This window comes from Cyclobacterium sp. (genome assembly GCF_014762705.1).
Classification (GTDB): domain Bacteria; phylum Bacteroidota; class Bacteroidia; order Cytophagales; family Cyclobacteriaceae; genus Cyclobacterium.
The window spans coordinates 57,672-115,342 of sequence record NZ_JABURL010000036.1 but is presented as its reverse complement, the minus strand read 5'-3'; the positions used below and the strand labels follow the sequence as shown (position 1 = coordinate 115,342).

Annotated in this window: 46 protein-coding genes (2 of these 46 cut by a window edge); 37 read left to right on the top strand and 9 right to left on the bottom strand. The window is 42.5% G+C overall.

The genetic code is table 11. From position 1 onward, the window contains the following. The 10 genes from HUJ21_RS07025 to HUJ21_RS06980 form a co-directional block, all read left to right on the top strand. Positions 1 to 58, top strand: the 3' end of a protein-coding gene (locus tag HUJ21_RS07025; RefSeq protein WP_291368236.1) for a glycosyltransferase family 4 protein. The gene continues 617 nt to the left of window position 1, outside the view; the window shows 58 of its 675 coding nt (coding positions 618-675); its start codon lies beyond the left edge, outside the window; it ends in the stop codon at positions 56 to 58. A 55-nt stretch (positions 59 to 113) separates the two neighbouring features. Continuing rightward, on the top strand, positions 114 to 1,292 hold the full coding sequence (locus HUJ21_RS07020; protein ID WP_291368235.1) for a hypothetical protein: 1,179 nt from the start codon (positions 114 to 116) through the stop codon (positions 1,290 to 1,292). A gap of 3 nt (positions 1,293 to 1,295) precedes the next feature. Further along, complete coding sequence (locus tag HUJ21_RS07015; RefSeq protein ID WP_291368234.1) at positions 1,296 to 2,471, top strand: hypothetical protein; 1,176 nt, start codon at positions 1,296 to 1,298, stop codon at positions 2,469 to 2,471. Between the two features lie 7 nt (positions 2,472 to 2,478). Next, positions 2,479 to 3,444 (top strand): polysaccharide deacetylase family protein, encoded by a 966-nt coding sequence (locus tag HUJ21_RS07010; protein ID WP_291368233.1) that lies wholly within the window; start codon positions 2,479 to 2,481, stop codon positions 3,442 to 3,444. A 145-nt stretch (positions 3,445 to 3,589) separates the two neighbouring features. Further along, complete coding sequence (locus HUJ21_RS07005) at positions 3,590 to 4,159, top strand: RNA polymerase sigma-70 factor (RefSeq protein ID WP_291368232.1); 570 nt, start codon at positions 3,590 to 3,592, stop codon at positions 4,157 to 4,159. Between the two features lie 130 nt (positions 4,160 to 4,289). Continuing rightward, positions 4,290 to 4,589, top strand: coding sequence for a hypothetical protein (locus HUJ21_RS07000; RefSeq protein ID WP_291368231.1), 300 nt, complete (start codon positions 4,290 to 4,292; stop codon positions 4,587 to 4,589). A gap of 107 nt (positions 4,590 to 4,696) precedes the next feature. After that, positions 4,697 to 5,053 (top strand): methylglyoxal synthase, encoded by a 357-nt coding sequence (locus HUJ21_RS06995; RefSeq protein ID WP_291368230.1) that lies wholly within the window; start codon positions 4,697 to 4,699, stop codon positions 5,051 to 5,053. A gap of 22 nt (positions 5,054 to 5,075) precedes the next feature. Then, positions 5,076 to 6,068 carry a 6-phosphofructokinase gene (pfkA, locus tag HUJ21_RS06990; RefSeq protein ID WP_291368229.1) on the top strand — a complete coding sequence of 331 codons (993 nt, stop codon included), beginning with the start codon at positions 5,076 to 5,078 and terminating at the stop codon, positions 6,066 to 6,068. A gap of 462 nt (positions 6,069 to 6,530) precedes the next feature. Continuing rightward, positions 6,531 to 7,997, top strand: a complete 1,467-nt coding sequence (locus HUJ21_RS06985; RefSeq protein WP_291368228.1) for a mandelate racemase/muconate lactonizing enzyme family protein — start codon at positions 6,531 to 6,533, stop codon at positions 7,995 to 7,997. Positions 7,998 to 8,097: 100 nt separating this feature from the next. Beyond that, the gene (locus HUJ21_RS06980; RefSeq protein WP_291368227.1) at positions 8,098 to 8,469 is read left to right on the top strand and encodes a phage holin family protein; all 372 of its coding nucleotides are present in this window, start codon (positions 8,098 to 8,100) and stop codon (positions 8,467 to 8,469) included. Between the two features lie 38 nt (positions 8,470 to 8,507). On the opposite strand, the gene HUJ21_RS06975 is transcribed toward HUJ21_RS06980, so the two are convergent. Beyond that, positions 8,508 to 8,921, bottom strand: coding sequence for an ATP-binding protein (locus tag HUJ21_RS06975; RefSeq protein ID WP_291368226.1), 414 nt, complete (start codon positions 8,919 to 8,921; stop codon positions 8,508 to 8,510). A gap of 158 nt (positions 8,922 to 9,079) precedes the next feature. On the opposite strand from HUJ21_RS06975, the gene HUJ21_RS06970 reads away from it, so the two are divergent. From HUJ21_RS06970 to HUJ21_RS06940, 7 genes are all read left to right on the top strand, one after another. Next, complete coding sequence (locus HUJ21_RS06970; protein WP_291368225.1) at positions 9,080 to 9,643, top strand: hypothetical protein; 564 nt, start codon at positions 9,080 to 9,082, stop codon at positions 9,641 to 9,643. A gap of 56 nt (positions 9,644 to 9,699) precedes the next feature. Continuing rightward, complete coding sequence (locus HUJ21_RS06965) at positions 9,700 to 10,602, top strand: histone deacetylase (RefSeq protein WP_291368224.1); 903 nt, start codon at positions 9,700 to 9,702, stop codon at positions 10,600 to 10,602. A 26-nt stretch (positions 10,603 to 10,628) separates the two neighbouring features. Beyond that, positions 10,629 to 10,862, top strand: coding sequence for a hypothetical protein (locus HUJ21_RS06960; protein ID WP_291368223.1), 234 nt, complete (start codon positions 10,629 to 10,631; stop codon positions 10,860 to 10,862). Positions 10,863 to 11,850: 988 nt separating this feature from the next. Then, positions 11,851 to 12,477: an OmpH family outer membrane protein gene (locus HUJ21_RS06955; protein ID WP_291368222.1), complete on the top strand. Its 627-nt coding sequence runs from the start codon at positions 11,851 to 11,853 to the stop codon at positions 12,475 to 12,477. Positions 12,478 to 12,637: 160 nt separating this feature from the next. Then, positions 12,638 to 13,609, top strand: coding sequence for a deoxyhypusine synthase family protein (locus HUJ21_RS06950; protein ID WP_291368221.1), 972 nt, complete (start codon positions 12,638 to 12,640; stop codon positions 13,607 to 13,609). A gap of 10 nt (positions 13,610 to 13,619) precedes the next feature. Continuing rightward, positions 13,620 to 14,993, top strand: a complete 1,374-nt coding sequence (locus HUJ21_RS06945; RefSeq protein WP_291368220.1) for an OmpA family protein — start codon at positions 13,620 to 13,622, stop codon at positions 14,991 to 14,993. Positions 14,994 to 15,139: 146 nt separating this feature from the next. Next, positions 15,140 to 16,273 (top strand): glycoside hydrolase family 130 protein, encoded by a 1,134-nt coding sequence (locus HUJ21_RS06940; protein WP_291368219.1) that lies wholly within the window; start codon positions 15,140 to 15,142, stop codon positions 16,271 to 16,273. A gap of 80 nt (positions 16,274 to 16,353) precedes the next feature. Here the strand turns inward: HUJ21_RS06940 and HUJ21_RS06935 are convergent, their stop codons facing one another. Beyond that, positions 16,354 to 18,882: a TonB-dependent receptor gene (locus tag HUJ21_RS06935; RefSeq protein WP_291368218.1), complete on the bottom strand. Its 2,529-nt coding sequence runs from the start codon at positions 18,880 to 18,882 to the stop codon at positions 16,354 to 16,356. Positions 18,883 to 19,178: 296 nt separating this feature from the next. On the opposite strand from HUJ21_RS06935, the gene HUJ21_RS06930 reads away from it, so the two are divergent. Both HUJ21_RS06930 and HUJ21_RS06925 read left to right on the top strand, forming a co-directional pair. Continuing rightward, positions 19,179 to 20,252 carry a histidine kinase gene (locus tag HUJ21_RS06930; protein ID WP_291368217.1) on the top strand — a complete coding sequence of 358 codons (1,074 nt, stop codon included), beginning with the start codon at positions 19,179 to 19,181 and terminating at the stop codon, positions 20,250 to 20,252. After that, positions 20,249 to 20,974 (top strand): LytTR family DNA-binding domain-containing protein, encoded by a 726-nt coding sequence (locus HUJ21_RS06925; protein WP_291368216.1) that lies wholly within the window; start codon positions 20,249 to 20,251, stop codon positions 20,972 to 20,974. The genes HUJ21_RS06930 and HUJ21_RS06925 overlap by 4 nt, the downstream gene beginning before the upstream one ends. Before the next feature lie 61 nt (positions 20,975 to 21,035). Here HUJ21_RS06925 and msrB read toward each other — a convergent pair whose 3' ends face one another. Together msrB and HUJ21_RS06915 are read right to left on the bottom strand one after the other, a co-directional pair. Further along, positions 21,036 to 22,127: a peptide-methionine (R)-S-oxide reductase MsrB gene (gene msrB, locus HUJ21_RS06920; protein ID WP_291368215.1), complete on the bottom strand. Its 1,092-nt coding sequence runs from the start codon at positions 22,125 to 22,127 to the stop codon at positions 21,036 to 21,038. 87 nt (positions 22,128 to 22,214) lie between these two features. Next, entirely contained in the window at positions 22,215 to 22,415 is a 201-nt protein-coding gene (locus HUJ21_RS06915) for a PspC domain-containing protein (protein ID WP_166143839.1), read from the bottom strand. A gap of 298 nt (positions 22,416 to 22,713) precedes the next feature. On the opposite strand from HUJ21_RS06915, the gene HUJ21_RS06910 reads away from it, so the two are divergent. From HUJ21_RS06910 to HUJ21_RS06885, 6 genes are all read left to right on the top strand, one after another. Beyond that, positions 22,714 to 23,160 carry a hypothetical protein gene (locus HUJ21_RS06910; RefSeq protein WP_291368214.1) on the top strand — a complete coding sequence of 149 codons (447 nt, stop codon included), beginning with the start codon at positions 22,714 to 22,716 and terminating at the stop codon, positions 23,158 to 23,160. 963 nt (positions 23,161 to 24,123) lie between these two features. Continuing rightward, complete coding sequence (locus HUJ21_RS06905; protein ID WP_291368213.1) at positions 24,124 to 24,270, top strand: lmo0937 family membrane protein; 147 nt, start codon at positions 24,124 to 24,126, stop codon at positions 24,268 to 24,270. 63 nt (positions 24,271 to 24,333) lie between these two features. After that, entirely contained in the window at positions 24,334 to 25,299 is a 966-nt protein-coding gene (gene sbnA, locus HUJ21_RS06900; RefSeq protein ID WP_291368212.1) for a 2,3-diaminopropionate biosynthesis protein SbnA, read from the top strand. A gap of 23 nt (positions 25,300 to 25,322) precedes the next feature. Continuing rightward, complete coding sequence (locus HUJ21_RS06895; RefSeq protein ID WP_291368211.1) at positions 25,323 to 27,248, top strand: FAD/NAD(P)-binding protein; 1,926 nt, start codon at positions 25,323 to 25,325, stop codon at positions 27,246 to 27,248. Between the two features lie 15 nt (positions 27,249 to 27,263). Then, positions 27,264 to 28,691, top strand: a complete 1,428-nt coding sequence (locus HUJ21_RS06890) for a Y4yA family PLP-dependent enzyme (protein WP_291368210.1) — start codon at positions 27,264 to 27,266, stop codon at positions 28,689 to 28,691. Between the two features lie 28 nt (positions 28,692 to 28,719). Further along, complete coding sequence (locus tag HUJ21_RS06885; protein WP_291368209.1) at positions 28,720 to 29,562, top strand: SDR family oxidoreductase; 843 nt, start codon at positions 28,720 to 28,722, stop codon at positions 29,560 to 29,562. Between the two features lie 96 nt (positions 29,563 to 29,658). Here HUJ21_RS06885 and HUJ21_RS06880 read toward each other — a convergent pair whose 3' ends face one another. After that, entirely contained in the window at positions 29,659 to 33,903 is a 4,245-nt protein-coding gene (locus tag HUJ21_RS06880; RefSeq protein WP_291368208.1) for a hybrid sensor histidine kinase/response regulator transcription factor, read from the bottom strand. A 263-nt stretch (positions 33,904 to 34,166) separates the two neighbouring features. Between HUJ21_RS06880 and HUJ21_RS06875 the strand changes: the two genes are divergently transcribed. The 12 genes from HUJ21_RS06875 to HUJ21_RS06820 all read left to right on the top strand — a co-directional run bounded on the left by HUJ21_RS06875 (position 34,167) and on the right by HUJ21_RS06820 (position 53,732). Beyond that, entirely contained in the window at positions 34,167 to 37,340 is a 3,174-nt protein-coding gene (locus HUJ21_RS06875) for a TonB-dependent receptor (RefSeq protein ID WP_291368207.1), read from the top strand. Between the two features lie 94 nt (positions 37,341 to 37,434). Further along, a complete protein-coding gene (locus tag HUJ21_RS06870; protein ID WP_291368206.1) occupies positions 37,435 to 38,931 on the top strand; it encodes a RagB/SusD family nutrient uptake outer membrane protein in 1,497 nt (498 codons plus the stop codon). 54 nt (positions 38,932 to 38,985) lie between these two features. Next, positions 38,986 to 39,924: a dihydrodipicolinate synthase family protein gene (locus HUJ21_RS06865; RefSeq protein WP_291368205.1), complete on the top strand. Its 939-nt coding sequence runs from the start codon at positions 38,986 to 38,988 to the stop codon at positions 39,922 to 39,924. Position 39,925: 1 nt separating this feature from the next. Continuing rightward, the gene (locus HUJ21_RS06860) at positions 39,926 to 42,631 is read left to right on the top strand and encodes a sodium/solute symporter (RefSeq protein ID WP_291368204.1); all 2,706 of its coding nucleotides are present in this window, start codon (positions 39,926 to 39,928) and stop codon (positions 42,629 to 42,631) included. An 86-nt stretch (positions 42,632 to 42,717) separates the two neighbouring features. After that, positions 42,718 to 44,235 carry a sialidase family protein gene (locus tag HUJ21_RS06855; RefSeq protein WP_291368203.1) on the top strand — a complete coding sequence of 506 codons (1,518 nt, stop codon included), beginning with the start codon at positions 42,718 to 42,720 and terminating at the stop codon, positions 44,233 to 44,235. 490 nt (positions 44,236 to 44,725) lie between these two features. After that, entirely contained in the window at positions 44,726 to 45,805 is a 1,080-nt protein-coding gene (locus HUJ21_RS06850; RefSeq protein ID WP_291368202.1) for a PAS domain-containing sensor histidine kinase, read from the top strand. A 263-nt stretch (positions 45,806 to 46,068) separates the two neighbouring features. Beyond that, on the top strand, positions 46,069 to 47,430 hold the full coding sequence (locus tag HUJ21_RS06845; protein ID WP_291368201.1) for an FAD-dependent oxidoreductase: 1,362 nt from the start codon (positions 46,069 to 46,071) through the stop codon (positions 47,428 to 47,430). Between the two features lie 123 nt (positions 47,431 to 47,553). Continuing rightward, complete coding sequence (locus HUJ21_RS06840; RefSeq protein WP_291368200.1) at positions 47,554 to 49,098, top strand: 4Fe-4S binding protein; 1,545 nt, start codon at positions 47,554 to 47,556, stop codon at positions 49,096 to 49,098. A 2-nt stretch (positions 49,099 to 49,100) separates the two neighbouring features. Further along, positions 49,101 to 50,573, top strand: coding sequence for a glycosyltransferase (locus tag HUJ21_RS06835; protein WP_291368199.1), 1,473 nt, complete (start codon positions 49,101 to 49,103; stop codon positions 50,571 to 50,573). Between the two features lie 136 nt (positions 50,574 to 50,709). Then, on the top strand, positions 50,710 to 51,426 hold the full coding sequence (locus HUJ21_RS06830; protein ID WP_291368198.1) for a glycosyltransferase family 2 protein: 717 nt from the start codon (positions 50,710 to 50,712) through the stop codon (positions 51,424 to 51,426). 78 nt (positions 51,427 to 51,504) lie between these two features. Further along, complete coding sequence (locus HUJ21_RS06825; protein ID WP_291368197.1) at positions 51,505 to 52,392, top strand: hypothetical protein; 888 nt, start codon at positions 51,505 to 51,507, stop codon at positions 52,390 to 52,392. Between the two features lie 11 nt (positions 52,393 to 52,403). Then, positions 52,404 to 53,732, top strand: coding sequence for a carotene biosynthesis protein (locus tag HUJ21_RS06820; RefSeq protein WP_291368196.1), 1,329 nt, complete (start codon positions 52,404 to 52,406; stop codon positions 53,730 to 53,732). A gap of 58 nt (positions 53,733 to 53,790) precedes the next feature. Here the strand turns inward: HUJ21_RS06820 and HUJ21_RS06815 are convergent, their stop codons facing one another. From HUJ21_RS06815 to nirB, 4 genes are all read right to left on the bottom strand, one after another. Then, the gene (locus HUJ21_RS06815) at positions 53,791 to 54,471 is read right to left on the bottom strand and encodes a response regulator transcription factor (protein WP_291368195.1); all 681 of its coding nucleotides are present in this window, start codon (positions 54,469 to 54,471) and stop codon (positions 53,791 to 53,793) included. A gap of 18 nt (positions 54,472 to 54,489) precedes the next feature. Beyond that, a complete protein-coding gene (locus HUJ21_RS06810; RefSeq protein ID WP_291368194.1) occupies positions 54,490 to 56,307 on the bottom strand; it encodes an ATP-binding protein in 1,818 nt (605 codons plus the stop codon). Between the two features lie 140 nt (positions 56,308 to 56,447). Then, a complete protein-coding gene (gene nirD, locus HUJ21_RS06805) occupies positions 56,448 to 56,825 on the bottom strand; it encodes a nitrite reductase small subunit NirD (RefSeq protein ID WP_291368193.1) in 378 nt (125 codons plus the stop codon). A gap of 47 nt (positions 56,826 to 56,872) precedes the next feature. Continuing rightward, a protein-coding gene (gene nirB, locus HUJ21_RS06800; RefSeq protein WP_291368192.1) for a nitrite reductase large subunit NirB crosses the window boundary here: on the bottom strand, positions 56,873 to 57,671 show its 3' portion. Its footprint extends 1,700 nt past the window's final position; the window shows 799 of its 2,499 coding nt (coding positions 1,701-2,499); the start codon falls outside the window, past its right edge; the stop codon is at positions 56,873 to 56,875.

The window sequence follows — 57,671 nt, the reverse complement described above, 5'->3', positions numbered from 1 at the left end:
TCAAAAAATGCTGGCCCTGGTGAGTACTCCTGCAAACGACAATGCTGAAAATACCTGAATCAATACCTTACCTGGTTAGCAAGAGGGTTCCTTAATTTTCAAAATTTATCCCTATGAATATCCTGTTTATTACCTGGGACTCTGATCAAACCAACTACCTGGAAAACCTGTTTTTCCCGATCTTTAAAGGCATTCAGGCCAGGCGAAACTGGCAGTTTCATGTCATGCAGTTTTCCTGGGCAGATGCCGGCGAAGTGGAAAGGATCCGCACTGTCGCAAAGGATATGGGGATTGTTTACCAGCATGTTTTTGTTCACAGAAAACCCACTGTTACCCTTGGTGTATTGCGGACCATCATACTAGGGAAACGAAACATTAAAAGGTACGTCCAAAATCAGCCCATTACCTGTTTGATGCCCAGGTCTACGCTCCCTGCCATGATGGTCAATCAGCTCCGGGGATGGTTAAAGGGCATACAGCTTGTTTTTGATGCCGATGGTTTACCCATTCAAGAAAGGGTGGATTTTGCTGGTTTAAAACCCGGCAGCCTGCAATACCGCTGGTTGAAAAGGGCGGAAACAAAAATGCTGATCCATGCCGATAAAGTGTTGACAAGAACGGAAAAAGCCATTCAATTCCACCTCCGATCAAATCCCGTTTTGAGCCCATCAAAGTTTTACAAGGTCAGCAATGGCCGGGATTCCGGTTTTTTTAAACCGAATCCTGCCAAAAGGGCCAGGATCCGCAGGGAATTGGGTATAAAGGATAACAGCCTGTTATGGATCTATTCAGGTAGTTTGGGGCCACCTTATCAACTGGAAGAAATGTTGCGGCTTTTTTGGTCCCATTACCAGTTTGATGCTGACAGCCGGATTCTTTTTCTTGTTCGAAATCACCATACCCTGTCTGCTCAAATACCGGATTATCTCCGGGGATTAGTTTGGATCAAAACTGTTCCATTTACCTGTATTCCTGATTATTATGCCGCTGGAGACCTGGGCCTCAGTTTGCGGAAATCAGCTCCCAGCCTGACAGGATTGGCACCCATCAAGGTGGGGGAGTACCTGCTTTCCGGCTTGCCTGTCATTGTATCCGAAGAAATTGGGGACCTATCCATTGATTTGGAAGGGGAGCCTGCCTGTTTTATGTACAGTGGTAATGATGCAGCCTTGCATTCCTGGCTGGAAACCCTGGCCATTCAATCCAAATCCGCTATCAGAAAAGTTGGAACCCATTATTTTGGACTGGACAAAAGTGTAGCAGCTTATGTAAAAGCTTTGGAAGCGAAATAGCACATGAAGGTTCTTGATTGGATTTTCATTGCCTCCATTGTTTTTTTGGTATTTTGGCTAATCAAAAAATGGTCAGGGACTCAGGGTTATTCCCAATGGGAGACCAGTTTTTTACTGGTGCTGGGATGTTATCACCTGATCATGGCCCTGATTTTTTATGGGTACCTCCTTCATTACGGAGGGGATGGTATCCGGTACTGGGAGCTAAGTAGTCTTCCTCCCTCAAGGCCCGGGGAATGGACCTCCTACTGGGGCACAGGAACAGCCTTTATTCAATGGTTCAATTACCCTTTTTCCCGACTGGCTGGTTTAGGTTTCTTGTCCGGAAACCTGCTGTATGCTGCTATTTCTTTAATAGGTTTTGTCGGGGCCTTTGAACTCATCAAAGGTCAATTTCAGGAAAATAGGGGCAGCTGGACCCAAAAGTATGGCCTGCTGATTTTGTTTCTTCCCAATGTACATTTCTGGACAGCTGGAGTAGGCAAGGAAGCCTTGTTGTTTCTTGGTTTGGTGCTGGTGCTGCTGGGAATAGAAAAGTTCCCATTTTGTGCATGGCTCATTGTTGCGGGGTTGCTATTATCTTTTATGACACGCCCCATACAGGGACTGGTTCTGACTATAGCAGTATTGGCTGTCTTTCCCTTTCACCCTACTTTGAAGGCTTACCGTAAAAAGTTACTTCCCTTCGCAACTGCTTTGATAATTGCTGTTTTCGCCTACTGTTGGATTTTGGGAAGCCTGGATTATGGCTTTAATTTTAAATGGATAGGGATGATTATTGATTGGCAAAATGCCTTTCTAAGCTCTTTTGGTGCTAAAAGCAGTATTCCTATGAGGGAATACAGCTTTCCCGAAAAATTCATGGCGGTATGGTTCAGACCACACCCCTGGGAAACCAGGAACTTCTGGACTTTTGCGGCCTCATTAGAAAACACAATGGTTTTGCTTATTGCGATTACTGGCATTTGGGGAATGGGTAAAAGAAAAATGAAAATTCAGGAACCATTTTTTTATTGGCTGGTCCTGATCTATGCAGCGATCATGTCCCTTATTTTTATTTTGGCACTTAATAACCTGGGCATTCTGATGCGGATGAAAAGTATCTTTGTTATTTTTGTGGTTTCCTTTTTCCTGAGTCAGGCCGACAGGTCCTTTAAATCTGATAAATCCATTTTATAAACCACCGGTGCAGCCTTCCTTTATCATATCGCTGGATTTTGAACTTCATTGGGGCCGCTTTGACAAGGTGCCACTGAAAGGAAATGAAGCGTACTACCACCGGACCAGGGAGGTGATTCCCAAACTTTTGTCTTTGTTTTCAGCCTATGGGGTTTCGGCCACCTGGGCTACAGTAGGCATGCTGATGGCCCAAGATGCAGCGGAATGGGAGCATTTCAGTCCCGATGAAAAACCGGTCTTTCAAAATCAGCGGTATTCTGCTTATCAATGGTTTAAATCTACTCAGCCGGATCACCGTTGCCTCTTTGCCCCGGAACTGGTCAATGAAATTATCCAAACCCCGGGACAGGAGCTGGGTAGCCATACCTTTGCCCATTATTACACCAGAGTTTTGGGACGGTCGGTCGATGGCTTTAAGGAGGACTTATGTGCGGCCAGGAGAATCGCCAAAGAGAAGTTTGGCATGGATATCAGTTCACTGGTACTTCCCCGTAACCAATACAACAGGCAGGTATTGCAAACTGCCCGGGAAATGGATTTTTTAGCCATTCGCACCAACCCTACGGATTGGTTTTGGAAATACCCGGAAAAGGAAGGTTATTTCAAAAAGGGTTTCCGGGCTGCAGATTCCTATTGGTCCCTTGGAAAGCGAACCTCCTATTTACCTGCAGCTTCCGAGACTGTGTTTCCCGGTTTTATTCCTGCTTCCCGGTTTTTCAGGCCCTATCAGGAAAGAATGGGCTGGATGAACCGCCTGAAACTTGACCGGATCAGGCAAGAAATGAACGAAGCTGCCAGTAACGGGGAAGTTTATCACCTGTGGTGGCATCCCCATAATCACGGTCAGCACCCCGAGCAGAGTCTGGAAGAAGTGAGGATTCTTCTGGATCATTTTTCTGAATGTAATGCAATTTACGGCATGCAATCCGTATCCATGAAGGATATGGCTTCCCACATTTCCTCCCTTCACTAATATCCCCCAAATCAATTTCTCCCCAAAAGGGAATTCAGTAAATTTAATTCACAGTACCAGTCATCTTTGGAAGTTATTATTCGTTGATATTTGGAAATACTGGCAAAAGCTATTAATTAGCATGATCCGATGTTAAACAATACCATTGACCTGCAACAAAACCCATAATGACCAGGAGCTACTGGCACAATTGAAAGATAAGGCAGATCCAAAAGCCTTTGAAGCCATTTACGAAAGGCATTTTGATGCCTTGTTTGTATTCGTCTACAAGGTCATGCAAGACAAAGCTACAGCGGAGGACCTGGTTCAGAATATATTTTTCGGCTTGTGGAAAAATGCCGCTCATTGCAAGGTGAAGGAACTCCAACCTTACCTTTTTGGGGCTGCCCGAAAGCAGATGGCAAAGGAGTTTAGGAGAAGTAAGTATACCGCAGCACAACTGGAATACCTCAGGCAGGTAGGTGTAACACACAATACGGAGGAGTATCTGGAAGCTGAGGAAACGAGAAGGAAGATATTGACTATTATACAGGGCCTTCCGCAAAAATGCAGGCATGTATTTGAGATGAGCCGGTTCAAATTCTTGTCCAACAGGGAAATTGCCTGCAAGCTTGGTATATCTGTTTTTACCGTTGAAAACCACATCAAGAAAGCCCTTTCACATTTGCGGCAGTCAATAGAGTTGCTTGTTTTATTGTGGTTTTGGATCAGATAGAGATAGATTATTAAGGCAGACTTGATGCTTCGCGATGGGGCTCCCAAACTTTCTTTTGAAATTTAGCTTTAATATTTGCCGGCTTCACCATTATGTATTTATTTTGGTTTTGTTTACTTAACCAACAGACATGAACCATTCAGATTTTATCCAAAGCTTACAGCAGGAGCAGGTGCCGAAGGGCTTATCTGTTTATTTACAATCCTTATGGTTGGATAAGAAAGGAAAATGGGATCAGGCCCATAGCCTGATAGATACTTTAGGAGGTGAAGATGCTGCCTGGCTTCATGCCTACCTGCACCGCAAAGAAGGAGACCAGTCCAATGCGTCCTATTGGTACAGCAGGGCAGCCAAAAGCAAACCCAATCTTAGCCTTGAAGAAGAGTGGGAACAGTTGCTTGCTTATTTTTTGGAGAGGGATGGAGCTTGAAACATTGCCGGATTTTGATGGGTAATTCACTTTGATCATGTAGCTCCGGCCAAAACCGAATTGTTTTTTAGTAACTTTACACCTTTACCGATTTAAAATTTACAAGGATGAAAATAGCATTGATTGCCCATGATGGGAAAAAGGCGGATATGGTACATTTTCTCAGCCGTTCCAAGGAAGCATTAGAGGGAATCACCCTTGTGGCCACTGGTACTACGGGAATGCACATAGAAAAATCAGGATTTGAAGTAGAAAAACTATTGTCAGGGCCCCTAGGGGGGGATGCACAGATAGGGGCCATGGTAGCTCAAAAAGAGCTGGATATGGTGATTTTTTTCAGGGATCCCCTTGGAAAACACCCGCATGAACCGGATGTACAGATGCTGATGCGAATCTGTGATGTACACAATGTGCCACTGGCTACCAACCTGGCCGCAGCGGAATTAATGTTCAAAAATTTGTAAGAGCGAATATTTACATACAAATATGACAGATCAACCTATTCATATAAAAAAAATTGGGGTGCTTACTTCTGGAGGAGATGCTCCTGGGATGAACGCTGCCATCAGGGCAGTAGTGCGGGCTGGGTTTTATTACAAGTTGGAGGTTTATGGGATTTATCGCGGCTATGAAGGGATGATCAACAATGATATCCGAAAGTTGGAAAATAAATCCATTGCGCATGTTTTGGAGAGAGGGGGGACCTTTTTAAAATCAGCCAGGAGTGAAGAATTCAAAACAATTGAAGGCAGACAGAAAGCATACGACAATTTGAAAAGCCATGGGATAGATGCCCTTGTGGTTATTGGAGGAGATGGATCACTTACAGGAGCCCACCTGTTTTATAAAGAATTTGGCATTCCGGCCGTGGGATTACCCGGCACTATTGACAATGATCTTTTCGGGACGGACCTGACCATTGGTTTTGACACGGCTTGTAATACGGCGATAGAAGCCATTGATAAAATCAGGGATACGGCCACATCCCACGATCGCTTGTTCTTTGTGGAAGTCATGGGTAGAGATGCCGGATTTATAGCCATCAATGCCGGAATCGGCAGTGCTGCGGCTGCCATTTTGATACCAGAGAAAAAATTTCCCGTCGAAAAGCTGATTGACAGGCTTAAGTTCAGGGAGAAGGTAAAAAAGGAAAGCAATGTGGTCATCGTGGCAGAGGGCGGTAAAAGCGGGGGAGCCCTGGAAATTTCCGAGAAAGTCAAAAAAATACTCCCAACCTATGACATCAAAGTAACCATCCTGGGGCACCTTCAGCGTGGGGGTGCACCCTCTTCATTTGACCGTATTCTGGCCAGTAAGCTGGGTGTTTCTGCGGTAGAAGGCCTGTTGCATGGCAAATATGACGTGATGGTAGGGATTATCAACAATAAAATTGTTTTTACACCGATCAAACGGGCCATAGTAGATGATAAACAAGTGGATGATGAAGACCTGAGAATAGCAGGAATTTTGTCCACCTAAAAACATTGCCTGGATTTACTCCAACAGATAATGTACCTACATCCCGGGAGACTGGCTTGATACAAAAAAAGCCTTTTCCCGGGAATTTTTTTTGATGGCGTTTGAACATTCCTGATTTATTATAATTTTCAAGTTGGATTAGATTTAAATCATTTTGAATTTTTTCTTTCCGAATCCCATTAAAATCAAAGGCCCTTAGATTCCCTCAATTTTGACTAAAGCCGGTATTTTTGGAATGCTATTTTTTGGAATAGGCTATATTCCTATTGAATAGGTTTTGTTCATTTAGCAGCGCTTCATGTAAGGTGATTTGCCGTTTTTTCAGGGGATTTGAAAACACCCTCTTCTTTCCATTTACCAGTGTTTTTGCATGTAAAAATTTCCATTTACTACAAATTTTAATCATATTGTAAGCTTTCCATCAATTATCTTTTTCAATACCTCAATAAACCTATTTAACACATGAAAAAAAACATCCAGCATCTGCAGCAAAGCCATTTTGACCTGAAGCAGCAATGCGCACCAAAAAATGAGGTCGCCAGGTCCGTTATTGATGAACCTGAAAATGACCGCAGGTCTTTTTTTAAAAAAGCAGCCTTGGGTGGCTTGAGCCTTGGGGGAATGATGATGATGCCCCTGGAAGACACCCTTGCCCATACCACATCAAAAGTAAACCGCCTTTCCAATCCTTCTGATTTGAAAATCACAGATTTGCGGATTGCCCAGTATGGCAATGTACCCTTGTTGAAAATATATACCAATCAGGGAATACATGGCTTGGGAGATGTAAGAGATGGGGCCGACAAACGCTATGCCCTGATGTTGAAAAGCAGGATTTTAGGAGAGAATCCCTGCAATGTAGAGCGGATTTTTAAAAGAATTGAGCAGTTTGGCTGGCATGGCAGGCAGGGCGGCGGCGTATCCGGTATTGAAATGGCCCTTTGGGACCTGGCCGGAAAAGCCTATGGTGTCCCGCTTTACCAATTGATGGGGGGTAAATTCCGGGATAAGGTCCGGATCTATGTGGATACCCCCACCGTACAGGATCCCGACGAATTTGCCAATAAGATGAAGGAAAGGGTGGATATGGGTTTTACCATGCTGAAAATGGATATTGGCATTGGCTTGATCAAGGACGAAAAAGATACCCTGACCAATAAGTCTCCCTGGGGACCCATGAGGGGTTGGTCAGACCAGGATGTGATGAGCTACACCCAGACGCCCCATCAGTTTACCCATGTGCAGATAACCCCAAAGGGACTCGAAAGAATGGTCGAATATGCGGCAAAAGCAAGGGCTAAAGTAGGTTTTGAAATTCCACTGGCCATAGATCATTTTGGACATATGGGCTATAATGAGATGATCAAACTAGCGGAGGCTTTTGAACCTTATAATATCGCCTGGCTGGAAGACCTGGTTCCCTGGCAAAATACCGAACAATGGAAAAGGATTACCGAGTCGATCACTACGCCTACGCTGACAGGGGAAGATACCTATCACAAAAAGAATTTTAAGGACCTGATCGAAAACAGGGCAGTGGATCTGGTGCACCCTGATCCCGGAAGTGCCGGAGGCTACTTACAGACCAAGAAAATAGGTGATTATGCCGAAGAGTATGGAATAGGAATGGCCTTGCACCACGCGGCCTCCCCCATTACCTTTATGGGGACGGTACATGCTGCGGCAGCCACCTATAACTTCATAGGGCTGGAACACCATTCTGTGGATAATCCATGGTGGGAGGATTTGGTAGTTGGAGCAGATGGGCCTCTGGTAAAAGATGGATATGTGCAGGTACCGGAATCTCCCGGAATTGGTTTGGAATTGAACGAAGATGAAGTAAAGAAGAGGTTGAGAGAGGGTGAACAGTTTTTTGCACCCACCGACGACTGGAACGAAATCCGCTCCTGGGACAGGACCTGGAGTTAAAATTGTATCAAAAGCCCGGTGAAATCTACCGGGTTTTTTTTTACATTTTTAATGGTTATTTTTATCCAGAAAATTTATTCAGGTTATATATTTAGCAAAAATGAGCCAATCAAAAGACATCTTTTCCATACTCCTCCAACTTGCAATTGCTGGTTTGGTAGTTATTTTTACTGCTTATCTTCTTCCTGGTATCGTGGTGGATGATTGGATCACAGGAGTGATCATCGCTGCCTTGCTGGCTTTGTTAAATATTACCATTAAACCCATATTGATTTTTTTGACCATACCCATTACCATTGTTACCCTGGGTTTGTTCTTATTGGTGATCAATGCCTTGTTGGTTATGTTAGCGGCAAGTATAGTTAATGGATTTACAGTGGATAATTTCTGGTGGGCCTTGCTTTTTAGCCTGGTGCTTTCTCTAGTAAATTCCATTTTGGGCATTTCATTGGGCAGCGGATTCAGGAAATAAAAATTAACCTCCTATCAGGCCCTATCCCAAATAAAAATTCAGGACAGGTCTGCCAGGTCTACCGGTAAAGACCTGTCTTTGATTCTAAGATAATATACAGGGGGATTGTCATTCACCTGCAAAGCATGAGGTCCGCCCATGCTTTTGGGAACGGCTACAGCAAGCACATATTTTTCATCCAATATTAAGGGGTCAAGCTGGTTCTGTAGCTGTAATTCAAAAACTTCAAAAGTAACGGTGAATGGAGGATGACAGTATTTTCTAATGGCCTCATTGACCATAAAAATCTCCTCTTCTGGGTCTATGCCGATGATGTTTTTCTTGTCGGAGATGCCAACCAAAATCGTCCCCCCGTCAGTATTGGCAAAAGCCAAAAGTGTTTTGGCAATTTTTCTTTGGTTGCTTATGCTTTGTTTGTAATCCAAATGTTGTCCTTCCGGTTTTGAAAGCATATTTTTAAGCCATTCATTGTTTTTTTTAGGAGAAAACATTTTTTTAAAAGGTAAAAGATTGTAAATTATAAGAAAGTTAATATGTATAATATTAATTTTTCATTTATTTGTACACGAAAACAGCTCTTTACGTTTCACCATATACAGCTTATTGACAAATGAAATATCAAAATGAAGGTTTTTCCCCTGAAACCGTAGCCAACTTAAGAAAAGAATTAAAGGAAACCGGTAAATCTTTTAAAATTGTTCCAAGTGAGGACAATTCAGATGAGTTTGTCAATTTTTACTTCATTGGCAAGTATGACGGCAAACAAGTGGTTTACGATGCTGCCCTATATACCCTTCGATTACACTATCAGAGTGAATTGTACGAGTTGGCAGAACATGAAGCAGCAAAAAAGTTTCCGGATTACCATGGAATATCCTACGAAGAAGATGAAAATGGCAACCTCAAACCCTTAAAAAACGATGAGGAAGAAGTGGGATTGTTCATCACGGAACTGATCATGGAAATGGAAGATGAGGGAACCGTGAAAGTCCAGGAATTTGTGGATTTGGATACCCACCATGATTTTGGTATTGGTCTGGATGCTGCCCTCAATATAGAATCCATAGACGACAAAATCCTTGACAAATTTGTGACTTCCTTTAATAATGATACCCTGAAATTGGATGATACTTTTTACACTTTTGAATCAGAGGAAGAAGAGGATGAATATTGAATCTGAAATATTTTCAATAAAAACCAACATTTTCGGCATCATCAGGTTTTGAACCTATGTTGAAAGTCGCCTGGTCTCAAATTTATGCGCATCCTTTGCCGGAAGGGCATCGTTTTCCTATGGAAAAATATGAACTTCTTCCCGAACAATTGCTTTACGAAGGCACGCTGAACGCTGAAAATTTTTTTAAACCTGATACTGCTGAAGAAAAATGGATTCTGGAAATACATGATGAAAGTTATTTTTGTAACCTCAAATCCTTGAATTTAAGCCCCTCAGAAATCAGGCGTACCGGATTTCCTTTAAGTAAGGCCCTAATAGATAGGGAAATCCATATCATGCAAGGGTCCATGATGGCTGCTACATACGCTTTGGATTCCGGTATTGGAATGAACATCGCAGGTGGTACTCATCATGCCTATAAAGATAAGGGGGAGGGTTTTTGCCTGCTGAACGATATTGCCATTACGGCAGCATACCTGATCAAGGAAAAGGGATTAAAAAAGGTGCTGGTGGTGGACCTGGACGTGCACCAGGGAAACGGAACTGCTAAAATTTTTGAGGATAATCCACAGGTATTTACTTTCAGCATGCACGGTGCGCACAATTATCCCTTGCATAAGGAAAAATCTGACCTGGATGTTCCCCTGGAAGATAAAACAGGAGACAGCAGCTACCTGAAACTATTGAATCGGTACCTACCGGAATTATTGGATACAATTGAACCTGATTTTATCATTTTTCAATCAGGGGTAGATGTTCTGGAAACGGATAAACTGGGAAGATTGGGCTTGAGTATTCGGGGTTGCAGAGAAAGGGACAGGGTAGTATTGGAAGCTGCAAGGCTGCATCAGATTCCCATAATGTGTTGTATGGGCGGTGGTTACGCAAAAAAAATAAACGATATCATAGAAGCCCATGCCAATACTTTCAGGCTGGCTCAGGAAATTTTCTTTTAAAACACTTGATTAAAATTTGTGAAGAAATGAATAATCTGAAAAAGAAGTGGTTGATTTTTGCGGTGGGTGGTTTGTTATTGTTGGGATCAGGTCTTAGCCTATTTGGGGAGGCACTGCTCAGAAAATGGGACAATGCCCCTTTCCTGGAATGGTTTATTTGGGGAACTTTTTCCCTTGTTGTTTTCAATGCAGGCATCTCTTTATTTGGACAGGCAGTCATCTACAGGATGAAAATAGCGCAGAAGTTAGAAGATGAATGAATAGGATTTCAGGTAGTTAGAAAAGAAATTTATTCTTGTTTATTGGTAACCTTAATTCGATGGGGTTTCGGAAAAAAACCGTCATTTCAAGACCTAACATTTTAAAAAACGCAGAAATCGTTTAACTCCAAACTTTTCCAAAGTTTAGAACTTTGGAAAAGTTAAGCCTAGATTTCCAAATCGATTGCAACCAAAATCTCTGCGCTGCGGAGGAGGGCATAGCTTGTCCCGACCAGGGTCGGGAGGGGATTTTTTCTGTACTGACTCGTCCTGAAAAAATTCAGGACAAGCCACTGACTATCGTCAGGACAAGCTCGGCTTTTTGTCGTGCCATCTGCTTTGATCATCTGATAGACATTCTATCAAAACTAGGCAATGTTACAAAACACAATTCCTGACAGAAGTACATACCCTTACCTAAACCGAACGATTAGCCTTATTAACCCTTAACCACCTGGCTTGAATCCAAAATAAGTCATCCTGCCAAAGACCCCGACTCAAATCCTCAACAAGCTTCGAGCCCATTAACCCTTAACAACCCGGGCTGGTCTGGAAGCAAGCCAAAAATGCCAAACAGTCTGCTTGAACCCCGCAGCCAATTAATATGCCTACTTAACCCTTACCCACCACGGCTGAACCCAAAACCAGCAATCCGGCTTAAGTGAATTTTCCTACACCCCAGCCAGTTTCGAGCCCATTAACCCTCAACAACCCGGGCTGATCTGGTAGCAAACCCAAAATGCCAAAAGTCTGCTTGAACCCATAGCCAATTAAATTTACTCCTTAACCCTTAACCAACACGGCTGGATCCAAGTTTGTAAATCAGTTAAGGGTTTTGCCATTACCATGAAAACTGAAATGTTTAAATTCTTTCATTTCAATGCTTAATTGAAGATACCCAAGATTTAAGGGATTTATTGACCCGGTAAAATTTGTAAAAGCATAAGAATGCTTATATTTGCCCCGAATAATTTTAAAACAACAAGAAGTGAAAAATTTAACTACAATTATCAGCGCATTGGCAGTATTTGGATTGCTCAGTGGGGCATGCAACTCTCCTGCTCCGGAAGGAGAAGTTACCAATATTGCAGATGAGGTGAATATTGCTGATCTGAAAGTGGCTTATATCGTTACTGACAGTGTCATCAATAATTTTGAATATTTTAAGGAAAAATCCGCCGAAATAGCTGAAAAGGGCAAAAAGTACGAAGGAGAGTTAACAAACAGGGCCAGGGGATTTGAGCAAGAAGTCCAGAATTTTCAAAATTCTGCTTCCACCATGACCATGAACCAGGCCAGGGCCAAGGAAGAGGAACTGGTGACCAAAGAAAGGAACCTGGTGGCTTACAGGGAAAATATCATGCAGGAGTTGTCTGCGGACGAAACCAAATTGTACAATGATGTTTATGACATGATTCAGGAATACCTCAACGACTATGCCGCTGAGAATGACCTGGAAATGATCCTTTCCTACACCAGAGGTGGTGGCGTATGGTATGCCAATAAAACACTGGATATCACAGATTCTGTTGTGAAAGGAATCAACGATGATTATAAAAATAAGGAAGAGTCTGCACCTGCCTCAGAAAATGAGGAACCTTCTGAGGAAGAGTAAGGGGAGTATGATTTTATATCCATCAATCAAGGCCCGGAAATACCGGGCTTTTTTTGTTTTTTAGTTTGAAATTGGGGAATTGGTATGCTATATTGAGTCTGTTATAGACGATCACAAGAATTATCTACACCCGTAAATATTTAAAATTTAACCAATCAAAATGGAAATCACCAACTTTCTAAAGCACCATTACAGACATTTTAATGCAGCTGCATTGATAGATGCAGCTGAAGCCTATAAAAGCCATTTGGACAATAATGGGAAAATGATGGTGACCCTTGCAGGAGCCATGTCCACGGCAGAATTGGGTATTTCTCTTGCAGAAATGATACGCCAGGATAAAGTCCAGATCATAACCTGTACAGGTGCCAACCTGGAGGAGGATGTATTTAATCTGGTGGCCCATGATTTTTATGAAAGAATCCCACATTACAGGGAGTTATCCCCTGCAGAGGAACAGGATTTGCTAAACCGGCACATGAATCGTGTTACGGATACCTGTATTCCGGAAATGGAGGCCATGAGGAGAATAGAGGATGTCATTTTACAGGAATGGCAAAAAGCCGATCAAGCCGGGGAACAGTATTTTCCACATGAGTTTTTCTACAAAATATTGCTCTCAGGAAAATTGGAGAAGGATTACCAAATAGATCCAAAAAACAGCTGGTTAATGGAAGCAGCAAAGAAGAACATACCCATCATTGTCCCGGGATGGGAAGATTCTACACTGGGCAATATGTATGCCGGCCATTGCATATCAGGGGATATCAGGGATGTGCATACGGTAAAAGGGGGCATACAGTACATGATTTATCTGGCCGATTGGTATACTGAAAATGCCAAAGAAGAAAGCAAGGTTGGCTTTTTTCAGATCGGAGGCGGAATTGCCGGTGATTTTCCCATTTGCGTGGTACCCATGCTTCACCAGGACCTGCAGCGAGATGGCATCCCTTTGTGGGGATACTTTTGTCAGATTTCAGACAGTACCACCTCCTATGGATCCTATTCCGGAGCAGTGCCGAATGAAAAAATCACTTGGGGGAAGTTGGGTTTGGAAACACCAAAATTTATCATCGAATCTGATGCCACAATTGTGGCGCCTTTGGTATTTGCCATTGTTCTGGGCCAATAAAAGCCTGTTTATGGAAAGGAGAATAACCAATATCACCAAAACATGTGCCTGCCTGGTGCTCGCATATTGGTTTTATTCTCCTTTGTTGGCTCAGGATGCAAAACCGGTCAATCAGATTTTTTCCCTTAATTATGATGAACATCAACCCATTTTGGGTCCGGAGGGCAGGCGGCTCTATTTTACCATGGCCTTTCACCCTCAAAATAACAATGGGAACAATGACCCCGGGGATATTTGGTTTTCAGCAGGGGAAAGAGACGGTTTTGAAGCCCCTGAACGCATGGGCCAACTATCCACCCCCTATTATGACCTGTTGATTGGTTTTGCCCATCCAGATACCATGCTTGTTTACCATCAGAATTTCCAAAACCAGCAGGTTATTTACAGCTACTACCGTTCCGGAGCTGCCTGGGAAAGAGGAGAAGCGGAGCAGATACCTGGTTTTAAGATCAATGGGGATCAATTCAGTGCGCGGCTCCATGCTGATGGGAAAATGATGGTCATGTCGATGGATTCATTCGGGACTTATGGCAATGAGGATATTTATATTTCTTTCAGGAAGGAAAACGGGTGGTCCAGGCCCCTTAATCTGGGTTCGGATATCAATTCCTCCCTTCAGGAGTTGAGTCCTTTCCTCTCTGCAGATACCCGTACTTTATATTTTTCTACCAATGCTTCTGAGGGAGTTAAAGGCATGGAGGTTTATTATAGTAAAAGGATGGGGGAGGGGTGGAATCAATGGAGCAGCCCGAGCCCCGTGAATCTTCCGGACATGGAAGGTTTTGACCTGTACTATTACCCGGATCAATCAAATGACAGGGCTTTTTATACCAATATACAGACCAGTGATGGGTATGGCAATATCCTCTTATTGGGCAGTTTTATATCAGGTGCTGAAGATATACCGGATGTTTCTGCCCCAATAGAAACAGACCCGGAACCCGATGATACCCCAGAAATGGACAATAATGAAGCAAGCTTTCCAGAGAGACCTGTTTCTGAAAAGCAAACCTCTTTCGAAGAGCTCGAAACCGGGGCTTCCATGGTATTGGATAAGCTTTTATTCCAAAGAGGTAGTGTGGTTTTGGCTGACAGTAGCGGATTGGTTCAATTGGAAGAGCTGGCTGCTTACCTCATGGATCATCCAAAAACAGAAATTTCAGTAGATGGGCATACCGATAATTATGGTAGTTCCAGATTAAATGAGCGGCTCTCCCTTGATCGTGCCCAAAAGGTCAGGGATATTTTGTTGGAAAATGGAGTTGATGCTGAGCAGATCAGGGTCAATGGCTGGGGGGGAACGCGTCCCATCGCTTCAAACCGAACTGCCAGGGGTAGGGCAAAAAACAGGAGGGTGGAAATCAAGGTATTAAACAAACCATGAAATCGACCCTGAAAAAATGGTCGAATAGTTGACAGTGGGATGATTATCAAACACCGGCCGGCAGGTAGGGGATTCCTCCTAGAGTCGGTAACCTTCAATCCGGGGCAATTTATGGCCTTTTAAATCAAATTATTAATAGATATAACATGAAAAACCTAGCCATCATCTTAAAAGGTAACTGGGCAATAAGCCTGTTGCTGATCTTTTTCTGGTCATGTGGCCAGGGAAAAGTTAACGAAAGTGTCAGGGAAGTAAAATCCACAGCCCATAAGCCCTGGGAAATGGTGCCTTTTGTGAAAATGGATGAGGCCAATCCTGTATTGCTTCCGGGAGATTTGACCTTTGTCTGCCCTATATTGGATGCACCTGTCAAATGGGAGGAAAAAGATGTGTTTAACCCTGCGGCATTGGTTAAAGACGGTAAAATCAACCTGCTTTACCGGGCCGAGGATGTTATTGGTAGTAATAATGGTACCTCAAGGCTGGGCCTGGCCCTGAGCGAGGACGGTCTCCATTTTTATAAATTGCCGGAGCCCGTTTTTTATCCGGAAAATGATAGCCTGAAAGCCCTTGAATGGGATGGAGGTGTGGAAGATCCCAGAATTGTAGAAAGCGAGGACGGCAGGTATATCATGACGTATACCAGCTATGATGGGGAGGTGGCAAGGCTCATGTTGGCCATATCCAGGGATCTCCATGAATGGGATAAGTATGGACGGGTATTGACAGGAGATTTTAAGGATACCTGGTCTAAAGCTGGAGCCATTGTTGCCGAAAGGCAGGGTGATAAAATCATTGCCAAAAAAATCCAGGGCAAATACTGGATGTACTTTGGTGATACGGATTTATTTTTGGCCCAATCAGCCGATTTGATTCATTGGGAACCCCTTACGGAAAATGGGGAGCTTAAATCAGTGATGCAACCCCGGCCCGGGTATTTTGACAGCCGACTAGTGGAGTCAGGGCCTTATGCCCTCCTGCGCGAACAAGGGATAGTGCTGCTATACAATGGCATGAACCTGGATGAGGGACAGGAATTGGACCCTGATCTGGATCCTGGAACCTATTCTGCCGGGCAGGCCTTGTTTTCTGCAGAAGATCCCTCGAGGTTAATAGATCGTTCAGAAAATTATTTTATGACTCCTGATAAACCTTATGAAATAGAGGGGCAGGTCAATTTGGTTTGTTTCATCGAAGGGATGGTGCCCTTTAATGGAAAATGGTACTTGTTTTATGGTACGGCTGACTCAAAAATTGCGGTCGCAGTATTTGAGGAATAAAAAAACCCGGTTGATGTTCCTTACAAACATGCAACCGGGGTACAGTTAATCGAGAGAATTAACAGTCTTTAATGCCAGGCTTAATTGGGGCCACCATTCATCATGGCTCCACCAGCTCCGCCGCCATCACCTTCTTTTAGGTCTTCATTGGTGACGCCTCTTTTCTTTCTTCTTTGTCCACCATCAACACTCAACTTGCCTATCCTGTAGGAAAAATTGATTTTAAAGTTCATGTTACGCATGCCGGTAACACTTTGCTGCATGATGGTAGGGGTGATCAACTCGTTTCTGATTTTAAATTCTGTGTGGAAAAAGTTCTCCGCACCAAAGCCAATGCTTCCTCTTTGTTCTGCAAATTGCTTGTTGATGCTCAAACTATAGATGCCAAATCCCCCGGAAGAACCCTGAAGTTGCACCCTACGACCCCTGTAGAAACTAAAGGCCTGGATCTGCCAGTCATTGGGTAGGGAGTAGTTACCAAATAACCTTCCACTCAGGACAAATCCCTCGTTTTGTGCTGCATATAACGGATCGTCCAAACCATTGTCCAACTGGGCAAAATAGCTGTCAATAGAACCGTTCAGAGAGAATTTTCCAGAGATATTGATATTTGAGAAAACACTCAGTCCATAGGCCCTTTCATTACCGATATTTTCATAGGTTGTAAAGATCACATCATCATCCTGAATGGTTCTTACCGGCTGGATTGAGCCTGTGGTATTCCTCAGGTAGGAAGTAAAGTTCAGCGATGTGCCTTTGATAAAGGTACTGTAAGATACCTCATAATTGTCAGTCAACTCAGGGTCAAGCAGGGGGTTTCCCTGAGTGATTTGCTGAGGATTTGCAGCTTCAATATTGGGATTCAGAAAGTTCAGTGAAGGCCGCTGTATCCGTCTGTTGTATGCTGCTTTCAGCATATTGCCATTGGCAAGTTTGCGGCCAAAATTCATATTGGGGACAAAAGTGCCATAGGAAGGAATATCAGCTGGAAGGTCTGATGTCTTGAAGTCGGCAGCTATATTGGTATATTCATACCGCATACCTGCTTTGAGGGTGTAATTTTCCAGAAATCCAAGGGTATAGGAGAGATAGCCGGCGGTTACGTTTTGATCGTAATTGAATTGATTGGAAAGGGTAATATCATCCAGTTCTTCGAAATCCCCATCCGGTCCCTCTGCCCTGAAATAGGCAAAGTCACTTACCGCTTTTCTCAGAATATTTTTGGCACCATATTCCAGAATCTGCTCATCATCAGCTCCCATCGGTGTGACATAATCCAGTTGGATGGTAAATTCCTCATTGAGGTTGTTGTTGTCATTTTTCAGCCTGCTGACTACCTGCTCAAATGATTCGTCGTATAAGCTATTAACAAAATCATTGGTCATGTTATTTCTGCTATACAATCCCGAAGCGCTAAACTCTTTGCCTTTCTTTTCAAAGGTTTTGGTGTAGTTGTAGCTGACGTCAACGCTGTTGGAAAGATTTTTTGTATTCACATCCCTAAGCAATTCACTGACCAACGCATCTTCTACATAGGTTTCTGTGGTCAGGTCATCCTGATTCATTTTCATGTTCCTCAAACCAAAACTTACAGAAGTGGTCATGAAGTTGTAGGTATTGATTTCATAATCCCAACCAAAATTATACCGGCCAAACATCATGTTGTTTCTGGTGTCTGCCGCCTGAAGGATTCTGGTGGCTGGACCATCCGGTGAAACAAGGGTTTGTTCGTTTTCAAAGCTACCCAGGATATTGTAACCTGCCCTACCGAAACCACCAAGGGTAAAGCCCATTTTCCCTTTTTTCAATGCCGCATTTAATCCAACATTTGAACCCCTGATGCCTGCACTGGTACGGATATTCAGGGATGCACCTTGTAATTTATTCTTTTTGGTAACAATGTTGATTACACCCCCTGTGCCTTCAGCATCATATTTGGCTGAGGGCGAGGTGATCACTTCCACGGATTGGATTTCCTCTGCCGGGATTTGCTTTAAGGCATCCGCAATGTTATTGGCTACTATGGCCGATTGTTTGTTGTCAATCAATACCAGGATATTGCTGCTTCCTCTCATGGAAACATTTCCATCCAGATCTACGGTAAGCATGGGTACTCTTCTAAGCACGTCTGTTGCATCACCACCAATGGTGGTTTTATCGTTTTCGGCATTGTAAATGGTACGGTCCACTTTTTCTGTGATCAGGCTTCTTTGACCCTGAACGGTTACTTCTTCCAGTGCCACAGAGGACTCAGCTAAGGTGATGTTACCCAGGAAAATAGAGGGGGTGTTGGGTCCAACGACGATATCTTCCCGAACCAGGGCATCATAACCTACATAACTTAATTCTACCTTGTATTTGCCAGCTTCCTTTACATTGAAAAAAAATTCGCCATTATCATCTGCTACCCCTCCTGCCAGTGAAGCATCGCTTTCGGCTTTCTTTAACAAGGCGGTTGCATAGGGGACAGGTTCACCTGTTTCCTTATCAACCACTTTACCGGAAATTTTAAACTCCTTTTTCTCTGCATTTCCCTGAGCGAAGATATGCAGGGAACCTGCTGTGAGATAAAGGGTTGTAGCAAGCAGCAATCCAAATAGCCTTTTCATTATTATTAATATGTTAAAATGTATCGATCTTTGTTAGTATAACTTTAACAAAGGAAATTCTTTCTTTCTTTATTAAAAAATGCAATAGATAGCTGCCATACATCTATCGACAAATGCGCCAAAACAACAGACCAATGCTTTTTAGACTTTTGATTTTTCTTTGGTAGATCAAAATATCGTATCGGTAGCCTAAATCCGGGAATTGGTAGATTTTTCAGTAAGTTTCATTTACTTTACTTTATGTTTATGGTGGATTTGTGGCGTGTTTGTCGCTTTTCAAGTCCAAAATTCTAGTTATGACACATTCCAACGAACCAAAAAGAATCACTTTTCTCATACATATACTGGTATGGATTTTCATAGCCATTGTGATTTTTGTAGTCAGCCCCTTGTCCTGGAAAGTAGACTTGCCCGTTGAATATTGGTTCAAACAAGGCTTTGTATTGTTTTTCCTGATCCTATTGTTTTACCTCAACATGTACCTGTTTGTCCCGAAGGTGCTGTTTAAAGGCAAAAACTGGCAATTTATACTGATAGCCATCTCCAGCACCTTATTGGTGTTATTTCTGATCATTCAATTTGAAAACCTGCTCAACCTTCAGGAGTTGATGCATTATGCCTTCAGGCCAAATGTTCCCTATGAACCCAGGCCCAGAAATTTCAATTTTGATATGTTCACCATCCTGCTGTTGCTTTTTGGTTTTGGGATCAGCACCAGCGTGGTGGCGGTACAGAAGTGGCAGGCGGATGTGGAACTGAGAAGGCAGATGGAGCAGGAAAAAATTTCTTCGGAGTTGTCCTATCTCAAGGCCCAGATCAATCCCCACTTCTTTTTCAACACCCTTAACAATATCTATGCCTTGACCAATATCGATGTGGAGCGGGCACAGAAGGCATTGCTGAAACTTTCTCGCATGATGCGGTATGTGCTTTACGAAACAGACAAAGACCTCACCCTATTGAATAGGGAACTGGATTTTATCAAGGATTATGTTGAGCTGATGCGACTGAGGTTGTCAGATAAAGTAAATTTGGAAATCAATATTCAGGAAAACACCGAAAACCTGCCCATAGCCCCCATGCTATTGCTTCCTTTTCTGGAAAATTGTTTCAAGCATGGTATCAGTGCCAAAAATGAAAGCAAAATAGAGATATGCATTTCCCTGCAAGGGAAAATATTACATTTGAAAACCAATAATGCCAAATTTCCTTCCAATCCCAATAGTAAGGAAAAGCTCAGCAGTGGCATCGGCTTAAGCAACACCAAAAGAAGACTGGCATTGATATATGGAGAAAAACATAGGCTTTTGATCGATCAGGAAAATCAGGAGAAAGAATTTAGGGTGGATCTAACCATCAATTTGGTATGAAAATCAAATGTATAGTCGTTGATGATGAACCGCTGGCCCTGGAGATGGTCTGTAATTTTGTGGAAAAAACTGGCTTCCTGGAGCTTCAAGGTAAATTTGACAGTGCCCTGGAAGCGCTGGCTTACATCAATTCCCATGAAGTAAACCTGATGTTTTTAGATATACAAATGCCGGATCTTACTGGAATGGAGTTGGCCAGGGTTTTGGAAAACAGAAAACACCAGGGATCGCCCAAAATAATTTTTACCACTGCGTACAATCAATATGCTATCGAAGGCTATAAGGTGGATGCGCTGGACTATTTGCTTAAACCTTTTAGTTATGAGGAATTTTTAACGGCCAGTCACAAGGCATTGCGCTTTTTTGAGAAAAAAGGCACAGCGCCTAAAGCCTCAACTGAAGACTATATTTTTATCAAAGTGGAATACCAGCTGGTCAAAGTCCTGCTCAAGGAAATTATTTTGGTAGAAGGGTATAAAGATTATGTTAAGATTCACCTCTCGGGAAAATCATCGCCCCTGCTTTCACTTACCACACTGAAAAGTATGGAAGAAATGCTTCCCGAGGACCATTTTATGCGTATACACCGCTCTTATATCATCTCGCTGGATCATATACAATCCATCAGCAAAAGTACGGTTAATATGGGAATCATGAATATTTCCGTTAGTGATGGCTATAAAGAAAATTTTCTTCGTTTTATTGATAAATGGATCAATTAAAAAAGCGAAAGACCATTTAAACGGCCTTTCGCTTAATAGTTGATTTTCCCTATTCCGGGAGTTACTTGACGGTATACAAGAATGCCCCATATCCTTCTTCTTCCATTTCTGACAAAGGAATAAATTTCATGGCGGCGGAGTTCATACAATACCGCAAACCGGTAGGCTCAGGACCATCATTGAAAACATGACCCACATGGGAATCACCGTATTTGCTTCTGACTTCTACCCGCACCATGCCTTGACTTCTGTCAATAGGTTTTTCCAGGTAGCGGGCATCGATGGGTTTGGTAAAGCTTGGCCAACCGGATCCGGATTCATATTTGTCCTTTGAGCTGAAAAGCGGGGCACCCGAAACAATGCAGACATAAAGACCATCTTCTTTATTGCCATTATACCTATTGTCAAAGGCTCGTTCCGTAGCTTCCTCCATAGTGACCTGGTATTGAAGATTGGTCAGTTGGGCCTTTAACTCATTTTTTGATGGACTTTGGTACTTACTTGCTGATGGTACCTCCCAGTGTTGCGCTATAAATCTATCCCTTCCGGAACCGGTGCGATAAGCCTTGTATTCTTTGGGTTGCTTTTTATAATAATCCTGATGGTAGGTTTCAGCAGCATAAAAATTGGTAAATTTAACCACCGGAGTAACAATCGGTTTATCAAATATTCCGGATTGATCCAAGGCTTTTTTAGTGTTTTCGGCAACCGATTTCTGTTCCTGCGAATGAAAAAAGATGGCAGATTCATATTGGCTTCCCCGGTCATAAAAACTGCCGCCTGCATCGGTAGGATCATACAACTTCCAAAAAATATCTATGATTTCGCTGTAACTGATCACATCCGGATCGAAAGTAACCTGAACGGCTTCTTTGTGACTGGTTTGTCCGGAGGATACCTGAGAATAAGTAGGATTTTTTTCCTTACCTCCCGCATAACCTGAAACAACGGAAAGGATGCCATCTATTCCCTCAAACGGGGCTTCAATGCACCAAAAACACCCTCCGGCAAATGTTGCTTTTTCCGTCCTGCCCTGGTAATTCTCCAGCACATTTTCCTCCTCTTTATTCTCGGAATTTTCAGACGCATTGCAACTGGAAACCGAAAGCAATAAAAAGAAAAGAACTGCTAAATATTGAATGCTATTTTTCATTTGTTTACTTTTTTTGACCTTTCCTAAAAACGGCAAAAGAGCAACTTATGTTCAAAGGAATGTTCAATTTACTAATTATCAGGGGATCTAACCCAATTCAGTTTCTTCTGGCATGATAAACCAAAGGATCAGATAGACCAAAAGACCCGGGAAAGCAGCACTTAAAATGGAGACCAAAACATATACTATTCTCAACTTATCGGCATCCCAGCCCAGGTATTTGGCCAGCCCACCACAAACTCCGGCGATCATTTTGTCATTGATGGTGCGTTTTAGTTTTTTTTCCATGCTCTTTGAAAGTTTCTTGGTTTTTAAAAATAAGCAGTTTTGCAATAGAGATCGAATCCCCGGTTTTATTGAATAGCAAGCTTAAAAATAAGAAATAGGATTGCAAGTACAAAAAGCAGTAGGGAAGAAGAGGAGCGCGATTTGTAACATACAGTGGATGATTTTCAGGGATTTTAAAGCTTGGATCTGATTTATGGCATTTGTTTTGTTTTATAAAGGGCAGTTTCTGGTAGAGGGAAAATCCAGGATAGCCTGCTTCCTTTACCGGAGTATTGTAAAACCAAACCAACATAGTATTATGAAGTTTATATCAGTATTTTCTACTGTTTGTTTAGTCAGCTTTGTTTTGTTTTCATCTTGCGATGCAAACAAGGATGAAAAAAATGACTTAAAATCCACGGAAAAGGATCTTCAGCAAATGTCAAATGAGGTTGAAGAAGAAACCGAAGAAGCTTTCGCTGAAGCCAAAGCAGAAATTTCTGAAGAAACCTCAGCACTTAAAGCCGAGGCAGAAGAAATTAAAAAGGAGGTTAAAGAAAATCTGGGAGAACCTGTAAATGAAACGGTTGACCTTTATTTAACCAAACTGGATAAAAGCATTGCCAATCTGGAAGTTAAATCCAGAGAATTTGCTCAGGCTGCGGCATCCAGAAAGGAGCAAATCAAGAAAGAATTTGAGGAGCTGGAAAGCGAAATAGAAACAACAATCAGTAACCTAAAAAATGAAATAAAAAATGAAGGATAGGAAATTCCTTCTTCATTTTAAGAAAAAAAGGGCCATTTACTAAGGAAAAGTAAATGGCCTTTTATGTCTTAGTTGATGCATCCTAAATGGATTGGAAGGCTGTACTTTTCAAATTTTCCCAAGCCCGGAAATGGCATGTGAGTATTAAGAAACAATAATAAACCTATTCAATATCCTGGATAAATCAGTCCTGCGATATTTTAAATTACCATTTCTGACCAATACTTTTGATTTTTAAGGTATAAATTTTCCATAAACCTGGATTGCTTTACTATTTATTTTTATTGATCCGCTTACATTGGTCAGATTTGGAAACAGTTCTGTCCAATGGGTTTTAGCTATCCGCAAATGCTTGGTACAGGTTGGGTTCGGGTTTTCTGTTTCAGGGAAGAATGTAATTTTCAACGGACTCAGTTAAAATAATAATCTTGGGGTGCTTTTTGACTTAATGAGCGCAAATGGCATATTATCATGGATTCCATTTTTCCCGATTTGTAGTTTTTAAACCACAACGTTCAAAGTCCAAAGCTGAGTTTTCTTTTTGAGGATGATTTGTTTCCCTATTTTGTGGTATGTGTTTTATTACGATTACCTTATTATATCATGCTGCCCTACATATAAAAAATTAAGGTTGAAACCAAAAAATACCTGATTTAAGAATAATAGATTACATTTAAATTATTCTTTATAAAGTCATGTAATCCCTATTGTGGCAAATTATTTGAAAGTAATTCTTTGATTAATTTATTAAATTTGGCATAATAATTGAAATTTTCTACATATTGCTTTACAAAGTATTGAATGTTGTGGTTAAAAATGAGGACCTGCTGCTATCAATAATCAGATTTTATTTAAAAGTAAAAGTATAAATTATTATTGGTGATTTTATCTATTAAATATTTCATAAATTTATTAGTATCAAAAATCAATTTTCAATTATAAACAAAATAAAAAAAGAAAATTATGAGAAGTCTATTGTATTTGATTGCCGTTATTGTTGTTATTGGCTGGATTTTGGGATTTTTCGTGTATGATGCAGGAGGAGTTATCCATATCCTATTGGTAATAGCTGTTATAGCTATTTTGCTAAGTGTAATTAGGAGGGCATAGTCAGTCCATATTGCTCAGACTAGCTATTATTTTAATACTAAACCAACTATTATACTACCCAAAATGACAACCATTGAAAAGGCTTCTGGCATATTGGTGAGTGTGGGTAATACCCCGGCCTTAAGACTTGAACAGTTATTTCCTCAAAGTGACCATGAATTTTTCGCGAAGCTTGAACACATGAACCCAGGCGGAAGTATTAAGGATCGTTCATCGATTTTTATATTACAAGAAGCAATAAACCTGGGAAAAGTATCCCCGGATACAGTAATTATTGAATCCACCTCTGGGAATATGGGTATAGGACTTGCCCAGGCTTGCCTATATTTAGGGCTTAAACTTGTTTTAGTCGTGGATCCCCTGATTAATCCACATACTGAAAATCTTTTAAAAATTTATGGTGCCACTTTGGTCAAGGTTCAGGATAAAGACAGTACGGGAAGTTATCTTAAGGCAAGGTTGGAAAAAGTAAAACATTTGCTAGAGGATACCAAGAATTCCTTTTGGACTGACCAATACAGCAATAAAGCCAATCCTGAAGGCCAAAGAAAAATTACTGCAGAATTGTTAGATCAATTGAGTAACAAACTGGATTACCTTTTTGTAGGAACAGGTACCGGGGGAACCATCACTGGATGTCTGAATGAAATTCAGGCCAGGAGGCTTGCCACGGTAATAGTGCCTGTTGACGTATATGGGAGCAAGGTTTTTAATGCACCCACAGGGAATAAAAAAATCCCCGGAATAGGAGCAGGCCAGAAGTCTAGTTTTTTCTCTACCGGAGATCTCGGTGAGCCTGTATATATCAATGATGAACAAATTATTGAAGGTTGTTGGAAATTATTGAGAAGAGAGGCAATTCTGGCGGGAGGTTCTACGGGTGCGGTGGTCAGTGCCATAGAAAAAACCCTTATGAAAATACCTACAAAATCAAGTATCGCTTTCTTTATTTCGGACAGAGGCGAACGGTACTTAGATACCATTTATTCCAAAAAATGGGTATTGGAAAATTTCCAATTGGAATTCTAATCGTTAATCCAAAAGCCATTACCATGCAAATTTGGAAATTAAATGACCTTAAAAATTTTCAGGAATTAGTTGATTTTAAGTTTCCTTCTCTTTCTCGGATTCAATATTCTTCTTACAAGCCCAATTCCAGAATAATTGGTATAGTGGGTGGGGGGCCCAAAGGACTTTATGGGCTGGATGCAGCTGTAAATTCCATCAAAAATTCAGGTGTTGACATTCCTACTGAAATTCATTGGTTCAATAATTCTAACCGGTTTGCCACAGGAGATAACTATAGAATGGATCAACCCGAATACTTACTAATTAATTTTCCAATAGAGAAAATCAATATGTGGGATATTTCCAACCGATCAAATTCTTTTGCTGGGTTGGCGTTCAATGGTTCTATGGACCAATGGCTGAAAATGTTTGTGTTTGGATCGGCAAAAATTGCAGTAGGAGATTTTGCATCCAGAGCCTTGGTTGGAGCCTATTTGACGGCTGGAGCCGTTCAGATTTTGGAAAGCCTACCTCCAAACCTAGAAGTAAAGTGTATAGAGGGAAATGTTGAGGATATTATACCTGATGTTGAAGCGGAAAATTACTGCTTGGAATTAACAGGTTTAAATATAAATCCCTTGCTAAAATATGAAAGGATATTGCTTGCGACAGGGCACACATATACTTTTAATGATAGATTGGGCGATGAGGTGGACCATTTTTCAAAACAATCAGGGTCTGCATCTTACGTCGGACATGTATATCCTGTAGATGAAAAATTAAAGGCAATCAAATCTTCGGATAAGGTTTGCATTAAAGGATTGGGTCTGACTTTTGTAGATACCGTATTGGCCCTTACAGAAGGGAGGGGTGGTACCTTTATAAATAGTGAAAAATCAATTTGTTATAGTCCATCTGGGAATGAACCCATCTCCATATATGCTTATTCAAAATCAGGTGCCCCTATGCTGCCCAGGGTGCCCCTAAAAAATGGAAAGGAACCCAGGCTTTCTTATATTTCCTGGGATTGGGTAAATGTGCTTGTCAATTTAAAAGGAAGGGGAAACATTGATTTTGAAGCAGATGTATTGCCAGTGTTGGTAAAGGAATACCAAATTTTGCACCAGGAAAAGCTTATGGAACGTAATGCGTACTTACTGAAATGTAGAGAACCAGCATATGCAAATAGGGGTAAGGAATTGGAATGTAATCTCCCTGTATATTCTTCGCAAGTTACCAGATTTTCCATACAGGATATTTTAGATCCTTTTGCAGAACTTTCTTCAGATTTAAATGAAACCGAATACCATACATTAGTAGTCAACTACCTGCAAGAGGCGGTGGAAGAGGCCGTTAATTATCCAGAGGTGAGTCCAATTCTGGCCCTTTCCAGCGTTTGGCGGAATGCCTTACCCTATATTGGCAGCTTGTATGCTTTTGGAGGATTTACCGGTGCATCCCAGGAATTATTTGAAAAGCAATATTTGGGCAAATTCAACAGGATTAGCTTTGGTCCACCTTTAGTTAATGTCCAAAAAATATTGGCTTTAATCAAAGCTGGAAATCTTTTTTTCCGGCCGGGAAAAAATACATCCGTGATACCCAACACCTTTACCGGTAATTTCAAGGTTTATTCCCAAAAGACCTATCCTTGTCAGGATGTAAATTACTTACTGGATGCAAGGATTGCAAAACCTACCTTATTTAAGGGCTGCCCCAAACTCTACCAAAATCTTATGAAGCGGGGACTTGCTATTCCATTTAAAAATGGGAATCATATGCCTGGTTGTTTGGCTATTGATAGAAATGGCAACCTCATAGGTGCAAAAGAAGAGACCATTGTGGGCATAACTCTTTATGGAACACCCACAGAAGGGGTGACATTGGACAATGATAGCCTTTCCAGGGAAAGAAATGATTTTGCAAGTAATTGGGCAGGCAGGTGGATCAATTCGATAAAAAAAAAATGAAAAACGTGCAAAGTAATGTCAACGCATTTGAATAAGCAGGAAACGGATGGGAATTTAAAATTAAAGCCAATTGTCCACGATTGGGTTAAAACTCTTTTAGGGAGGACTCAATTTCTTTTTCGTCTTCTCGAAAAGTATGGTTCCCCCTTAAACATTCATTCTTTAATTCCTTTCAATGAAAACCGAAGACTTTTTGAGTCGGTTTTCACTAAATATGGATTGGATTATCAAATCTTTTATGCAAGAAAAGCCAATAAATGTCTTCAATTTCTTGAACCTGCAAAAGATGGAAGGTTGGGAGTTGATACAGCATCTTTCCAAGAACTTAAAGACGGTCTGGATATGGGGATTCCAAATCGGAATTTGGTGGTCACGGCTGCGGTGAAGCCTTTTCCTCTTATGAAATTGGCTGTCGATAATGAGGTATTGGTAATATTGGACAATTGGGATGAGGTGGAACTTTTGCAAAAAGCAGCTCATGGTATTGGGAAAACTGTTAAAGTTGGATTGAGGTTGGGAGGGTTTTCCTTTCAGGTGGGAAACCTTCGTACAAGATTTGGTTTTCCGCCATCCGATGCCATAAAGGTGATTTCACAAATCCAGGAAGATGAACGAGTTTCAAATATTCGCTTTGAGGGTTTTCATTTTCACCTTAACGGTTACAATATGGATCACAGGATCAAGGCAATCAAAGAAACTTTGGTTTTGGTGGATAAACTTAAGGAAAAGGGGATAGACACCAAATTTCTAGACATTGGCGGAGGTATATTGGTGAATTACCTGGAATCTGAATCAGCATGGCAGGAGTTTCACAATGAGGTAAAGGATGCGGTTTTGGGTAAACGTAATCCTATTAACTATAAAAATGATGGCTTGGGTATGGAAAATGTGGGAGGAAAACTGATTGGCGAACCTAAAGTGTATCCTTATTTCAATAATTTTCCTAAAGAGAAATTCATTGATTTCATTCTTAATGCAGCATTTGATGAAAAAACTAAAATTTATGAAGCGCTTAACCTTAGGCATATTCAAGTCAGGATAGAGCCTGGAAGATCACTGCTCGATCAGGCTGGTATCAGTGTGGCCAGGGTCATTTTTCGCAAACGTTTGAATGGTGATTGGTTTTTTGGCTTGGAAATGAACAGAACCCAGCTTTTTAGTTCCAGTGCTGATTTTTTACTAGACCCCTTATTATTACCAAAGCAGGAAAAGCCTTCAGGTGCAATAAGCGGATATTTGGTGGGAGCTTATTGCCTTGAGCAGGAGCTGATACTTAAAAGAAAAATGTCATTCAATACTTTTCCGCAAGTAGGCGATCTGTTGTGCTTTATCAATACAGCAGGTTACATGATGCATTTTTATGAATCCCAGGCCCATCTGTTTGATTTGGCCAAGAATGTTTTCCTTGGTGCAAATGATGAAATAATCTTAGATAGATACTAGTTAATAACCCTATAATTTAATAAAAGCTATGGAGAATATACCAGAACAAAAACAAGAAAAACAACCTGGGGATGAACATAAAATGGTACCTCAGCCGGAATTTATCCGGGATAGTTACAAAGGAAGTGAAAAGTTAAAACACAAAGTTGCAATGATTACCGGTGGGGACAGCGGTATTGGAAGGTCAGTAGCCGTCCATTTTGCGAGAGAAGGTGCAGACTGTTGTATCGTATATAAAAATGAAGACCTTGATGCATTGGAGACCAAAAATTTGGTGGAAAAGGAAGGGAGAAAATGTCTTTTAATACGGGGAGACTTGACGTCTGAAAAATATTGCACTGATGTGGTGGAAAGCTGCATATCCGAATTCAAGAGATTGGATATTCTGGTAAACAATGCCGCTGTGCAATTTCCAAAAGAATGTATTCAGGAAATTTCTGAAGATCAATTGAAAGAAACCTTTGAAGTAAATATTTTTGCTATGTTTTCCTTGATCAAAGCAGCACTTAAATATATGGAAAGTGGGGGAAGGATCATCAATTCAACATCGGTCACTGCTTATAGGGGAAGCAGTCACTTGGTGGATTATGCCGCTACCAAAGGTGCTATAACATCTTTAACTCGCTCATTGGCAAAGCAGCTAGCAGAAAAGGGAATTCTTGTAAATGGTGTTGCCCCAGGACCTATTTGGACCCCTTTGATTCCCGCGACTTTTGACGAGGTTAGTGAATTTGGTAGAAAAACTCCCCTGGGACGGCCTGGTCAACCTTCTGAGGTTGGGCCAGCTTATGTATTTTTGGCCTGCAATGACGCTTCTTATGTTACCGGACAAGTCATCCATGTTAACGGCGGTGAAGTCATCGGAGCTTAGCCAAACCTATTTTCCTTTGAATTCCATAAAGGAGACAAAAAGCCATTTCCTAAACCAGGAAATGGCTTTAAATTATCCGGAAATTACCGATTCATCTTATCCTGTATTTTTGTTCTGAATTGCTTTTTGCCTTTCCCGATAGGCTTTGGGGTTGCTTGAAAATTGTTTCTGAAAGCATTGACTGAAATATTTGGGACGGTTAAATCCAACCATATAGGCGATTTCTGAAATTTTCAAGTCACTCTCCACAAGCAGTTGGGCAGCTCTTTTTAACCGGATCATTTGGATAAACTCATTGGGTGTTTGGTCCAGCAAGGACCTGAATTTTTCGAATACAAGCGTTCGGCTCAAACCAAGTTCCTTCACCAGATTTTGGATATTGAATTGCGGATCATCCATGTGATTTTCTATAATGGCTATGGCTGAAGTTAGGATTTTTTCATCAGTAGAACTGATTTTTATTTTCTCAGGACTTAAATCCAGCGTTTGCTTGAATTGCAACTGGAATTTGTTTCTGCTTTCCAGCAGGTTTTCAATTTTTGCCTGAAGCAGGTCCAGGGGGAAAGGTTTGGTAATGTAATCATCTGCTCCGGATTCGTATCCTTCCAGTTGATGTATATGGGAGCTTTTTGCTGTCAACAGTAAAACCGGGATGTGGCTGCTTTTTACATCATTTTTTATCCTTGCGCAAAACTCAATCCCATCCATTTCCGGCATCATCACATCCGACAAGATCAAATCCGGATGATGCGTGCTGATACTTTCCAGGCCTTCTTTTCCATTCATGGCCGTAAGGACAGAAAATTTTTCTGCCAAACTTTCACTTAAAAGGGTTAAAAGCTCGGGGTTGTCTTCTACTACAAGTACCTTTTTATCCTGCTTTGCAAGCTTTGCTGCCCCACTGCCTTTTTTTATTTTTTCGGACTTACCGCTGTTCGCCAAAATCAGCATTTCATGGTCTTTGTTTGCAGCTGCCTTTGCTGCAGAATTGTTGGGGATCAATTCTTGTTTTTGATAATGCTCAAACCCGGACCTAAGCTTGACTGTAAAGACTGTTTGTACATGGGGTTTGCTGTAAACCTCAATTATTCCCTTGTGAAAATTGACCAGGTTCTTGGACAATGCCAACCCGATGCCAGTGCCCACTTTCCCAAAAGAATTTTCTTCTTTTATCTGGTAAAACCGGTCAAAAATCAATGGCTGGTATTCAGGCTCGATGCCCGGACCATTGTCCTCTACCTCAATTTGAAAACCCGGTACATTGGTTTCCTTGCTTTTTAATGTACAGGCCAATAAACGAACAGCAATTTTACCCCCGTCTGGAGTGAATTTAAAGGCATTATAAATGATATTGTAAAAAACTTTTTCCATTTGCTCAGGATCAATCCATTGCTCCCTGGGAAGATCACTGTCCATAAAAAGCGAAAAGTCAATGTTTTTCTGGGTGGCCATGGCTTCAAAGGATTGGTAAATGTCCCGCAAAAACTCCTTGATATCCACCTGTTTTACAGCAAGCTGCAGGTGGCCTGTTTCCTGCTTTCTGAAATCCAGCAATTGGTTGATTAGTTTCAATAGCCTAAGGGCATTGTTATGAATGGAGACCAATTGATTTCTGGCTGCCTCCGGTAAGCCCTGATCTTTTTTTAAGCGTTCCAGTGGCGCTTTTATCAGCATCAAGGGGGTTCTGAGCTCATGGGAAATATTGGTGAAAAACCGCATTTTCAACTGGCTAATTTCCTCCTGTTTTTGTTTTTCCAGCCTTTCATATTTCAAATCATTTCGCAGTTTGATCCGCCAACTGACGATTTTTTTGAACATGTAGCCCAGCAAGACCAATAAAAGTCCATAGCAGAGATAAGCCCAATGGCTGAGGTACCAGGGGGGCAATACGATCAGTTTTAACCTACGTACGGATGATTGTTCGGCACTTTCTTCCCAATAGGATTTGAGTTCCCACAGGTATTCGCCGGGTTTCAGATTGGCGTATGGGGCAAATCTTCTTTTGCTGTCCGTCACAATCCAATCTTCATCAATTCCGTTTAGCCGGTAGGCAAACATGAGTTTATCCTGCCCAGAATATTCCAATGCACTGAATTCAAATTCAAAACTGTTGTGTTGGTAATCGAGTACTACCTCTTCCGTGTAGCTGATATTTTGTTCCAGAATTTCACGATCCAAAATCAATTTCCCTGGCAAAACTTCCTGATTCAACACCTTTAATTTGGTGATCATCGGACGATTGGGAGCAGGTAATGGCTTGATGGTTTCGGGATAAAACATGTTGAACCCATTGGTGCCTCCAAAATACATTTTGCCATCTGAAGCCCTGAAAGCTGCCCCTAAATTAAATTCATTGGATTGGAGCCCATCTTCCTGGGTATAGTTTTTGAATTTTTCGGTTTCTTTATTGAATATTGAAAGCCCCCGGACCGAACTGATCCACAATTGGCCCCGGTCATCTTCAAGCACGGCTTTGATCACATCACTTGGCAAACCATCTTTTTCCCGGTAAATTTTGAAACTTCCATCTATGGGGTTTAGCCTGTTTAGTCCGCCGCCGAAAGTTCCTATCCAGAAATAACCTTGTTTGTCCTCCATCAAACAGGTAATGATATCATGACTGATGCTACCCGGGCCGTCTGGATCATTTTTGTAATAGGTAAATGCTCCTGTTTTCAAGTCCATTTTATTTAGCCCACCCCCATAGGTGCCTATCCATAAATTTTCCTTGCTGTCCACATATAGCGTTCGGATATCATCAAAACTTGGTGTTTGGGTATTGCCCGGCTCATGTGGAATGCTTTTAAACGTTTTTGTTGACCTGTCAAATTGATTCAAGCCCCCACCATTGGCAGCACCAATCCATAACCGGCCATCATTGTCCTCAGCAATAGACCATATTTCGGTTATTCTATTCCGTTTGGGATCATTGCTCAAATTAGGGAAAACGGTAAAGGAACGGGTTTCCTGGTCGAACAAATATAAGCCACCTCCATCAGTCCCAATCCAAATGGATTCATCCCTGGTTTGATAAATGTATTGGACATTGTCGTTTTTCAGGCCTTGTCCCTGGGAGGAATTTAAATAATCGAATTTTGTTGCTCCTTTGGCCAGCAGGTTTAGACCGTCATTGAATAAGCCAACCCATAAATTCCCCGAAGGGTCTTCATAGATAGCCTTTACCATTTTCCCCGAAAGCCCCTTTTCTTTGTCAGGATGAAAGCGGATGTGGTCAAATTGCTGGTGTTTTGAATTGGTTTTATTCAACCCCTCCCCGGAGTACATGCCCAGCCAGATGTTCTGGTTCCGGTCCTGAAAAATGGAATATACGGAGTTGCCATTGAGACTGTATGGATCGGTGGGGTCATCCTTATAATGTTGCCATTTGTTTTGATTTTTCCCGTAAAGAATCAGTCCATTGCCCAATGTACCTATCCAGATATTGCCCTGTAGATCACTTCTGATCTGGGTAATGTTCAAGGGACCTGATAAACTAAGGGATTCTACATCATACGCCTGAAAGGGTAAGAATTGGTTGTTTCCTGCAGCTCGTTTAAAAAGCCCCCCTTTCTCCGTGCCGATCCAAAAGTCCCCGTTTTTATGCTCAAAGAAAGCCTTTACAGATTGGTTTGGGGGAAATAGGGAGGACGATAACTTTTTGATTCCTGATTCAGTTATCTTGTAAGCGCCTTTTTCAAAGGTGCCAACCCAAATGCTGCCTTGTTTATCTTCATAGATTGTCCATATTTTGTCATCTTCAAGGCCTGAGTTATTGCTATGGAAATGGTCAATATCCAATTGCCTGGAATAATCTTCCAGATTTTCCTTGTCTGATAATCCTTGCAGGCCGGACACCTTAAAAATTCCCTCAGTCTGGGTGCCAATCCATATATTGCCCTTGGAGTCCAGAATTGTGCTGGAGATTTTTTTTCCCGGAATAACCGGAATACGGTGGTTAAAGGCATTTAACCTTAAGAATTTCTCGGTTTTAGGATGAAACACGTTCATTCCACCTCCCTCCGTTCCAATCCAAATCATTCCATTCTGATCCTGTAATAGTGTTCTGATGACATTGTTGCTGATGGTTAGGGAATCATCAGGGTCATGTTTGTATGCTTTGAATTGATACCCGTCAAACCTCGCCAGTCCATCGTCTGTGCCCAGCCATAAGTAACCGGAATCATCTTGCAATATGGCCAAAACTGAATTTTGTGGTAAACCGTCCAGGCTTGTGTAGTGCTGGAAACGGTAGGCACTGAATGGCTCCTGTCCCATCAAAAGACAGATGGGTACAAAAATAATACAGCTACTCAGGCACAGGTATTTGAATGTTGAGGACAAGGTCTCAAGTCATTTATTTCAACATTCAAAATTAATCATTGGCGGTTGTAAACATACCGGAATTCATGTTTTAATTTAAATCCGGACAATAGCTTACCCTTTTCCGGACGAATGAAGTCTTACCCGGATGATACCTGCCAGCATTCAGTACTTTCCCTTACCATTCATTTTCCGCTGCTAGCCTAGATTTGTCGCAGGCTGATTTGGTCTCCCTGATTCGGGTATTTTCAGGGTAATCCTATTCATAAGTAAAACAAAATAAGATGGAAAATTTTAACTCTAAAATGGTTATCTTCCTGTTTTTCTGCTGCCTCCATGCAGGTTGGGTTTTGGCCCAGGAAAGAGAAATTACAGGCACGGTGACAGATGAGGAAACAGGTGAAAAGCTTCCCGGGGTTACCGTATTGGTATTGGGTACCGCTACTGGTACGGCTACAGATCTGGACGGGCAATATAGCCTTACAGTTGAAAGTGGACAAAGACTCAGGTATAGTTTTATCGGGTATGCCTCCAGGGAAGTCCTTGTAGAAAACCAATCTGTGATCAATATCGGTCTTTCGGCCGAATCTCAGGGTTTGGATGAAGTGCTGGTCATTGGATATGGGGAACAATCGAGGGAAACCCTTACCTCTTCTGTTTCCAAACTGGATCAAAGGGTGCTGGACAACATACCTTTTGCCAATGCAGCTTCGGCTTTGCAGGGAACGGTTTCGGGAGTGAGGGTACAAACTACATCCGGGCAACCAGGCGTGGCACCCAGGGTAATTGTCAGGGGAGGAACATCCATCAATGATCCGGACGGAGCCCAGCCCCTCTATATCATTGACGGGGTGATCCGGAACAACATGAATGACGTCAATCAGGATGATATCGCTTCTTTCCAGGTGCTAAAGGATGCAGCAGCTACCGCCATATATGGAGCAAGGGGATCAAATGGGGTTGTAATCATTACGACCAAGACAGGTAAGGTTGGGAAGACTTCCGTGACTTACCGGTACAATGCAAGTCTCTCCGAGCAATGGAACCAGTATGATATGGGATCAGCAAGAGATTACATCTATTTCAACAGAACCGGTATTCTGGCAACAGGAGGAAAATCATCCAATCAGTTGTTCAGGCTCAACCAACCATCCGGATTTGGAATCGGAAATGACCTGTCCAACAATACTGCATTTACCCCTCAATACCTTAGTGCGGAAAATGAATACAAATTGAATGAGGGATGGCAATCCATGCCTGACCCGGCAGATCCAGGTCAGACCATCATCTTTGATGAGGTAAACTGGCAGGACATCCTCTTTCGGCAGGCCCTGACCCAAAACCATTATGTTTCCGTTTCAGGGGGGGCTGAAAAAGCAAGGTTTGACATGGGAGTAGGCTACCTCAATAATGAGGGAGTGGCCATCAATACGGACTATAAAAGATTTACCGTGAGAATGAATGGAGATGTCAATGTCAACCAGAAACTTGACGTTTATGGCAGGTTGAATTTCACCAACTCATCCAACAACACGGTCTTTAGTGAAAACCAGATTTTTCAACGGGCTTTGGGTTTGCCTCCCACCACCAAATTCCGGTTTGAAGATGGCAGCCTGGCTCCGGGACAAAACAAGAGCATGGGTAATCCGGTCTATCACCTCAATCAAAGCGAAGCTTTAAACGCTACCACAAGGGTGACCCTATCCGGTGGAGCCAATTATGAAATTTTACCGGATCTGACTTTTGAGCCTATGGGTTCACTCTATTTTGTGCATGGTACCAATAATTCCTTTCAAAAGGCATTTTTTAATGGCCCCACTCAATTTATTGATTCAAGGGATGCTTTCGCCTCCAATTCCGTTTTCTGGCAGAAGCAGTTTGATGGGGTTTTTACCTACAGAAAAAGCATAGACTTCCATAATTTTCAGGCAAAAGCGGGCATCTCCTATTTTGACCGGCAAAGTTATGCAGCCAGTGGTTCAGGAAGGGGTGCTGCTTCCGATTTGATCCCTACCTTGAATGCCTCAGCAGAGCCCAGGGATGTAAGCAGCTCTCATACACAGCTCAGGATTTTGGGCTATTTTGGTAGGGTCACTTATGATTATGATCAAAAATATCTTTTTTCTGCATCAGCCAGGTACGATGGAGCTTCCAATTTAGGTAACAACAATTATTGGGGGGTCTTTCCGGGTGTATCCGCAGGATGGAATTTGCACAAGGAAGATTTCTGGTCCGGCATTTCCAATAAGGTTTCCGCATTGAAATTAAGGGCCAGTTATGGGGTAAATGGGAACATTGGAAACTTATCCGATTTTCATGCACAAGGGCTTTATGCTGTAGGATCCCGTTACAATGATGTGGCAGCCATACAAAATAACCGCATGGCCAATCAGGATTTGCAATGGGAAAGATCTGCCACCTTTGACATTGGTCTGGATATTGGCTTATTTAATGATAAAGTTTCGGTGATTGCGGATTATTACAACAGGGTAACCGACAATCTTTTGACCAATCTTGAATTGCCGCAATCGACCGGATTTTCCAGTATCCTTACCAATTTGGGAGCATTGCAAAATGAGGGAGTTGAATTGGAGGTAGGGGCTACCATGATGCAAAAGGGAAACTTCGCCTGGGACCTCTCCTTTAATGCCACTTATAATATCAATACCATTGTCAGCCTGCCGGAAAATGACAATGAAAACAACAGAATTGGAGGTGTATTGGTCTACGATCCGGTCCTGGGTATGTACACCTGGAAAGGCGGATTGCAGGAAGGGCAGATGATGGGAGACCTTTTTGCCTACGCTTATGAGGGTGTTTACCCCACTGATGAAGCAGCTTTGGAGGGACCTTATGATGTTTTGGTTCCGGGAAATGATAAAACCAAATTTGGTGGAGATGTGCAATGGCAGGATCTGGACCAGAACGACACCATAGACAGCAGAGACAGGGTGGTGGCCGGAAATATCTTCCCAAAATGGACTGGTGGTTTTACCAATAGGATTACTTACAAGAACCTTTCCCTGAATATCAGGACCGATTTTGCTCTGGGGCATACCATTTACCACGAAAGCAGGGCCAGATTCAATGGGCAATACCAGGGTGATATCGGTATTTTGCAGGAAACAACCCGTTCCTGGCAGGAACAGGGAGATGTGACTCCATTTCCCAGGTATTACTGGGCAGATCAACTGGCCCAGAACAATTCCTTTAGGGGAAGTACATTTTTTCATGAAAAGGGAGATTATCTGGCATTGAGGGAGGTTACGCTGAGTTACACCTTTCCCAGCAAATGGACGGATGCCGTCAAGGTAGGAAATGTCAGGACCTACTTTACCGGGTCTAATCTTTACTACTTTACAGGCTATACCGGTTTAAATCCTGAAGTCGGTGGTACTGATTCCGGGAGATATCCCATTCCCCGGAGTTTTATGCTGGGGATCAATGTCAATTTTTAATTTCTAACAGACTTTGAAAATCTACCAAAACAATATGGTAATGGGAATTTTGATGTCCGTAGGAATAAAAGCATAATCATAAATCACAAAAAAAATGAAAAATAGCATTAACAAATATATATTCAGGGGACTTATTGCAGGAGCGGTACTATTGGGCTCCTCCTGTACAGATTACCTGGAACTGGAACCGGTGAGTACGATTACAACAGCCGGATTTTGGGTAAATGAAGACAATGCCAATGGAGCTTTACAGGGCATGTACGTACGTTTTCGGGACCAGGCAGCCTATAACCTTTTTGTTTTAGGTGAAGCAAGGTCTGAAACACTCAGTTATGGTTTGCAGGCATCTGAGGGTAGGGAAAGGTATTTTGAGAATTCAATAGACCCCAATTTTGCAGGCCCAAACTGGTTGAGGTTATACACGGTAATCCATGATGCCAATTTGATCATTAAATATGTTCCGGACATAGCATTCACGAGAGAACAGGATAAAAACAGGATGCTTGGAGAGGCTTATGCCATGAGGGCTTTTCTTTATTTCACCATGGCCAAAACCTGGGGAGCGGTGCCCCTGGTAACCGAACCTACTGAAGGGTATGATGCGGAGAGTACCTTCCGTTCCAGAACAGGACTGGATGAGATTTTTGCCCAGATTAAATCCGATATTGAAAGGGCCCTGGAACTTCTGCCCGCTGATATCATGGGATCGAGCCGGGCGGTCTGGTCGGCACCGGCCGTAAATACCTTAAAGGGAGATGTGTACCTGTGGACTGGAAAGGTACGCGATGGAGGAGCAGCGGATTTTCAAACGGCGCTTTCGGCACTTAATGAGGTGGCAGGAATGTCAGAACTTGGCCTAATGGAAAATTATGATGATATTTTCCGCTATGATCAGAAAGGCAATCAGGAAGTATTGTTTGCTGTCAGGTTTCTGGACCTGGAAAGCGGGACCAATTACAACAATGAACTTTACATCAGGGATGACCAGATTCCTTCCGGAACCCCGGATGATATCAGGGAAACAATTGGTGCAGGTGGAGGCTTGAACCGCTGGGCCCCGTCTCTGCTACTCAGGGAAGCTTTTGAGGAGAATGACCAAAGAAAAGATGCCAGTTTTGTTTCAATATTTCTAAATTCCGGGGATGGAGTGGAAGAACATTATGCCTCCGTGGTCCGCAAATACCGGGGATTTGTGGATCCCTCCGGTAGAAGGTTTATTGATGATATAGTCATTTACCGCTATGCAGAAGTATTGTTATTAACGGCTGAAGCTAAAAATGCGCTGGGTCAGGATCCTTCGGCTGAAATCAACCAGATAAGGCAGCGGGCCTATGGGGATCAGTTTTCAGCTTTTGAATACAGCGATTCGGGGCAGGAAGCCAATGACGAGGCCATCCTTCAGGAAAGAATGCTGGAGCTGGCCTTTGAAGGTAAACGTTGGTTTGATTTGGTGAGGTTTGACAAGGCATTTGAACGGGTACCCTCTTTACAAAACAGAAGTAATGAGCGCCACCTTTTGCTATGGCCGATTTCTCTGGGAACCATTAGTTTAAATTCTAAAATTGAGCAAAATCCTGGTTACGGGAATTAATGGAAACTTATTGGGGTCATGGATAGGCCATGGCCCCATTTAAAAAAAGCTATTATGAAGATTAATAAAATTGAAGGATTAATTGCTGCCACATTTGCGCCATACGATGAGCAAGGTGAAGTCAACCTGTCGATCGTTTCTTCCTATGCCAGTTCCCTGAAAGCCAATGGAGTCAATGGTGTTTTTATCAATGGAACTACCGGGGAGGGGGCTTCACTAAGTCTGGAAGAAAAACAGGTATTGATGGAAGCCTGGGTGAAGGAGCAAAATGAGGGGTTCAAAGTCATTGCCATGCTGGGGGGAAGCAATCAAAATGAATCCATAAAACTGGGGCAACATGCAGCAAGGTTGGGCTTATATGGAGTAGCTGTCACGGCTCCTTATTATTTCAGACCCGGAAATGTGGAGCAATTGGTGGACTACATGCAGCCCATAGCTGCTGCTTCACACGGATTGCCATTTTACTTCTACCACATTCCCTTGCTTACCAAAGTGGAGCTCCCCATGATTGGATTGCTGGAAAGTGTTGCAGATAAAATCCCCAATTTTGCAGGCATCAAATATACCCACCATAACCTCATGGAGTTTAACCAGTGTTTGCGATTCAAAAACCGGAAATATGATGTACTTTGGGGATGGGATGAAACCTTTTTGGCTGGACTGGCCATGGGAGCAAAGGGAGCAGTAGGTAGCACCTATAATTTCGCATCCCCACTGTACCTGGAAATAATGAAAGCTTTTGCATCCGGAAATAGGCAAAGGGCGCTGAGCTTGCAGGAAAAATCCATTGACTTCATTCACTTATATGGAAAATTTGGCGGACCTGCAGCAGGAAAGGCTATTTTGAAACTTTGTGGAATAGATTGCGGTAATTTTAGGGCTCCGGTTAATTCTTTGGACCCTGTAAAACAAGAAGAATTAAAGAAACAATTGCTGGATATGTCATTTTTTGATTTTTCAATCCTCAATCCCAAAGAATTAGGAAAGGTATGACATGGTAAAAGCGTTTAAAATTACTTTTTTTGGCTTGGTTTTACTACCCTTCCTGTTGAACTCTTCTTTGGCACAGGAAAAGCCTAAAACTTATGGTGATTATGAATGGCAACAGTTAGCAACCTTGCCGGCTCCTGATGGGGAAGGCTCTTCCCTTGGTTATGCCGGAATGTATGCAGGCACCCATAATGGGGCATTGATACTAGCTGGTGGGGCCAACTTTCCGGGTGAAAAACCATGGAAGGGTGGAAAGAAAAAATTCTGGAATAAAATTCATGTCCTTATTAAGGATCAGTCAGAAGCAAAATGGGTGGAGGGTATAGAATTAAGTCTGCCCGAGAGCATGGCCTATGGAGCATCTGTGAGTACCCCGGGAGGTGTTTTCTGTTTAGGCGGAGAAAATGAGGATGGCTACCATAGCAGCACCTGGTGGATTTCCTGGAATGAAAGCAGGCAAGAAGTAACCGTAAATGAAGGCTTGCCGCTTCCTATGGCACTTTCCAATGCCTCAGCGGTATACCATGAGGGATTCGTGTACCTGGTAGGTGGTGAGAATGAACAGGTATGGAACAAGTTCTACCGGCTGAATATCAATGAGTCTGGAGCTAAATGGGAATCTTTACCGCCTCTGCCTGGGCCTGAAAGGTCTCATGCCATGATGGCTATTCAACACGAGGGCAAAGAGCAAAGGATTTATTTGGCAGGCGGAAGGAGAAAAGAAGCTGGTGCTCCTACAGTTTTTTTTGGTGATTTGTTTTCCTTTTCATTCAACAATATGAGGTGGGAAAGCCATGGAAGCATAGAAGACGGAGAGGGAAATATAATCTCCCTGGCAGCAGGTACCGCAGCTCCTTTTGGCTCTGGTCACATCCTGTTATTTGGGGGAGATGAAGGAAAGTTATACCACCAATTGGAACAAATTGCCATGTCTTTGGCTGAACCTTCTCTGAACAGTTCGGATTCCCTGGAATTAGTAAATGAAAGAGAAAACCTATTAGCTTCCCATCCTGGTTTTAGCCGGCGTGTTTTGGCCTATCACGCGGTAACCAAAACCTGGTCGAGGTTGGCCGACCTTCCATTTAAAGCCCCTGTAACTACCTCTTCCGTATTCTGGGAAGGAACCCTTGTCCTGCCATCCGGAGAGATTAGTCCCGGTGTAAGAACACCCGGTATTCAGGGTATGCTGCTTTCCAAGAAGGAAGGTTTCGGCTGGTTGAATTATTCGGTTTTGGGCCTTTATCTGGGTGTATTGGTTGTTATGGGATTTGTTATTTCCAAAAAACAGGCATCCGTTACCGATTTTTTCAAGGCAGGTGGAAGGGTGCCCTGGTGGGCAGCCGGCATCAGCGTATTTGGTACCCAGCTCAGTGCGATTACCTTTATGGCCATTCCTTCCAAAACTTTTGCTACAGACTGGACCCTGTTTTGGTTACTGATGACCATCATCATGGTTTCCCCTATCATTATTTTCTGGTTTTTGCCTTTTTTCAGAAGGCTCAACCTCACATCTGCTTATGAATACCTGGAAATGAGGTTTGATAAAACCGTCCGGCTATTGGGGAGCTTGATTTACATGGCCTTGCAATTGGGACGGTTGGGAATTGTACTGTTGTTGCCTTCCCTTGCCTTAGCTGTAATTACAGATATAGATGTAATGACCTGTATACTTTTAATGGGTGTTTTGAGTATTTTATATACTGTGCTGGGGGGTATTGAAGCAGTTATTTGGACAGACGTGATTCAGGTGGTGGTTTTGTTGGGAGGAGCTTTGATATGTTTGGTTTTAATGGTATTTAGTATCGACCTGAGCTGGGGAGAGCTGGCTGCATTCATTAAGGAAGATCAAAAAATGACACTATTTGATACCCGGTTTGATTTTACGGGTACGGCAATCTGGGTCATTCTATTGGGTGGGTTGGCCTCAAATATCGTTCAGTACGGCAGTGATCAAACCGTCATTCAAAGGTACCTGACCACCAAAGATGAGGCCTCTGCCTCCAAAAGCATTGTGACAGGAGCACTGATGGCTTTGCCTTCGGCTTTGATTTTCTTTTCCATAGGGACAGCATTGTACTTGTTTTACCTGACTCATCCCCAGGAGTTATCTCCTGTAATGACCAATACAGACAGTATTTTTCCCTGGTACATTGTTACCCAATTGCCCAATGGGGTGTCAGGCTTGCTGATAGCTGCAGTATTTGCGGCCGCCATGTCCAGCCTGGACAGCAGCATGAATTCAGTGGCCACTGTGGTGACTACTGACTTTTACCATAAGTTTTTTTCCAAGGACAGCAATGGAAAGCATACGCTTACCTTTGCCAGAACCGTTACGGTTTTCGTTGGGGTATTGGGGACAGGATTCGCATTGCTGATGGCCACCATGGGGATTCCTTCTCTATGGGACCAGTTCAACATGCTGATCGGCCTTTTTGCGGGAGGTTTGGGAGGGATTTTCCTCATAGGTATTCTTTCTTCCAGTACCAATGCCAGGGGAGCACTGATTGGTCTTTTGGGCAGTGCCCTAATACAGGTTTTGGTAAAAACCCAAACAGCTTTAAGCATCCACCTGTATGCATTTACCGGTTTGGTTAGTGCCATGTTATTGGCTTACCTGGCCAGTAAATGGTTTCCCAGACCCTCCAAAGAAAAACTTACGGGTCTTACACTCAAAACCATGGGCAAAAGAATTAAAAGGGAATTGGTTTGATACGATAAAGTAAAAAAATAACTCATGCCAGAGAATGACTTCTCAGACAATGACTGGAAGAAATACGAACTTAAAATAATTGAAATATGAAAATGATCAACATGTGCTTACTGGTTTTTTTACTGTTAAGCTGTACCCGGGAAAAAGATTGGCCTGTTTCTGAAGATTTGACATGGCAACAGGTATATATTCCGGTAATTGCCGGAAAGGCTACTACCATAGGCCGCTTGGAAATGAATTTGAAATCGGAGGAAAGTATTGAGGGGATGGGTTTGGAAATAGCATCCGGCATTAAAATAGAGGATCTTTCACTTTACAAGAATGAGCGTGAACAGAAGGAATTGATGGGATCATTTACATTTAGGGATGAGCAATGGCTGTTTGAGGAGCCAATTGACCTGTCTGCAGGTGATCACTTCTTTGAAATAGCCATCACCGTGAATAAAGCCGCAGATCTTAAAGAGAAGATAGATGTACAGGTAGCTTTTGTGGAGCTGGCGGGGGAAAAAGCGAGGCCATCGGGTCAGGAAAACCTGGTTTCCTACCGGCTTGCAAAATCTCTTAGAACCAAGGGGGACGACGGGGTGCATACCTACAGGATTCCCGGACTGGCTACCAGTAAAGCCGGAACCTTGCTGGCTGTTTATGATGTGCGCCGGGAACAGGGCTCTGATTTGCAGGGAGATATTGATGTGGGTTTGAGCAGAAGTACCGATGGCGGGCAAAATTGGGAACCCATGAAAATCATCATGGATATGGGAGAATGGGGAGGCCTGCCCCAGGATCAAAACGGTATTGGAGATCCTGCCATATTGGTCGATCAGGAAACAGGTACGATCTGGGTAGTGGCTTTGTGGTTGCATGGAAAGCCAAATACAGCGGCCTGGAACAGCTCCGGTCCCGGACTAAAGCCCGAAGAAACAGGTCAGTTAATGTTGGTGAAGTCTGAAGATGACGGCAATACCTGGTCTGAACCTGTCAATATCACCGAACCCATGAAAAATCCGTCCTGGCAGCTTTTTTTCAATGGCCCAGGCAAAGGCATTACCATGAAGGATGGAACGCTGGTCTTTGCTGCCCAATATAAGGATGCTGAAAAAATGCCCTATAGCACGATTATTTACAGTAAAGACAGGGGCAAATCCTGGGAAGTAGGAACAGGAGCTAAATCCAATACTACGGAAGCTCAGGTAGTGGAATTGGCGGATGGAAGTTTGATGCTGAACATGAGGGACAACCGGGGAGGTGCCCGTTCTGTGGCCGTAACCAATGACCTGGGCAAAACCTGGGAGTCCCATCCCAGTAGCAGGTCAGCCCTGATAGAACCAGTATGTATGGCTAGCATTATTAAATATAAAAACGATGTTTTATTTTTCTCCAATCCTGCATCAACGGAGGCCAGGCAAGACATTACCATCAAAACAAGTTTAGACCAGGGCGGAAGCTGGCCGGAGGAAATGCAGGTGCTGTTGGACCAGGGAAAGAGCGCAGGGTATTCCTGCCTGACCATGATTGACGATAAACACCTCGGTATAATTTATGAAAGCAGTCAGGTGCAATTGGCTTTTCAGGTCATAGCGGTGGAGGATTTGATAGAAGAATAAAGCGGGTTTTTTTTAAAGTTTGATCAATCGGAAATTTTTTCCCACCTGTTTAGGAACATTACCTAAGCAGGTGGGAATTTTGGTTTAAGATTTCATGTGTCTTTAATTTGTCTTTAAGTGGGCACATGGAATCTCGCAATCAAAATCTTTCACCTGTGTGACGTTCTCGTCATGCTCGATTTCAGGGGATCTTTTTAGTCATGCCTCTAGAGAAAAAAATAACCGGACATATTTACCGAAATGATTTTTTTTATGTGTCAAAAGCATATTGTTTTATTTGTAAAATAACAGTCCTGATTTTGTGTAAAATAAGACATTTTTGGCTCAGTAATTGTTCAAAATGAATTAAACAAAAGAAAAATTTGAAATTGACTTCAAGTCCAAAAGCCATCTAAACAGAGTCCCTGTTGAGATTTGTTTGCAATTATTAAGGCCTTTTTAAGCAATTTCATTGAAAAAATAAATGATGTTAGGAAATTCAGCGAAAATTTTGGATGATTCAGCATATGATTTGGATTTGTTTTTTAAGATGTCTCCGGACTTGCTTTGCATAGCAGGTTATGATGGGTACTACAAGCAGGTAAACCCTTCTTTTCAAAAATTAATGGGTTACACCGAGGAGGAGCTGTTGTGCAGACCAATTGATACCTTCCTTTATGGAGAGGATATAGACATCACCACCAAAATTGTCACCAATATTAATGTTGGGGATAACTCACTAAGAAATCATGAAAATCGCTATCTCACCAAAAATGGCGAAAAAATATGGCTTTCATGGAATTTCTTTCCCCTACCTGAAAAGGGCTTGATTTATGGCATTGCTAAGAATGTGACTTACAGAAAAGAGATGGAGTCGCATAAAAATGATCTGATCAGGAAGCTGACAGAAACCAACGACAAGCTCAGGCAACTTACCTTTGCAGCTTCGCATGACCTGAGAGCCCCAGTCAATAATATCCTTGCCATTTTTAAATTAATGGATCCGGCCAGGATAGAGGATAAGGAAACCGCTGAGTTGATTGAACTCCTTGACCAATCAACAGTGGGACTAAAAAGCATGCTGGAAAATTTACTTGACAATTTGAAGCAGGACGATGTAATGCAGGTCAAGGTAGAGAAGCTCCGGCTCAAGGAGGTCTTTAACCGGTCCATCACCTCCATTCGATCCATGGTAGAAAACTCTGGTGCAGTGATTTTATCTGATTTTTCCCAACTGCCGGAAATTCATTTTAACAGGACCTATCTGGAAAGTATTTTTCTAAATTTGATATCCAACTCCGTTAAATATAGCCGGCCAAACACCAAGCCACTAGTTGAAATTCGCTCCTACGAAAAAGAAGGCCGGGGCTATCTTGAATTTTCAGATAATGGCTTAGGCTTCAACTTAAACATGGTTGAGAAGGAGATTTTTGGTTTTGACCAGAAATTTCACCACCATAAGGATAGCCATGGAATTGGCCTTTATTTAGTACACAAGCAGGTAACAGCATTAGGGGGTAAAATTGAAATCAAAAGCAAGCCAAACAAAGGGGCGAAGTTTATTATTTCACTTAAGGGAAAAAGCGTCTGAGGTAAGACTTGCAGAATTTTACTTGTGTATGGGATATTTCTACCCCAAATAGGGTTCCTATCTGGACAGGTTTGCTTTGCCCAAACTTCACGAATTTCAAATAATTCAGGCTTGTTCTAAAAGCGTACTTTTTAATTTTTTTAATCCTGATTTTTTTCATCAACTTGTCAGGAAAATGTAATCTTGCCGTCTGTTAGGACGATTTGGCTGGAGTTGAAAGCCATAGGGTTTAAATTTTGACCGGATTTTGAGAAATTGCAAAAATGAGTGAAAATACTATTGTAATCCTGGGCAACGGAATTTCAGGAGTGACCTGTGCCAGGCATATCCGGAAAAACAATCCAAATATCACGATAACCATTGTTTCCGCAGAAACCAGGCATTTTTTTTCAAGGACTGCCCTGATGTATATCTACATGGGCCACATGAAATATGAGCATACCAAACCCTATGCGGATGATTTTTGGGAAAAAAATGATATCAAACTATTATTTGGATGGGTTAAAGCAATTGACTTTTCCAATCAGGAACTGAATTTTGAGGATGGAGAGGTAGTGAGCTATAAGCAATTGGTATTGGCTACCGGATCTAAACCCAATATGTTCGGCTGGCCAGGCCAGGATTTAAATGGAGTCCAGGGCTTGTACAGTTACCAGGACCTGTTGAATATGGAGAAAAATACTCAGGATATCCAGCATGCTGTGCTGGTAGGGGGAGGATTGATTGGTGTGGAAATGGCAGAAATGCTGGCTTCCAGAAAAATACCGGTCACTTTTTTGGTGAGGGAAAAGGGTTTTTGGGACAACATACTTCCAAAAGAAGAAGCTGCATTGGTAGGAAGACATATTCGCGAACACCATATTGACCTTAAGCTGGATACAGAATTAAAGGAAATCATTGGGGATGAAAAAGGGCAGGTGAAGGCAGTCAAAACCTCCCACGGTGAAATCATCAACTGTCAGTTTGTGGGTTTGACTGCAGGTGTAAGTCCTAATATAGCGTTATTTAAAAATAGTGATTTAAACACCAATCGCGGTATCCTTGTAGATGATCAATTCCGAACCAACCTTCCCAATGTTTATGCCATAGGGGACTGTGCGGAATTCAATAAGCCGCCAGGGAAGGACCGTAAAAATATAGAACAGGTTTGGTATACAGGGCGTATGCATGGAGAAACCCTGGCCCATAACCTTACCCACGAAAAAAAAGTGGGTTATACGCCTGGGATTTGGTTCAATTCAGCCAAATTTTTTGATATCGAATACCAAACTTACGGCCATGTCCCCCCAACCTGGGAGAACCCTACCAGGTCATTTTATTGGGAAAGCGCATCAGGAAAGGTGGCTTTGAGGTTTTTATTTGATCAGGAAGACAGGATTTTGGGAATGAATGCCTTTGGCTGGAGAATGAGACATGAATTCTTTGATCGGGCCATAAAAGAAGGCTGGAAGGCAGACCGGGTAATCGGGCAATTGGATAAGGCCAATTTTAACCCGGAATTTCACAAGAAGTTTTATAAGCAACTGCTTGACAAGTATAACAGTGAAAATGGTACCTCCATTCCATTGCCCAGGCAATCATTTATTCAAAAGTTAATCGGTTCAAGGTCATGGAACCGGACATGACGATAACGTCACACAGTTGGGTGCCCCCAAAAAGCTATAGGGGAAACACGGGGATTTCTCCGAAAAAGGATTGGAGCTTAGGTAGGACGCTATTTAAGGTCTTTTATAAATAATATTAAACGCATGAAATTACTTCAAAATTCAGGCCTGGTTCTCTTTATCATTGGACTTTTGGTGTTCACGGGAATACCCTTTTCCGGGTCTTATCAATTGGACAGGACAATGGTCCGGGATCATACCAAGGAAATGCACCAGGATGCCATGCTGGAGGTATTGGAACCCATCTATGAAAAAACCTACGCTTCCAATTTTTCTTTTATCAAAGATTTTAACGACTTTTTCAATGCCTACAATGAAGAGTTAAAAGAAGAGCAAGCCTGGGATAAAGTGATTTGGGATGATTATGCATTTGCATTGACCAAAGCGGCTTCCAGTGGTCCGGTAGAAGATGCCCCCTTATTGTTCCTGGCATTATCCATAGGCCTGGCAGTTCTGGGAGGTTTATTATATACCTTGCCTTTATATAGGAACAAACCGGCAGGGATCAAGCATGATGGGATTTATTTTTCTTCCATGAAAGCCAGAGGTTGGCTGGGCATCATCACCGGCACTTATCTGATCGTTTTTTATATCATTTTGTATTGGTATCCCGAATACCTGACCAATTTGGTGATCATGGTAGATCCGTTGAGTATTTTGCTTTCAGGAGGCCCCGCCAGCCAGTGGTTTTTGTATGGACTGATTTATACCCTTGCGATTTTGGTAATGGGAGTGAGGATGTTCAGAAAATACAAGGGAAATAATTACCAAACCATCCGGACTGCTTCGGTGATGTTTTTTCAATTGGCCTTTGCCTTTCTGATCCCTGAGATTCTGGTGCTGTTTAACATGCCCTGGCATGATTTCAAAAACATCTGGCCATTGGATTATTCTTTCTTTTATGAGTACCGCATAGAGGGTATGGTAAGTTCCGGGGCCCTGGGCATGTTTATGCTGATTTGGGGCATTATACTGATTGTAATAGGAGTGCCCGTTTTTACTTATTTTTATGGCAAGCGCTGGTACTGTAGTTGGGTCTGTGGTTGTGGGGGATTGGCTGAAACAGTAGGGGATCCATACCGGCAGCTTTCCGATAAATCTCTAAAAGCCTGGCAGGTGGAAAGGTATCTGGTTCACGGAGTGCTGGTGCTTGCAGTTGTTATGACCGCTGTGACCATTACCAATTATTTTATGGAATTTGGTATGTTGGAGCAGGCCACCAATCAGTTTCATTCCATCTATGGTTTTGCCATTGGATCGGCTTTTGCAGGAGTAATAGGTACGGGATTTTATCCCTTTATGGGGAACCGGGTGTGGTGCAGGTTTGGTTGTCCTTTAGCAGCCTACCTGGGATTGGTGCAACGGTTCAAATCAAGGTTCAGGATCACAACCAACGGTGGGCAATGCATATCTTGCGGCAATTGCTCGACTTATTGTGAAATGGGAATTGACGTTCGATGGTATGCCCAAAGGGGACAAAACATTGTGCGTTCATCCTGTGTAGGCTGCGGGGTGTGTTCGGCCGTGTGCCCCAGGGGAGTGCTTAAATTGGAAAATGGGCAGGAAGCTGGTAGAATCAATGACATGCCGATCATCATTGGTAATGAATCGATTAAAGTAAAGTCATAAAAATGTGGATGTATTTGTTTTTGGGGATATATGGTCTGTCCATGTGTTTCATTCTGTGTTACAGCCTGGCACAGGCCAATCTTTTGTGGCATTTTTTCCGGTTTAAAAAAAACCTGACCCCTGCAGCCAGTGCTTCTGATACCAATTTGCCTGCCGTGACCATTCAATTGCCTGTTTACAATGAAAAATACGTGGTCAAAAGATTGATAGCAGCAATGGCCAGTATGGATTATCCGGCAGATAAATTGGAAATTCAGATTTTGGATGACAGCACGGATGAAACTTGTGCCATCATCAGGGAGCAGCTCCAGAATTTTCCCAAAGCCAATTTTAAATACATTCATAGAAGGGAAAGAACAGGCTTTAAAGCAGGTGCCCTACGTGAAGGGCTCGAAAATGCATCAGGGGAATTGGTTGCCATTTTTGATGCTGATTTCATTCCTGATGATCAGTTTTTATTGAAAACAGTACCCCATTTTAGCGATTCAAAAATAGGTATGGTCCAGTCCAGGTGGGGACATTTGAATGAAAAATACTCCTTATTTACCAGGCTGCAAGCCTTTGCGTTGGATGCACATTTCACGGTGGAGCAGATGGGGAGAAATGCGCAGCAGGCTTTTATTAATTTTAACGGTACGGGAGGCATCTGGCGAAAAGATTGTATTCTTGATGCGGGTAACTGGCAGGAAGATACGCTTACAGAGGACCTGGACCTGAGTTACCGTGCACAGCAAAGGGGATGGAAATTTTTATACCGTCCTGATGTAGTATCTCCTGCAGAATTGCCTCCGGTGATGTCAGCCATTAAATCCCAACAATTCCGTTGGACAAAGGGTGGGGCAGAATGTGCTGTTAAACACCTCAAGCAGGTGCTGAAAGGGCCATTTACCTTCAAAGTAAAAATGCATGCAGCGGCTCACTTGTTGAATTCAATGATATTTATTGCAGTGTTATTGGTAGGTCTGAGCAGTATTCCGGTCTGGTGGGGTTTTTACCAGGGGCTGATCCCCCTTCTTTACTTTAAGGCAGCGGCCTTGTTTCTATTGAGTTTTATCATCATCGCTTCGGTTTATTTTTTCGCCAACCTTTCCCTGGCCAATTATTCCAGGAAAGGATTGCTGCGTTATTTGTGGGAGCTACCGGTTTTTCTTTCCGTTTCCATGGGACTTTCCGTGCATAACGGACAGGCCGTATGGGAGGGCCTGACAGGTAAAAAATCACCCTTTATCCGTACCCCCAAATACAACCTGGATGAAAAGCCCGGGGCCTGGGTCAGCAATGTATATCACCAGTTGAAAGTTCCTGCAGGCACTTATGTGGAAGCAATTTTGGCTTTGTTATTCCTTGTTCTCGTAGGGCTTTCCCTTTATACCGCCACCTACGAAATGCTGCTTTTTCATGCCATGCTGGCTTTGGGCTTTGGAATGGTAAGTGTGGCCTCTTTTAGAAGTTACCGTATAAAGACAGGCAAGTAAACCGAAGAAATAATTAGCAGATAATGAAAAATTGTGCAGCAATACGTTAAGCCTTTGTCATAGCGTATTGAGCGTGTGCCTGTTTCACTTTGTCCGATTTCCAGGTAAAGTGATTAAAGACATTAACCAAAAATAAATGACAATCCTTAGTGAACCCTTTACCTTTTCCGGGCGACGGATAGACGTCCTCATCCCCGCTTTCAACGAAGAGAATGCAGTAGGAAAAGTTATCGCAGAAATTCCTGCTTTCGTCAGACATATTGTAGTGGTCAACAACAACTCCAATGACAACACCCGCAAAGTGGCCTCTCAGGCTGGTGCCATTGTACTGGATGAGCCGCAAAAAGGATACGGCAAGGCCTGTCTTACAGGCATGGAATACCTTTCTAACCTACAAGAACCTCCTGAAATCCTTGTTTTTTTAGATGCGGATTACAGTGATTTTCCGGGGGAAATGGAGGGGCTAGTTCAACCTATACGGGATGGAAAAATGGACATGGTCATCGGCTCCCGGGCCAGGGGCAAAAAGGAAAAAGGGTCTATGACCTTTCCCCAGGTTTTTGGAAATTGGCTGGCAACTTGGCTGATGCGTAAAATGTTTGCGGCCGAATTTTCAGATTTGGGTCCCTTCAGGGCTATCCGATGGGAAAAGTTAATGCAGCTGCACATGGAGGATCAAAACTTTGGCTGGACCATTGAGATGCAAATCAAAGCGGTGAAAATGGGATTGCGCTATACGGAGGTTCCTGTTAATTACAGGCAAAGGATAGGCGTATCCAAAGTCAGCGGAACCGTTAAAGGTGTCGTAGGAGCGGGATACAAAATCTTGTGGACCCTGTGGAAATACAGATAGGGTATTCCGGGGAAGTCCTGTAGAACTATGGGTAAAATCTCGTTTTTTTCTTTAAATTAACATTAAAATTAAAATATCATGAATAAATGTTTACTGTTGTTTTCTTTGCTTTTTATAGTGCTGTCTTGTGCCAGGCCTGAAAGGGAAGAAGTAGATTTTGAGGCTTGGGGAGAATATTGGTTTCAGGGACAGGCCGAGATCAGTAGCTTTACCCTTACCCAATACCGCTACGGTGAACCCCGAGCTGGTGAGGCAGTTTTGATTTTTGTGACAGAAGACTTTTCTAGAAGCAAGCAGGTGAAACTGGATGATCCCGCATCGGCTGGAAGAGATAAACTTTCGGTTATCAAAATGAACCAGACAAGAGATTTTATCACCGGAATTTACCCTTATCACATGATGCTTTCTGCTTTTACACCCACCAAGGAGGCCATGCAGGGAGTGAAATTTACGGCTTCCTCCCAGGAATGGTGTGGACAATCCTTTACGCAAATTAACCTGAATAGTGGGGAATCCTATTCTGGAGAATTGTTTTCCTATTTTGAAAAAGAAGGAGATAAGAGCTTCTCTCTCACGGGAATGGCGGAGGATGATTTGTGGAACCTGATCCGGATAAATCCCAACCAAATCCCTACCGGAAGTGTACAAATGTGGCCCTCCCTGATTTACCAACGATTCACCCATGGGGAATTTGTTGCAGAAGAAGCATTTATCCGATTAACAGATAAAAGCAATAACCTAAGGCAATTGGAGGTGACATATAGTTCCGGGAAGCGGGAACTGAAAATCGATTTTGAAAAAGAATTTCCTTATCCGATTGTGGCCTGGGAAGAAACCCATACCCTGGAAAACGGTGAAAAAGAAGTTACGCGAGCTACAAGGAAAGGAATGAAGGTGATTGATTATTGGAACAGAAACGCCCTTGAAGACGAATTTTTACGGGATGAATTAAAATTAAATCCATAAATACCACCTTTTTGAAAGTTGCACTTTGTTTGATTGGGATTTCCGTCGGTTTGTTGGGAATGGGATATTGGGTTCCCAGGACAGCTTTTCCGGAATTGTTGGGCCTATATGGAGTAGCATTCCTGGCTTACCTGTATCTGGTTGGCATTCATAAAAAAACTGGTCTTTCACCCTATCTTGTACTGCTGCTGGCCCTCAGTCTGCGCTTGTTGCTGCTGGGAGCTATGCCCGGTCTTTCGGATGATTTTTATCGATACCTGTTCGATGGGCAGCTTTTGTTACAAGGAATCAACCCCTACCTTGAGCTACCTGTTTTGGTCAAAGACATTCCTGAAAATGCTTACTGGAGCACTTTATTGGAAAACATGAATTCCCAGGAGTATTACTCTCTCTATCCTCCGCTGCACCAGTTTTTTTTCTGGCTGGCAGCCCTGGCAGGTGAAAATATTTTCCTTAATGTACTGGTTTTAAGGGTTTGTCTACTGATCGTGGAAGGCATCAATTTGTGGTTGATGCAAAAACTGCTATTTCTATGGCGTTTGCCTGCTCACCAGCTTTCCTGGTACGCCTTTAATCCCCTGGTAATTATGGAATTGACAGGAAATCTTCATTTCGAAGGGATTGTTTTGACCGGCTTGTTATTAACGATTTATTTTTACAGCAGAAATAAACCCCTGGCGACGGGCCTTAGTTGGGCCTGGGCCATAGGAGTAAAGTTAAATCCCTTAATCCTGGCTCCTGTATGGATACGCTTTTGGGACAGTAAAAATTTCTGGAAATTTACATTGGCGGCTGCCGCTTTTGTGCTTTTCTTTCTAAGTCCTATTGTGTTGATGGACGGGGCACAGAACTTCTACCAAAGCTTTCGCCTGTACCAAAGTACGTTTGAATTTAATGCCTCGATTTATTACTTGATCAGGGCAGTTTCTTCATTTTTTGTAGACTATAACCCCATTGCTCATGTCGGACCAGCCCTGCAGGTCCTTGCAGGGATATGTTTATTGGGAATGGGCTTGTACCAAAGAACCTTTACCAAGGAAGCACTGGTTTCGAAAATAGTATGGATGTACCTGGTTTTTCTACTGCTGCAAACCACTGTTCACCCCTGGTATTTAATTCCTGCTTTAGGCCTCAGTGTGTTCACCCTTAACCGGAGTTTTGTGGTATGGACTGGAGTTGTTTTCTTGTCGTACCATGCTTATGCCCAGCCTGGTTTTAAAGAGAATTTATGGCTGATTACCCTTGAATACGTTTTCCTTGCCCTTGCTCTATTGGTTATTGGGTACCGCTATTACCAAAACCAGCGAAGCCTTAGTACAGGTGTTTCTTCGGATTTATGATGGTGCTGCAGCCAAACCCGGGCTTGAAGGGAGATAGGCATTAACTGCCAGGACTGCTTCAGGCATTTTCAATATGATCTTTTAATCCCGGCTCTTCCTCGATTTTTTTGAGTAATTCTACCACATTGCTGACCCTGAGTTTTTTCATGATGTTAAACCTGTGGGTTTCTATGGTTCGGATACTTTTACCCAATTGTTGCGCGATTTCTTTGTTTCCAATTCCCTCAGCGATCATTCTAAGTATTTGTTTTTCGCGTTTGGTGATATCGTAATGTTTAACCGATCCCATGGGTTGGATGATTTTTCTGTCGCGGACATTCAAGTAGCTATTGACCAAAACCTGGCTGATGTCTCCGCTGAAATACTTTCCACCCTGATGAATGGTGTTGATGGCTTTTAAAAATTCATCCTTGCTGGTGTCTTTGAGCAGGTAACCGGAAGCTCCACTTTCTATGGATTGCAGGATATAATCTTCATCATCATGCATGGAAAGGATCAGGGTTCTGGTGGGTCCCGCCTTTTTGGAAAGTATTTTTGTAGCTTCCAGACCATTCATGACAGGCATGCGGATGTCAATGATGAGCAGGTCAGGCTTTAGTTTTTCTACAGCCAATAGTGCTTCTTCTCCATTGGATGCTTCTCCGACTACAGTTACGTTGCCTTCATTTTCCAACAAATTTTTGATGCCATTTCGTACCACCACATGATCATCTGCCAATACTACTTTTATTTTTTCCATATTTTCATTACCTATCGTTTAATCCAAAGGCACACTTATATTGATACTGGTGCCTTTTCCTGGTTCAGTTCTTATTTCACACTGCCCATTGATGAAATTGGCCCTTTCCCGGATATTAAATAATCCATGGCCGGATGCTGAAAAATGGCCCTTTTCTTCCAACTTTTTAATATCAAAGCCCCTGCCATCGTCTGCAATCTCCAAATGCAGGGTTTGTGAATTGTGGGAAAGAGTGATTTTCACCTCTTTGGCTGCTGCATACTTAATGGCATTGTTTACGGCTTCCTGACAAATCCGGTAAAGGTTGTTCTCTATTGTACCCTCCAACCTGCTCAAAAAGCCTGTTTTATTCTCAAAAGTCACTTCCAGATCTGAAATTTTGCTGATCTCCCTGGCAAATTTATTCAATACGGGAACAATCCCATAATCTGAGAGGGCACTTGGGGTAAGGTTAAAAGAAATTCTGCGGACTTCCCTAATGATGCTTTTGAGCAGGTCTTTCGCCGTTTGAAGCTTATCCTTTTCGAAGTCTGAACTTACAGAATGTATTCCCTCCAGGTTAAACTTCATACCGGATAGCAATTGTCCTATCCCATCGTGCATGTCCCTGGAAATCCTCTTCCTCTCCTCTTCCTGCCCTTCCAGTATCAGTGCGGATCTGAATTGCTGTTCTTTTACTTTTTGTTCAATTTTTTCCCTGTTGATTTCCCTGGAAATGGCTTCAGCTTCCTTTTTCTCTGTTTCATCGGTGCTGACCATGAGTATTTTGTCTGTTTGTCCGATTTCATTTTGTGTAGGAATCAAATTTACTTTTAACCAGACAAAATCTCCGGTTTCATTGACTACTTTGATTTCTCCATTCCATGATTCACCATTATGGACCATTGTTTTGATGTTTTGCAGGTATTCGGCATTGTACCCCTGATCCTGCAACCAGGCAAAAAGATTTATGGGACGGTTAGTTTCAAATTCCATTAAGGATAAGAATTGGTCAGAAAAATCTTCGAAATCGCCATCTGCCTGGCAACGGGCGTAAATGGTGAAATCTGCTACTTTTACATCCACTTCGAGCAGGTCCTGATAGGCCTGTTCCAGGGAACTATACAAGGCACTCAGCTGCAGGGTCATCTTTTTGGATTTTTGCTCTGACCGGAGTAGCTTTTTAAATGTTTGACCAATGGTTTTGGCGGAAGGAATGAAAACGAAAAATATTTCAAATAGAATCACACCCAATGAAATCACCAATAAGAATATTTCAATATTTCTCAGGTTCATTACTTTGGATTTGGCTTCATCATCGTACTGGAACACAATCGCGTCCATGCCTTTGAGGAAAGCCGATTCCCGGCTAATGATGGTGCGAATATCCGTTCGAATGCTGTCTTTCGGTATATAGATATCCTGTCGAAGTTTTCTGACAATATTTGAAGCAGCTACAGCCATAAGCTGCTGGTCTTGTTCTATGTCCCGGAACAGTCTTTCAATGCTATTGCTGTTGCTCCCCTTAATCCCCAAAGTATCGTTTCCTTTTTGTAATGCATTGTGGGTTTCTTCCCATTCCTTCAGGGCAAGGTCAAGTTCTTCCAATATATCTTTTTTATCTGAGGGAGCAGGGCTGTCACTCAGTAACAGGACACATTTACTGATCCTTTGACTCAGCATTCGTTGTCTTCCGGAGAGATTGACCACACGAGAATCATTCTTTTGTTCGCTGATGAATTTTTGAACCAGCACCTGACTGACGATGATGCTGATGGCAATGGCGCAAAGGGCCACCAGGTAATACCTGCCCAGCTTTTCAAATGTTGGTTTTTCTGAGATTTTTTTACTTTCCATACTGCATCAACTGCTTAAAATTACGTAAAAACACTTAAAATTCCCATCTAGTAGGGTGAAAGGGAAAATAAAAAAGCAGGGACTGTATACCAATCCCTGCCCAATAGAAAAAAGCCCGCAGGCTATTTGGTTATTTTAGGTTAATTCTCAAAACCTACGTATACATATCCATCCTCCACTTTAATGGGGTATGTAGCAATGTCGCAGGTATCTCCATTTAGGTTTTTTCCCGATTTCAGGGAAAAGGTTTTTTTATGAAAGGGGCAGGCTACTTTGGGTTCATCTCCCTGCGACCCAATCATTCCGCGGGACAAAGCCATTTGCATTTTATGGGGACAAAGGTTCTGGCAGGCATACCATTCGTTTCTTCTGCTAAAATTGTAAATGGCTATCTGTAAGTCCTTGTATTTGATACAGGCACCTCCGTTTTCAGGCAGGGCACTTACCGGGGCGGCTTTAAACCAGGTAGTGATTTTAGAAGTATCAGCCGTTTTGTATTTTTCCATTTTGGTCGACATAATTTTCAAATTTTTTAAGAATTGAGTTTTGACAGTTAAAATCCGTATCAAGTCCAGGAAGCAGGGATTTTTTGACCCCGCATTTCTTTAAAACCAATGGAAGGGTCTCCCTGGTCATCGTTGACAAAATGCTTGAATTTAGCCCTGAGTTCCGGGTTATTGACTACTTCTTTCCATTCGCAGGCATAGGTTTGGATCATAAATTCCATTTCTTTTTCCAATACCTCACCAATCCCCAGGGAATCGTTCACCACTACTTCCCGCAGATATTCTATGCCTCCCTCCATTTTATTGAGCCAGGTGGCCGTCCGGTTCAATGGTTCTGCCGTCCGGATGTAAAACATCAGAAATCGGTCAATGTATTTCAAGACGGTTTCTGAATCCACATCGTTGATAAGAAGTTTGGCATGTTGTGGCTTGGATCCGCCATTGCCACAGACATATAGGTTCCAGCCTTTTTCGGTGGCGATAAGACCAAAGTCTTTGCTTTGTGCCTCTGCACATTCGCGGATACAGCCGGATACGGCACCTTTTAATTTATGTGGAGAGCGGAGACCGCGGTACCTTTCCTCCACCCGGATGGCGAAGGAAACAGCATCCTGTACCCCGTAACGGCACCATGTTGATCCCACACAACTTTTTACCGTTCTCAGGGATTTACCATAGGCATGTCCACTTTCAAATCCGGCATCAATCAGCTCTTCCCAAATATCTGGAAGCTGGTCCACTCTCGCTCCAAACATGTCTATCCGCTGCCCTCCCGTAACCTTGGTATATAGCCCGTATTTTTTGGCTACCTGGCCAATGACGATCAGCTTTTCGGGTGTGATTTCTCCACCCGGTATT

Coding starts and splice junctions, on each gene's coding strand:
- HUJ21_RS07020 (WP_291368235.1), top strand. CDS start 114: ATGAATATCCTGTTTATTACCTGGGACTCTGATCAAACCAACTACCTG.
- HUJ21_RS07000 (WP_291368231.1), top strand. CDS start 4,290: ATGAACCATTCAGATTTTATCCAAAGCTTACAGCAGGAGCAGGTGCCG.
- HUJ21_RS06845 (WP_291368201.1), top strand. CDS start 46,069: ATGAGTGAAAATACTATTGTAATCCTGGGCAACGGAATTTCAGGAGTG.
- HUJ21_RS06925 (WP_291368216.1), top strand. CDS start 20,249: ATGAAAATCAAATGTATAGTCGTTGATGATGAACCGCTGGCCCTGGAG.
- HUJ21_RS06875 (WP_291368207.1), top strand. CDS start 34,167: ATGGAAAATTTTAACTCTAAAATGGTTATCTTCCTGTTTTTCTGCTGC.
- HUJ21_RS06815 (WP_291368195.1), bottom strand. CDS start 54,471: ATGGAAAAAATAAAAGTAGTATTGGCAGATGATCATGTGGTGGTACGA.
- HUJ21_RS06865 (WP_291368205.1), top strand. CDS start 38,986: ATGAAGATTAATAAAATTGAAGGATTAATTGCTGCCACATTTGCGCCA.
- nirD (WP_291368193.1), bottom strand. CDS start 56,825: ATGTCGACCAAAATGGAAAAATACAAAACGGCTGATACTTCTAAAATC.
- HUJ21_RS06895 (WP_291368211.1), top strand. CDS start 25,323: ATGCAAATTTGGAAATTAAATGACCTTAAAAATTTTCAGGAATTAGTT.
- HUJ21_RS06915 (WP_166143839.1), bottom strand. CDS start 22,415: ATGGAAAAAAAACTAAAACGCACCATCAATGACAAAATGATCGCCGGA.
- HUJ21_RS06970 (WP_291368225.1), top strand. CDS start 9,080: ATGAAATATCAAAATGAAGGTTTTTCCCCTGAAACCGTAGCCAACTTA.
- HUJ21_RS06980 (WP_291368227.1), top strand. CDS start 8,098: ATGAGCCAATCAAAAGACATCTTTTCCATACTCCTCCAACTTGCAATT.
- sbnA (WP_291368212.1), top strand. CDS start 24,334: ATGACAACCATTGAAAAGGCTTCTGGCATATTGGTGAGTGTGGGTAAT.
- HUJ21_RS06930 (WP_291368217.1), top strand. CDS start 19,179: ATGACACATTCCAACGAACCAAAAAGAATCACTTTTCTCATACATATA.
- HUJ21_RS07015 (WP_291368234.1), top strand. CDS start 1,296: ATGAAGGTTCTTGATTGGATTTTCATTGCCTCCATTGTTTTTTTGGTA.
- HUJ21_RS06995 (WP_291368230.1), top strand. CDS start 4,697: ATGAAAATAGCATTGATTGCCCATGATGGGAAAAAGGCGGATATGGTA.
- msrB (WP_291368215.1), bottom strand. CDS start 22,127: ATGAAAAATAGCATTCAATATTTAGCAGTTCTTTTCTTTTTATTGCTT.
- HUJ21_RS06840 (WP_291368200.1), top strand. CDS start 47,554: ATGAAATTACTTCAAAATTCAGGCCTGGTTCTCTTTATCATTGGACTT.
- HUJ21_RS06960 (WP_291368223.1), top strand. CDS start 10,629: ATGAATAATCTGAAAAAGAAGTGGTTGATTTTTGCGGTGGGTGGTTTG.
- pfkA (WP_291368229.1), top strand. CDS start 5,076: ATGACAGATCAACCTATTCATATAAAAAAAATTGGGGTGCTTACTTCT.
- HUJ21_RS06950 (WP_291368221.1), top strand. CDS start 12,638: ATGGAAATCACCAACTTTCTAAAGCACCATTACAGACATTTTAATGCA.
- HUJ21_RS06860 (WP_291368204.1), top strand. CDS start 39,926: ATGGTAAAAGCGTTTAAAATTACTTTTTTTGGCTTGGTTTTACTACCC.
- HUJ21_RS06975 (WP_291368226.1), bottom strand. CDS start 8,921: ATGCTTTCAAAACCGGAAGGACAACATTTGGATTACAAACAAAGCATA.
- HUJ21_RS06985 (WP_291368228.1), top strand. CDS start 6,531: ATGAAAAAAAACATCCAGCATCTGCAGCAAAGCCATTTTGACCTGAAG.
- HUJ21_RS06825 (WP_291368197.1), top strand. CDS start 51,505: ATGAATAAATGTTTACTGTTGTTTTCTTTGCTTTTTATAGTGCTGTCT.
- HUJ21_RS06870 (WP_291368206.1), top strand. CDS start 37,435: ATGAAAAATAGCATTAACAAATATATATTCAGGGGACTTATTGCAGGA.
- HUJ21_RS06945 (WP_291368220.1), top strand. CDS start 13,620: ATGGAAAGGAGAATAACCAATATCACCAAAACATGTGCCTGCCTGGTG.
- HUJ21_RS06940 (WP_291368219.1), top strand. CDS start 15,140: ATGAAAAACCTAGCCATCATCTTAAAAGGTAACTGGGCAATAAGCCTG.
- HUJ21_RS06835 (WP_291368199.1), top strand. CDS start 49,101: ATGTGGATGTATTTGTTTTTGGGGATATATGGTCTGTCCATGTGTTTC.
- HUJ21_RS06905 (WP_291368213.1), top strand. CDS start 24,124: ATGAGAAGTCTATTGTATTTGATTGCCGTTATTGTTGTTATTGGCTGG.
- HUJ21_RS06885 (WP_291368209.1), top strand. CDS start 28,720: ATGGAGAATATACCAGAACAAAAACAAGAAAAACAACCTGGGGATGAA.
- HUJ21_RS06855 (WP_291368203.1), top strand. CDS start 42,718: ATGAAAATGATCAACATGTGCTTACTGGTTTTTTTACTGTTAAGCTGT.
- HUJ21_RS06935 (WP_291368218.1), bottom strand. CDS start 18,882: ATGAAAAGGCTATTTGGATTGCTGCTTGCTACAACCCTTTATCTCACA.
- HUJ21_RS06890 (WP_291368210.1), top strand. CDS start 27,264: ATGTCAACGCATTTGAATAAGCAGGAAACGGATGGGAATTTAAAATTA.
- HUJ21_RS06965 (WP_291368224.1), top strand. CDS start 9,700: ATGTTGAAAGTCGCCTGGTCTCAAATTTATGCGCATCCTTTGCCGGAA.
- HUJ21_RS06810 (WP_291368194.1), bottom strand. CDS start 56,307: ATGGAAAGTAAAAAAATCTCAGAAAAACCAACATTTGAAAAGCTGGGC.
- HUJ21_RS06830 (WP_291368198.1), top strand. CDS start 50,710: ATGACAATCCTTAGTGAACCCTTTACCTTTTCCGGGCGACGGATAGAC.
- HUJ21_RS06910 (WP_291368214.1), top strand. CDS start 22,714: ATGAAGTTTATATCAGTATTTTCTACTGTTTGTTTAGTCAGCTTTGTT.